53 protein-coding genes and 2 riboswitches (2 of these 55 only partly in view) are annotated in these 56,260 nt (G+C 53.5%); of the genes, 24 read left to right on the top strand and 29 right to left on the bottom strand.

What is annotated here, in order from left to right:
• From C8N40_RS04835 to C8N40_RS04845, 3 genes are all read right to left on the bottom strand, one after another.
• Window positions 1-509: the 5' portion of a YczE/YyaS/YitT family protein gene (locus tag C8N40_RS04835; RefSeq protein WP_245904996.1), read on the bottom strand. 157 nt of this gene lie to the left of the window's left edge; only the first 509 of its 666 coding nucleotides appear in the window; its start codon is at window positions 507-509; its stop codon lies off the left edge, out of view.
• Between the two features lie 419 nt (window positions 510-928).
• Window positions 929-3,433, bottom strand: a complete 2,505-nt coding sequence (locus C8N40_RS04840; RefSeq protein ID WP_108210656.1) for a TonB-dependent receptor — start codon at window positions 3,431-3,433, stop codon at window positions 929-931.
• 269 nt (window positions 3,434-3,702) lie between these two features.
• Complete coding sequence (locus C8N40_RS04845; protein WP_108210657.1) at window positions 3,703-4,653, bottom strand: TolB family protein; 951 nt, start codon at window positions 4,651-4,653, stop codon at window positions 3,703-3,705.
• Window positions 4,654-4,850: 197 nt separating this feature from the next.
• Window positions 4,851-4,953: riboswitch (SAM riboswitch) on the top strand.
• Between the two features lie 494 nt (window positions 4,954-5,447).
• Between C8N40_RS04845 and C8N40_RS04850 the strand changes: the two genes are divergently transcribed.
• The 5 genes from C8N40_RS04850 to C8N40_RS04870 all read left to right on the top strand — a co-directional run bounded on the left by C8N40_RS04850 (window position 5,448) and on the right by C8N40_RS04870 (window position 11,979).
• Window positions 5,448-7,538 carry a HEPN domain-containing protein gene (locus C8N40_RS04850; RefSeq protein WP_108210658.1) on the top strand — a complete coding sequence of 697 codons (2,091 nt, stop codon included), beginning with the start codon at window positions 5,448-5,450 and terminating at the stop codon, window positions 7,536-7,538.
• An 88-nt stretch (window positions 7,539-7,626) separates the two neighbouring features.
• Window positions 7,627-8,454, top strand: coding sequence for a uroporphyrinogen-III C-methyltransferase (gene cobA / locus C8N40_RS04855; RefSeq protein ID WP_108210659.1), 828 nt, complete (start codon window positions 7,627-7,629; stop codon window positions 8,452-8,454).
• A 14-nt stretch (window positions 8,455-8,468) separates the two neighbouring features.
• Entirely contained in the window at window positions 8,469-10,010 is a 1,542-nt protein-coding gene (locus C8N40_RS23365; RefSeq protein WP_108210660.1) for a TSUP family transporter, read from the top strand.
• Window positions 10,011-10,056: 46 nt separating this feature from the next.
• Entirely contained in the window at window positions 10,057-11,223 is a 1,167-nt protein-coding gene (locus C8N40_RS04865) for a trans-sulfuration enzyme family protein (protein WP_108210661.1), read from the top strand.
• Window positions 11,224-11,562: 339 nt separating this feature from the next.
• Window positions 11,563-11,979 (top strand): OsmC family protein, encoded by a 417-nt coding sequence (locus C8N40_RS04870; protein ID WP_108210662.1) that lies wholly within the window; start codon window positions 11,563-11,565, stop codon window positions 11,977-11,979.
• A 596-nt stretch (window positions 11,980-12,575) separates the two neighbouring features.
• Here C8N40_RS04870 and C8N40_RS04875 read toward each other — a convergent pair.
• The 11 genes from C8N40_RS04875 to C8N40_RS04925 all read right to left on the bottom strand — a co-directional run bounded on the left by C8N40_RS04875 (window position 12,576) and on the right by C8N40_RS04925 (window position 21,961).
• Window positions 12,576-13,832 carry a sulfate adenylyltransferase subunit 1 gene (locus C8N40_RS04875; protein ID WP_108210663.1) on the bottom strand — a complete coding sequence of 419 codons (1,257 nt, stop codon included), beginning with the start codon at window positions 13,830-13,832 and terminating at the stop codon, window positions 12,576-12,578.
• Window positions 13,832-14,740 (bottom strand): sulfate adenylyltransferase subunit CysD, encoded by a 909-nt coding sequence (gene cysD, locus C8N40_RS04880; protein ID WP_092103185.1) that lies wholly within the window; start codon window positions 14,738-14,740, stop codon window positions 13,832-13,834. Before cysD ends, C8N40_RS04875 begins: the two co-directional genes overlap by 1 nt.
• Window positions 14,741-14,833: 93 nt before the next feature.
• A complete protein-coding gene (locus C8N40_RS04885) occupies window positions 14,834-15,553 on the bottom strand; it encodes a phosphoadenylyl-sulfate reductase (protein WP_108210664.1) in 720 nt (239 codons plus the stop codon).
• Between the two features lie 291 nt (window positions 15,554-15,844).
• Window positions 15,845-15,949: riboswitch (SAM riboswitch) on the bottom strand.
• 120 nt (window positions 15,950-16,069) lie between these two features.
• Window positions 16,070-16,789 carry a hypothetical protein gene (locus C8N40_RS04890; RefSeq protein ID WP_108210665.1) on the bottom strand — a complete coding sequence of 240 codons (720 nt, stop codon included), beginning with the start codon at window positions 16,787-16,789 and terminating at the stop codon, window positions 16,070-16,072.
• 150 nt (window positions 16,790-16,939) lie between these two features.
• Window positions 16,940-17,269, bottom strand: a complete 330-nt coding sequence (locus C8N40_RS04895) for a potassium transporter KefB (protein WP_108210666.1) — start codon at window positions 17,267-17,269, stop codon at window positions 16,940-16,942.
• 201 nt (window positions 17,270-17,470) lie between these two features.
• The gene (locus C8N40_RS04900; RefSeq protein WP_108210667.1) at window positions 17,471-18,895 is read right to left on the bottom strand and encodes a B12-binding domain-containing radical SAM protein; all 1,425 of its coding nucleotides are present in this window, start codon (window positions 18,893-18,895) and stop codon (window positions 17,471-17,473) included.
• Window positions 18,896-18,977: 82 nt separating this feature from the next.
• Window positions 18,978-19,268 (bottom strand): hypothetical protein, encoded by a 291-nt coding sequence (locus C8N40_RS04905; RefSeq protein ID WP_108210668.1) that lies wholly within the window; start codon window positions 19,266-19,268, stop codon window positions 18,978-18,980.
• Window positions 19,269-19,315: 47 nt separating this feature from the next.
• Complete coding sequence (locus tag C8N40_RS04910; RefSeq protein ID WP_108210669.1) at window positions 19,316-20,560, bottom strand: DUF4153 domain-containing protein; 1,245 nt, start codon at window positions 20,558-20,560, stop codon at window positions 19,316-19,318.
• Between the two features lie 48 nt (window positions 20,561-20,608).
• On the bottom strand, window positions 20,609-20,944 hold the full coding sequence (locus tag C8N40_RS04915) for a potassium transporter KefB (protein WP_108210670.1): 336 nt from the start codon (window positions 20,942-20,944) through the stop codon (window positions 20,609-20,611).
• A 78-nt stretch (window positions 20,945-21,022) separates the two neighbouring features.
• Window positions 21,023-21,331, bottom strand: a complete 309-nt coding sequence (locus C8N40_RS04920) for a winged helix-turn-helix domain-containing protein (protein WP_108210671.1) — start codon at window positions 21,329-21,331, stop codon at window positions 21,023-21,025.
• Between the two features lie 6 nt (window positions 21,332-21,337).
• The gene (locus C8N40_RS04925; RefSeq protein WP_108210672.1) at window positions 21,338-21,961 is read right to left on the bottom strand and encodes a hypothetical protein; all 624 of its coding nucleotides are present in this window, start codon (window positions 21,959-21,961) and stop codon (window positions 21,338-21,340) included.
• Window positions 21,962-22,236: 275 nt separating this feature from the next.
• Here C8N40_RS04925 and hpf point away from each other — a divergent pair, with 275 nt between their 5' ends.
• From hpf to C8N40_RS04945, 4 genes are all read left to right on the top strand, one after another.
• Window positions 22,237-22,542, top strand: a complete 306-nt coding sequence (gene hpf / locus C8N40_RS04930) for a ribosome hibernation-promoting factor, HPF/YfiA family (RefSeq protein WP_108210673.1) — start codon at window positions 22,237-22,239, stop codon at window positions 22,540-22,542.
• 269 nt (window positions 22,543-22,811) lie between these two features.
• Entirely contained in the window at window positions 22,812-23,588 is a 777-nt protein-coding gene (locus C8N40_RS04935; protein WP_108210674.1) for an SDR family NAD(P)-dependent oxidoreductase, read from the top strand.
• Between the two features lie 197 nt (window positions 23,589-23,785).
• Window positions 23,786-24,415, top strand: a complete 630-nt coding sequence (locus C8N40_RS04940) for a DsbA family protein (protein ID WP_108210675.1) — start codon at window positions 23,786-23,788, stop codon at window positions 24,413-24,415.
• Between the two features lie 157 nt (window positions 24,416-24,572).
• Window positions 24,573-24,932 carry a DUF1801 domain-containing protein gene (locus C8N40_RS04945; RefSeq protein WP_108210676.1) on the top strand — a complete coding sequence of 120 codons (360 nt, stop codon included), beginning with the start codon at window positions 24,573-24,575 and terminating at the stop codon, window positions 24,930-24,932.
• Between the two features lie 6 nt (window positions 24,933-24,938).
• Here C8N40_RS04945 and C8N40_RS04950 read toward each other — a convergent pair whose 3' ends face one another.
• Window positions 24,939-25,841: a cation diffusion facilitator family transporter gene (locus C8N40_RS04950; protein WP_108210677.1), complete on the bottom strand. Its 903-nt coding sequence runs from the start codon at window positions 25,839-25,841 to the stop codon at window positions 24,939-24,941.
• Between the two features lie 126 nt (window positions 25,842-25,967).
• Between C8N40_RS04950 and C8N40_RS04955 the strand changes: the two genes are divergently transcribed.
• The 4 genes from C8N40_RS04955 to C8N40_RS04970 all read left to right on the top strand — a co-directional run bounded on the left by C8N40_RS04955 (window position 25,968) and on the right by C8N40_RS04970 (window position 30,440).
• On the top strand, window positions 25,968-26,651 hold the full coding sequence (locus C8N40_RS04955) for a response regulator transcription factor (protein ID WP_108210678.1): 684 nt from the start codon (window positions 25,968-25,970) through the stop codon (window positions 26,649-26,651).
• Complete coding sequence (locus C8N40_RS04960; RefSeq protein WP_108210679.1) at window positions 26,648-28,033, top strand: HAMP domain-containing sensor histidine kinase; 1,386 nt, start codon at window positions 26,648-26,650, stop codon at window positions 28,031-28,033. Before C8N40_RS04955 ends, C8N40_RS04960 begins: the two co-directional genes overlap by 4 nt.
• 160 nt (window positions 28,034-28,193) lie before the next feature.
• On the top strand, window positions 28,194-29,735 hold the full coding sequence (locus tag C8N40_RS04965) for a SulP family inorganic anion transporter (protein ID WP_108210680.1): 1,542 nt from the start codon (window positions 28,194-28,196) through the stop codon (window positions 29,733-29,735).
• Window positions 29,736-29,798: 63 nt separating this feature from the next.
• Window positions 29,799-30,440: a carbonic anhydrase gene (locus tag C8N40_RS04970; protein WP_108210681.1), complete on the top strand. Its 642-nt coding sequence runs from the start codon at window positions 29,799-29,801 to the stop codon at window positions 30,438-30,440.
• 62 nt (window positions 30,441-30,502) lie between these two features.
• Here the strand turns inward: C8N40_RS04970 and C8N40_RS04975 are convergent, their stop codons facing one another.
• Complete coding sequence (locus C8N40_RS04975) at window positions 30,503-31,117, bottom strand: porin family protein (protein ID WP_108210682.1); 615 nt, start codon at window positions 31,115-31,117, stop codon at window positions 30,503-30,505.
• Window positions 31,118-31,320: 203 nt separating this feature from the next.
• A complete protein-coding gene (locus C8N40_RS04980; RefSeq protein ID WP_108210683.1) occupies window positions 31,321-32,307 on the bottom strand; it encodes an SWFGD domain-containing protein in 987 nt (328 codons plus the stop codon).
• Window positions 32,308-32,851: 544 nt separating this feature from the next.
• Between C8N40_RS04980 and C8N40_RS04985 the strand changes: the two genes are divergently transcribed.
• Window positions 32,852-33,253: an Ig-like domain-containing protein gene (locus C8N40_RS04985; RefSeq protein ID WP_108210684.1), complete on the top strand. Its 402-nt coding sequence runs from the start codon at window positions 32,852-32,854 to the stop codon at window positions 33,251-33,253.
• 86 nt (window positions 33,254-33,339) lie between these two features.
• Here C8N40_RS04985 and C8N40_RS04990 read toward each other — a convergent pair whose 3' ends face one another.
• Window positions 33,340-35,784 carry a type IA DNA topoisomerase gene (locus C8N40_RS04990; protein ID WP_108210685.1) on the bottom strand — a complete coding sequence of 815 codons (2,445 nt, stop codon included), beginning with the start codon at window positions 35,782-35,784 and terminating at the stop codon, window positions 33,340-33,342.
• A 301-nt stretch (window positions 35,785-36,085) separates the two neighbouring features.
• Between C8N40_RS04990 and C8N40_RS04995 the strand changes: the two genes are divergently transcribed.
• The 5 genes from C8N40_RS04995 to C8N40_RS22395 all read left to right on the top strand — a co-directional run bounded on the left by C8N40_RS04995 (window position 36,086) and on the right by C8N40_RS22395 (window position 39,078).
• On the top strand, window positions 36,086-36,910 hold the full coding sequence (locus C8N40_RS04995) for a metallophosphoesterase family protein (protein ID WP_108210686.1): 825 nt from the start codon (window positions 36,086-36,088) through the stop codon (window positions 36,908-36,910).
• 12 nt (window positions 36,911-36,922) lie between these two features.
• Window positions 36,923-37,525, top strand: a complete 603-nt coding sequence (locus C8N40_RS05000) for a hypothetical protein (RefSeq protein ID WP_108210687.1) — start codon at window positions 36,923-36,925, stop codon at window positions 37,523-37,525.
• A 38-nt stretch (window positions 37,526-37,563) separates the two neighbouring features.
• Window positions 37,564-37,785, top strand: coding sequence for a DUF2905 domain-containing protein (locus tag C8N40_RS05005; protein WP_108210688.1), 222 nt, complete (start codon window positions 37,564-37,566; stop codon window positions 37,783-37,785).
• Window positions 37,786-38,044: 259 nt separating this feature from the next.
• Window positions 38,045-38,809: a YdcF family protein gene (locus C8N40_RS05010; protein WP_108210689.1), complete on the top strand. Its 765-nt coding sequence runs from the start codon at window positions 38,045-38,047 to the stop codon at window positions 38,807-38,809.
• 83 nt (window positions 38,810-38,892) lie between these two features.
• The gene (locus C8N40_RS22395) at window positions 38,893-39,078 is read left to right on the top strand and encodes a hypothetical protein (RefSeq protein WP_146173511.1); all 186 of its coding nucleotides are present in this window, start codon (window positions 38,893-38,895) and stop codon (window positions 39,076-39,078) included.
• A 488-nt stretch (window positions 39,079-39,566) separates the two neighbouring features.
• Here C8N40_RS22395 and C8N40_RS05020 read toward each other — a convergent pair whose 3' ends face one another.
• Entirely contained in the window at window positions 39,567-40,931 is a 1,365-nt protein-coding gene (locus C8N40_RS05020; RefSeq protein WP_108210691.1) for an NAD-dependent succinate-semialdehyde dehydrogenase, read from the bottom strand.
• A 283-nt stretch (window positions 40,932-41,214) separates the two neighbouring features.
• On the opposite strand from C8N40_RS05020, the gene C8N40_RS05025 reads away from it, so the two are divergent.
• Both C8N40_RS05025 and C8N40_RS05030 read left to right on the top strand, forming a co-directional pair.
• Window positions 41,215-41,691: a rhodanese-like domain-containing protein gene (locus tag C8N40_RS05025; protein WP_245904997.1), complete on the top strand. Its 477-nt coding sequence runs from the start codon at window positions 41,215-41,217 to the stop codon at window positions 41,689-41,691.
• Window positions 41,678-42,286, top strand: a complete 609-nt coding sequence (locus tag C8N40_RS05030) for a TIGR04282 family arsenosugar biosynthesis glycosyltransferase (protein ID WP_108210692.1) — start codon at window positions 41,678-41,680, stop codon at window positions 42,284-42,286. Before C8N40_RS05025 ends, C8N40_RS05030 begins: the two co-directional genes overlap by 14 nt.
• 340 nt (window positions 42,287-42,626) lie before the next feature.
• Here the strand turns inward: C8N40_RS05030 and C8N40_RS05035 are convergent, their stop codons facing one another.
• On the bottom strand, window positions 42,627-43,898 hold the full coding sequence (locus C8N40_RS05035) for a L,D-transpeptidase family protein (protein ID WP_108210693.1): 1,272 nt from the start codon (window positions 43,896-43,898) through the stop codon (window positions 42,627-42,629).
• 68 nt (window positions 43,899-43,966) lie between these two features.
• Between C8N40_RS05035 and C8N40_RS05040 the strand changes: the two genes are divergently transcribed.
• Window positions 43,967-44,650: a DUF2461 domain-containing protein gene (locus C8N40_RS05040; protein ID WP_108210694.1), complete on the top strand. Its 684-nt coding sequence runs from the start codon at window positions 43,967-43,969 to the stop codon at window positions 44,648-44,650.
• A 344-nt stretch (window positions 44,651-44,994) separates the two neighbouring features.
• Here C8N40_RS05040 and C8N40_RS05045 read toward each other — a convergent pair whose 3' ends face one another.
• The 5 genes from C8N40_RS05045 to C8N40_RS05065 all read right to left on the bottom strand — a co-directional run bounded on the left by C8N40_RS05045 (window position 44,995) and on the right by C8N40_RS05065 (window position 50,365).
• Window positions 44,995-45,495: a VOC family protein gene (locus C8N40_RS05045; RefSeq protein ID WP_108210967.1), complete on the bottom strand. Its 501-nt coding sequence runs from the start codon at window positions 45,493-45,495 to the stop codon at window positions 44,995-44,997.
• Between the two features lie 272 nt (window positions 45,496-45,767).
• Entirely contained in the window at window positions 45,768-47,117 is a 1,350-nt protein-coding gene (locus C8N40_RS05050; RefSeq protein ID WP_108210695.1) for a GntP family permease, read from the bottom strand.
• 60 nt (window positions 47,118-47,177) lie between these two features.
• The gene (locus C8N40_RS05055; RefSeq protein WP_108210696.1) at window positions 47,178-48,164 is read right to left on the bottom strand and encodes a phosphotransferase; all 987 of its coding nucleotides are present in this window, start codon (window positions 48,162-48,164) and stop codon (window positions 47,178-47,180) included.
• Between the two features lie 110 nt (window positions 48,165-48,274).
• A complete protein-coding gene (mptB, locus tag C8N40_RS05060) occupies window positions 48,275-49,612 on the bottom strand; it encodes a polyprenol phosphomannose-dependent alpha 1,6 mannosyltransferase MptB (RefSeq protein ID WP_108210697.1) in 1,338 nt (445 codons plus the stop codon).
• Window positions 49,613-49,663: 51 nt separating this feature from the next.
• Window positions 49,664-50,365, bottom strand: a complete 702-nt coding sequence (locus C8N40_RS05065; RefSeq protein ID WP_108210968.1) for a glycosyltransferase family 2 protein — start codon at window positions 50,363-50,365, stop codon at window positions 49,664-49,666.
• Between the two features lie 159 nt (window positions 50,366-50,524).
• Between C8N40_RS05065 and C8N40_RS05070 the strand changes: the two genes are divergently transcribed.
• Window positions 50,525-51,016: a peroxiredoxin gene (locus C8N40_RS05070; protein WP_108210698.1), complete on the top strand. Its 492-nt coding sequence runs from the start codon at window positions 50,525-50,527 to the stop codon at window positions 51,014-51,016.
• 93 nt (window positions 51,017-51,109) lie between these two features.
• Here C8N40_RS05070 and C8N40_RS05075 read toward each other — a convergent pair whose 3' ends face one another.
• The 4 genes from C8N40_RS05075 to C8N40_RS05090 form a co-directional block, all read right to left on the bottom strand.
• Window positions 51,110-51,688 carry a hypothetical protein gene (locus tag C8N40_RS05075; protein WP_108210699.1) on the bottom strand — a complete coding sequence of 193 codons (579 nt, stop codon included), beginning with the start codon at window positions 51,686-51,688 and terminating at the stop codon, window positions 51,110-51,112.
• Window positions 51,689-51,918: 230 nt separating this feature from the next.
• Window positions 51,919-52,152: a hypothetical protein gene (locus C8N40_RS05080; RefSeq protein WP_108210700.1), complete on the bottom strand. Its 234-nt coding sequence runs from the start codon at window positions 52,150-52,152 to the stop codon at window positions 51,919-51,921.
• Between the two features lie 270 nt (window positions 52,153-52,422).
• On the bottom strand, window positions 52,423-53,811 hold the full coding sequence (locus C8N40_RS05085) for a neutral/alkaline non-lysosomal ceramidase N-terminal domain-containing protein (RefSeq protein WP_108210701.1): 1,389 nt from the start codon (window positions 53,809-53,811) through the stop codon (window positions 52,423-52,425).
• Window positions 53,812-53,839: 28 nt separating this feature from the next.
• Window positions 53,840-55,165, bottom strand: coding sequence for a mechanosensitive ion channel family protein (locus C8N40_RS05090; RefSeq protein WP_108210702.1), 1,326 nt, complete (start codon window positions 55,163-55,165; stop codon window positions 53,840-53,842).
• A gap of 305 nt (window positions 55,166-55,470) precedes the next feature.
• Between C8N40_RS05090 and C8N40_RS05095 the strand changes: the two genes are divergently transcribed.
• Window positions 55,471-56,260: the 5' portion of a Tex family protein gene (locus C8N40_RS05095; RefSeq protein ID WP_108210703.1), read on the top strand. The gene runs 1,463 nt beyond the window's last position; 790 of the gene's 2,253 nt are visible here — the first part of the coding sequence; the start codon lies at window positions 55,471-55,473; its stop codon lies beyond the right edge, outside the window.

Consider the following 56,260-nt stretch of genomic DNA (forward strand, 5'->3'; position numbering starts at 1 on the left):
AGCACCACGCTCTCCACCATAATCCTGGCCTTGCTAACCGAGAGTTTGGTGCGGTCTGCGATGGACAGCATAAAGCCATCGCGCGGACCGGCACCAATGCCGCCCGCCACATACAACCCGCCTGCCATCCCGACTATCAGGATGCCCAGCAGCAGCCACCCGTAATCAAACCAGGTATAACTGGCGCCGGGCAGGAAATCCAGCCACAGGAAAAAATCTACGAAGGGACCGATGAGCAGCGCGTTGAGGAAGGTGCCGATGTTGATGTACTTGCGGCTGATCAGGAGGGAGGAAAGTATCACCACCATGCCCACCAGCACGCTCCAGGTGCCGATGCTCCAGCCAAATTTGTCCGTGAGGGCCACGTTCAGCACATCCCAGGGGTGCAGGCCCAGGTGCCGTACCTTCACGGAAATGGCGATGCCAAGGCCGAATAAAACCAGTCCGAGGAAAAAGAAAGTATAGCGAATCGCCCAGTGGCGCAGGTTATCCATATTCAAAGAAGCCATGCTGCAAGTTTAGTCATTCTGGCTGTTCCGCCCTATGCTTTCGCTAAATTACCCCTGCTGCGCGGGATGCAATTTAGGATGACAGCCATACTATGATATGATATGCTCTTTCGGATTTACAATCCGAAAGTATAGGAACCGCGGATTTGTAATCCGCAGCGGCAGAGGCGGGAGCTACGGGCATTGGAGGCGGATTGCAAATCCGCTTTTAAAAAGCTCCGGATTGCAAATCCGGAGCAGCAGTGAGAAAATTGTCCCCTTGAGGACAAACAAGAACGAGAGTTCGCTGTTTGCGAGCAGCGCTCAACAGGGGTGTAAAGCCAGCTGAAAGCTCCCTGCAGAAGTATAAATACTAAACAAAAAAGCCCCGCCTTGTGCAGACGGGGCCTTAGGTAGGTAGTAGTTATACTTTCTGAGGCTTATAAGCCGCCGGCTCCGCCGTTGCCGTCGCCTTGCTTGGTGTCGTCGTTGCGGATGCTGCGCTTGCGGCGTGGCATCTTCTGTTTTTCCATCTTACCGAAGCGGTAGTCGAAGGTAACACGGGCGCCGCGGTTGTAGTTGTTGATGCGCATGCGCTGCGTGAAGTCAATGGCCTCCACGTCGTTGTTCATCTTCATGCTCTTGCGGAAGGGGTTGTCCAGGCCCAGACTCAGGCCGCCCTTGCCCTCGAACAGCTCCTTTTTAAAGGCCAGCGAGTGGAAGGAGAAGGAGGCAAACTTGCCCTGCAGCTGAATTCTGCGCGAGTTAAAGCCCCCGTTAAACTGGGCACTGAAGCCCTTGCCGAAGTCGTAAGAGGTGTTACCATTGATGTTGTACATCCAGCCGCTGTTCTCGTACAGCGTGCTCTGCAGGTCTACATAGTAAATGTTGGAGCTGCCGCTTACCGTCCAGGCTTTCACAGGCTTAATAGAACCGAACAGGCTGACACCGTAGGTCTTGTTCTGGGCCACGTTGGCAAAAGTGAGGATGGTGTTGTCTCCCTCCAGGTCCGGCACTGTCTCGATGGCGTTGTCGGTTTCGCGCATGTACAGGTTGGCGCTGATAGAAGCTGTCTTGAAATAGGTGCTGTAGCCCAGTTCATACAGGTCAGTCAGCTCGGCATCCAGGCGAGGGTTACCGCGTACGATTGTTCCGGGTGCCTGCTCCTGGTCAAACGGGTTGAGGAAGAACAATGACGGACGCTGGATACGCTGCGTGAAGTTGGCCTTCAGCGTGTGCTTCTCCTTTAACGTATAAGACAAAGCTATACTTGGGATCAGGTTGTCGTAGCTGTCGGAGTACTTCTCGCGCTCCTCGCTGCCATTCTCCAGCACCTGGAAGTAGTCTCCGGCAATCTCGGTGTGCTCGTAGCGGGCACCTACTTTAAAGTTGAGTTTCTTGATGGCAAAGCCGTACGTAAAGTAAGAGGCGTACACATCCTGCGCATAATCGAAGTTCAGGTTGCTGTTAGCTGAGCCATTCTCTGCCACGAAAATATCGCGGTAAAAGCCATCACTCTTCACATCGCGGAAGATGGACTTAGCACCCAGCTCCAGGGTGGTTTTGTTCTCAAAAGGATGAACATAATCGGCCTGGAAAGTCAATTCGTTGTTAGCCCCGTCGTTGTTGTTGCGCTGCAGGTAAAACGGCTCCTCGCCGGCAGTATAACGGTCCTGGTAGTTGCGGGTATCGGTGTCCGTCATGGTATACTGCGAGAGAATCGCCAGCTCGTGGCCCTGCTTACCGAAGGTGTGCACGTAGTCCAGGTTCAGATCGGTGCCCAAACGCTTGTTACGGTTCTCGATGTCGGTATTGAAAGTATAGGCCGGATCTTCCACACCATTCTCAGTGAAGCGCTGCGTCTGGTCGTTCTCCATTCTGAACTGACCGCCGTTGCGGCGCACACCGCCGGAAATGGTGTTTTTGGCGTTGATGTCGTAGTCGAAGCCAAGCTGCGCGTTCATGAAGGCGCCACGGATCTTGGTGTCGCCGTACTGCTCACGACGGTTCTGCACATCGCCCTCACTTCTGAAAGTGGTGATGTTGCTCATGTCGCCGTGGTTGTAGAAGTGCACCCCGCTGCCGGTGGCGTTGATGCCCAGCTTGCCGCGGCGCACGTTCAGGCTGGCGTTGCCGTTGCTGGCGCGCGTGCCTCCCGTAACCGCCACAGAGCCGCTCACACCCTCTATTCCACTGTCTTTTTTGGTAATGATGTTGATGATGCCGGCCGTTCCCTCAGCGTCATACTTGGCTGACGGGCTGGTGATCACCTCCACGGTTTTGATCATGTCCGCCGGTATCTGCTTCAGGGCGTCTGCCACGCTGCCCGCCATGATGGAAGACGGCTTGTTGTTGATGAGCACGCGTACGTTGCCGCTGCCACGCAGCTGCACGTTGCCGTCGGTGTCCACGCTCAAGGCCGGTACTTTCTGCAGCACGTCGGCGGCGTTGCCACCCGTATTGGTAATATCTTTCTCGGCGTTGTACACGGTGCGGTCGATTTTCTCCTCCACCAGCGGCTTCTCGCCGGTAACCACCACCTCGCTCAGTTTCTGGGCGTCGGAAGCCAGGGAAATGGTGCCCACATTTACCTCAGCATTATCAGAGCTGACCGTAACGTTCTCTACGGCCTGTTGCTGGTAGCCCAGGAACGACACATTGAGCTTATACTTGCCGGCTGCTACTTTTTGTATCGTAAAGCGGCCTTTGTCGTCGGCCATGGTGCCATCTATTGCCTTGCCTGTGCTCATGTTAATCAGGGCCACGGTAGCAAACTCGATAGGCTGCTTGGTATCAGAATCCAGCACCACCCCGCTAATCTTGGCATTGCCTTTTGGGGCGGGCATGGCGGCTTGTTGCTGTTGCGGGCTTGCCGGCTGCGGTGCCTGCGCCCATCCTGCCGTGGTGCTTAGCCCCAGCAGGATTAGTAGTAACTGTTTCTTCATAGTTTAAGCGTTTAGTGGTCGGTTAAGTAAGGTGTAAGGCTTTTTCATACATGCGCTGCTATTTCTTCACGCTACAAAGTAATGCTGTAGATCTGTACTGAAAAAACAGAATATACCAATGCACGGCATTTCTATATGAATAGCCTGTGGTTGCCGATAAGGCGTTGGTAGGTACAAAAGGCGGTTTTGTCGGTGTGGCTGGCGTAGCCGGAAATAAGTGACAGAAGGGATGAAAAAAAGGCTGCCCCACTGCAGGGGCAGCCGGCATGTTAGAGCGTATCCGGAGACAGCCCGCTGATGTCTACGAAGTAGATGTTACCCAGCCCGTTTTCGTGGCTGAGCAACTCGCTTTCCACTTTCCTGGCATCGGCACGGGTAGCGCGAGGGGCTGGCTCTACGAGCCTGGCCGTTGTGAAGTACAGCGTCCTGGCGTCCGGCGAGATACCTGCCTGGCCTTCATTGCCGGGAGTGTTGATGTTGGCACCAAGCGCCTTGGGCTCACTCCACCCCTCGCCCTGCTTAAAACTCACATACAGGTCAGAGCCCGGGGTGTTGCCACGTCCCACGCTGCTAAAGATCAGCATGTTGCCTTTGGGGGAGATGATAGGGTCCAGGTCGCGCACCTGCGGGGAATTAAAGGGAAGCAACTCAGGGGCAGAGGCCTTGTTGCCTTCCACGCGGCATCGGTACAAATCAGAGTCACGGCCTTGGTTGGCGCTGAAGTATAAATACCCGTTCTCGTCGATGGAGGGATAGTAAACGGCACCCAGGTCGTTGATGGGGCCTTCCAGCAGCTGTGGCTCTCCCCATTTTCCTTGCTTCAGGTCGCAGAACCAGATGCTGTAATCGCCTGCTGCCTTTCCGGCACCGGGGCGGTCGGAGATAAAGTATAGCCTTTTGCCGTCTGGAGAGATAAACGGGTCGGTATCGCGGTAGATGCCGGAGAAAGAGGCCACCTGCGGAGCGCCCCAATTACCCCGTTTATCCTTGCGGCTCTCCATGATGGTAATCTGGCTCCAGTTGATGCGGGCCCGGGAGAAGTAGAGGGTGTTGCCGTCCGGGGTGAGGGTAACGTTAAACTCGTGCCCGCCGGCCGAGATAACGCCCGGAGCCAGCAGGGCAGGCTGAGGGGCCGCATTGGCTGTGGTGGTTGCCGGCGGACTTTGCGCCAACGCCAGGGCAGGGGCAGCAAGGGCCGCCAGTAAAAACATTTTTTTCATAGTTTATGGTTATAGGTCTTGTGGCCGCAAAGATGAAAAAAATAGCCTTACGCCAATCCCGGCCTGCAAAAGTTTTTCCCGGACTATCATTTCGTTGCCAGTTCTGCGCTGTAAGAGAGCAGGAAAAAAATGTCAGATGATATCCTTTTTGCAAATTTTGAGTACATTTGCCCTGAATAGTATTGCTGACCGCAAGAAATTTATAGACGAAGAGGCGAGAGAACAGGCTCTGTGACCCTCTGGCAACCATCCTCCTTGGAAAGGTGCCAAGTCCTGCCCAACAACGGGAAAATATAAATGACAACACCATGAACACAACACAAAACATCCCTACATTCGGAAGCCCTTATTCCCGACACAGCTTTACCCTTGCTGCTGCGATGTGTTGTTGTTGCTGTTGTACCTGCTAAAAATCATTCCTGATTTCGGCCTTCTACTTTTTTGCTGCTTTTGTAAGGCAGCTCTCCAGGCCATTTGTCTTCATTTTTTCACGCGTCTGTAGCTGCAGCTATCCTTTTATAGTATGGCAGCCCGGGCGCTTTGTAGCACAGGTATGCGTACAGCAGCAAATACTCCGTTTTTATACTTTTCCCAAACATGGCCTCAGGCCCATTGTAGCTCCATACCAACATGTGCATGCTGTTGCCAGCAGTATGGTGGTATGCGTGCCTGTTAAGTATAACCTGCCTTTGTAGATTTCTTAGCCGCGCAGCCCTACCTGGCCGTGTCAGGCGTTCCCATACCTTTTTTATACTTCACGCCGCTTTGGTGGCTTTTATACTTCAAGAATCATTATGCAAAGTTTCAGATCCGAAATAGAGAACCCGCTGGTAGCCAAAGACATTATTGAGCTGGAAAAGAAGATCCGGCTGTACCGAGAGGGCAAGCTGCAGGAAGACAAGTTCAAGAGCCTGCGCCTGGCCCGGGGCGTGTACGGGCAGCGGCAACTGGGCGTGCAGATGGTGCGCATCAAGCTGCCTTTCGGCAGGCTGACAACGCAGCAGCTGCTCCGCATCGCCGACATCTCCGACGAGTACTCAACCGGCAACCTGCACCTGACCACGCGCCAGGACATCCAAATTCACTTTGTGAGCCTGGACCGGACGCCGGAGCTTTGGGCCAAACTGGAAGAGGACGACATCACCATCCGGGAGGCCTGCGGTAACACCGTACGTAACGTAACTGCCTCGCCCGAGGCCGGCATTGACCCCGAGGAGCCGTTCGATGTGTCGCCCTACGCCGATGCCACCTTCCGCTATTTCCTGCGCAACCCGATTTGCCAGGAGATGGGCCGCAAGTTCAAGATGTCCTTCTCCTCCAGCGACTCCGACACGGCCATGTCGTATCTGCACGATTTGGGCTTTATCCCGAAAATAAAAGATGGCCAGCGCGGCTTTAAAGTACTGATTGGGGGCGGCCTGGGGGCGCAACCGGTACTGGCGCATACGGCTTTTGAGTTCCTGCCGGAGGATAAAGTTATACCTTTCATAGAGGGCGTGCTGCGTATCTTCGACCGCTACGGGGAGCGCAACAACCGCAACAAAGCGCGGTTCAAGTACCTGATTGGCAAACTGGGGCTGGAAGAGGTGCTGCGCCTGGTAAACGAGGAGTACAAGGCCCTCAAGTCACACAGCTTCGAAATCGATAAAAGTATAGATTTCAACGCCGCGCCACCTGCCGCCAGGGAGATTCCGGATTTTGTGCTGGAGGATACCGATAAGTATGAAAAGTGGTTAAAAACGAATGTGTTCCGGCAGAAGCAGGACGGCTTTTACGGCATCTACCTCAAAGTACAGATTGGTGACATCAGCACCACCACCGCCCGCCAATTGGTGCCCCTGGTGCGCGACTTTGCAGCCGACGAACTGCGCGTGACGCAGGGGCAGAACCTGCTGCTCAAGTATGTGCGCGAGGAGGCCCTGCCTTACGTTTTTGCCCGGCTCGATGATCTGGGCCTGGCTGAGCCGGGCTTTAATAGTACCGCCGACATCACCACCTGCCCCGGCACCGACACCTGTAACCTGGGCATCTCCAACAGCACCAATATTACCAAAGTGCTGGAGCAGGTGCTAGTGCAGGAGTACCCGGAGATGCTGTTCAACACCGACTTTAAAATCAAAATTAGCGGCTGTATGAACTCCTGCGGCCAGCACGGCATGGCCAACCTGGGTTTCCATGGCTCCTCGCTCAAGAGCGGTAAAAGTGTGCTGCCGGCCCTGCAGGTGCTGCTCGGCGGCGGCACGGTGCAGAACGGCGAAGGCCGCATCGCTCAGAAACTCCTGAAAGTGCCCAGCAAACGCGGACCAGAGGTGCTGCGCTACGTGCTCAACGATTACCTGGCAAACAAGCAGGAGGGAGAAACCTTCAACGCCTACTACGACCGCAACGGCAAAGACTATTTCTACCAGCTGCTGAAACCGCTGACGGACCTGACCACGCTAACCGCTCAAGACTTTGTGGATTGGGGGCACCAGGATGGCTTTCAGCCGGCGATAGGAGTGGGCGAGTGCGCGGGCGTGATGATTGACTTGGTAGCGACGCTGCTGTATGAGGCCGACGAGAAGCTGGAATGGGCGGCGGAGGCGCTGGAAGAGCAGCGCTTTGCCGATGCCATCTACTACGGCTACGCCGCCTTCATCAGCACGGCCAAAGCCCTGCTGCTCGACAAGAGCGTGAGCACCAACACCCAGCACAGCATCCTGCAGGAGTTCGATACGCATTTTGTAGAGACGGGCCTTTTTTCGTTTGCGCCTGACTTTAAAAGTAGTGTGCTGCAAATTAACCAGCACGAGCCTAGCGAGGGCTTTGCAACAGAATACCTAAGCCAGGCGCTCTTGTTTTTGCAGCAGGCTAACCACTACAGGAAAGAAATTGTGAATGCGTGAATGAGCGAGTTTCAGGAAAGATAAAATCTGATTCTTTAACATCCACATTCACGCATCCACTCATTCACTCATTCAGAATTTAAACGACATGGCATCAAGAAGAAAAATAAAAAATACTGCACAACAGGCAATTACCCCAAAGTATAAACTGCCCAAACTTACGCTGGTTGGCGCAGGCCCCGGCGATGAAGAGCTCATCACCCTGAAAGGTGTAAAGGCACTGCAGCAGGCCGACGTGGTGCTCTACGATGCACTGGTGAACCCGGAGCTGCTAAAGCATGCCCCGGCCACGGCACCCAAAATCTTCGTGGGCAAGCGGCTGGGCAAGCATCACCTGACGCAGGACGAGATTAATAACCTGATTGTGGACTCGGCCTATGCGCATGGGCACGTGGTGCGCCTGAAGGGCGGCGACTCTTTTGTGTTTGGCCGCGGCTATGAGGAGCTGGCGCACGCCGACAAGTATAACATCCCGACGGCGGTGGTGCCGGGCATCTCCAGTTCTATTGCGGTGCCCGAGCTGCAGCAGATCCCGCTCACTATCCGCGGCGTGAACGAGAGTTTTTGGGTTATAACCGGCACGACAAGCTCCGGAGAGGTATCTGCCGACGTTAGTTTGGCCGCTCAAACCAATTCGACAGTGATAATTCTGATGGGAGTGAGTAAATTAGCGCAAATTTCGGGAATCTTCGCAGCAGCCGGCAAAGCAGACACACCGGTGGCAGTGATTCAGAACGGCTCTTTGCCCGACGAAAAGATTGCTTTGGGCAATGTGCACAACATCGTGGAGCGCGTGGAGGCAAAGCAAGTAGGGGCGCCCGCGGTTATCGTGCTGGGAGAGGTAGTCAATTATCACCCTGCCCTGCGCTATACCCTGGATTTGCTGCAGCAGAAGCCTGTTGCTGTGGAAGTATAAAAACAATTGATTAGATGGATAATCTCCAAGATAATAATCTGCCCGAGCCCGTAGTGGCGCAGGAGAATGGAGAAGTGAGCAATCCGCTGTTTCCGGTTTTCATGAAACTGGAGGACTTGCAGACCTTGGTCGTGGGAGGCGGAGCCGTAGGGTTAGAAAAATTGTCGGCTATACTTGCCAACAGCCCCAAGGCACAGGTGCGGCTGGTGGCCCCGGAGGTGCACACCGCTATCTGGACTTTGGCCGCCAGGCACCCACACGTGGAGGTGGTCGTGCGGGAGTTTCAGGACGAAGACCTGGCGGGCGTGGATCTAGCCCTGATTGCCACAGACGATCATATTCTTAACAAGGCCATCCGCGATCTGGCCAAATCCAGGAAAATACTCACCAACGTAGCCGATACCCCGGAGCAGTGCGATTTTTACCTGGGCTCGGTGGTGCAGAAAGGCAGCCTGAAGCTGGGCATCTCTACCAACGGCAAATCGCCCACGGTGGCCAAGCGGGTGAAAGAGGTGCTCAACGAGGCCTTCCCCGACGAGATAGACCAGGTGCTGGGCAAGCTGGGTAAAATCCGCACACAGCTCAGCGGCGATTTCACGGAGAAAGTCCGGCAGCTGAACCACCTGACGGAGGGGCTGGTGAACCCGCTGCCCAAGAAGCGCTACCGCTACCGCTTTACCTACGTGCTGGCCACCCTGACAGCGGTGATTGCCCTGATGGTGACCGGCCATTTGCTCTTCAGCTACATTCCGCTGCAAACCATCGGCACCGTCGCCATGGACATTGCCTCCGAGGTCGACTCCGGCATCCTCATTTTTATACTTGCCGGCTTCGTGGCCCAGCTGATAGACGGTGCCCTGGGGATGGCCTATGGCGTGAGTGCCACCACTTTCCTGCTGAGCGTAGGGGTGAGTCCGGTGGCGGCCAGTGCCAGTGTGCATGCCTCTGAGATTTTTACCTCCGGCGTGTCGGGCTGGATGCACCTGAAGTTCAAGAACGTAAACAGCAAGTTGTTCAAAAGCATCGTGCTGCCCGGGGTGCTGGGGGCCATACTAGGAGCTTACCTGCTCTATGCCTTCGAGGATTACCTCTATGTCATCAAGCCGATTGTGGCCGCCTATACCATGTTTCTGGGCATTCTGATTCTGCGCAAAGTGTTGCGGAAGAAGACAAAGAAGAAGCCGGTGAAAAGACTTGGGTTTCTGGCCACAGCAGGCGGCTTCCTGGATGCCATTGGCGGTGGCGGCTGGGGGCCGATTGTGTCCTCCACGCTTATTGCCAAAGGCCGTAACCCGATGTATACCATCGGCTCTGTGAACCTGGCTGAGTTTTTTGTGTCAGTGGCCAGCTCGGCTACTTTTGTGGCCTTTGCCGGTATTTCTCATTGGCAGATTATACTTGGCCTGATCCTGGGAGGAGCCATCGCCGCACCGCTGGGCGCGTACCTGGCCCGTAAGCTGCCGGTTAAAACGATGATGATCATCGTGGGCATCGTGGTGATCATCGTGAGCCTGAGGCTGATGGTGCTGGCCTTGCCGTTTGATCTGCCTTGGTAATCCCGACACCATACTTTATCTATACTAACCTTATTACGCACGATACATGAAGGATAATGAGACTGGGGCGATTCGCCTGCAGGCACAACGCTCCCAGTACCGGGAGCACTCCGTACCCTTATACCTTACCTCCAGCTTCACGTTTGAGGACGCTGAGCAGGCACGCGCCGTTTTTGCCGAAGAGGAGCAGGGGCAGGTATACTCCCGCTACGCCAACCCGAACGTAGATGAGCTGCTCCAGAAGATGTGCTTCCTGGAGAAAGCCGAGGACGGTTTTGCCTTTGCCTCCGGGATGGGCGCTATTTTCGGTACGCTGGGGGCATTGCTGCAGTCCGGCGATCATGTGCTGGCCTGCCGTTCCGTATTTGGGTCTACGCACCAGCTGCTGGCCAATATTTTTCCGAAGTGGGGTATTAGCTATACGTATGCCGATGCGGCCAATCCGGAAGAATGGGAAAACCTGATCACGCCGGCTACCAAGCTTATACTTATCGAGACGCCCTCCAACCCTGGTCTGGAGCTGATTGACCTGGCGTGGCTGGGAGAACTGAAGCAAAAGCACAACCTGCTGCTGGTGGTGGATAACTGCTTTGCCACCCCAATCCTTCAAAATCCCACCGACTACGGCGCTGATCTGGTAATACACTCGGCCACCAAGTATATCGATGGGCAGGGGCGCGTATTGGGAGGCATAACGGTAGGCACCAAAGAACTGATCGCGCAGATCCGCTTCTTTGCCCGCCACACCGGTCCGGCTATCTCGCCGTTTAATGCCTGGATCCTGTCCAAGAGCCTGGAGACGCTGCAATTGCGCGTGGAAAAGCACTGTGAAAACGCCCTGAAACTGGCCGAGGCGCTGGAAAACCACCCGGCGCTGGAGAAGGTGAATTATCCGTTTTTGCCGTCCTTCCCGCAGTATGAACTAGCCAAAAAGCAGATGAAACAAGGCGGCGGCATCGTGACGCTGGAAGTAAAAGGCGGCTACGAGGCGGCCAAACGCTTTATCGATAACCTGCAGATGGCGAGCATCACCTCCAACCTGGGCGATACCCGCACCATCGTCACCCATCCGGCCTCTACCACCCACTCCAAACTGACCGAACAGGAGCGTCTGGCTACGGGTATCACGCCGGGTTTGGTGCGCGTTTCGGTGGGGCTGGAAAGTATAAGCGACATCATCGCAGACATACAGCAGGCGCTGGATCGGGTGTAATAGTTGTTAGTTATTAGTTGTTCGTTGTTAGAGCGGAAAATCTAACCTGCCTCTTCAAGAGCAGATCCGATTCATTTTCTTCGTTTTGTCATTCTGAAAGGATCTTGGTTGCATATAGCAGCAGCTTGACCTCCGGGGGTAGGGGCCCTCTTTCTCTACCAAGTTTCTTAACAGCATGTCAAAACTTAGATAGACCATAAATCAGAACTTAAGATTTTCTCTTTGGAGAAGGAAAGTGATGACAGCTATATTCAGTGAGATTTCTCAAGCCCACTCATCAAGTATAAATCTACTTTTACACCACCTGCAGCCATAGCTTGCAGGCAACAATTTAAACACATGGAAGTTAACCTTACACGCGTAGACGAGGATTTTCACTTTGTGGCAACAGGAGCCTCCGGAGTGGAAATTAACATAGACGGCTCACCGGAGATCGGTGGCCACAACGCCGGCGCCCGTCCGATGGAGATGTTGCTCATGGGCCTTGGAGGCTGCAGCGCCATCGATGTTATTCAGATATTAATAAAGAAGCGCCAGCAGATCGACTCCTTCAAAATTAACGTGAAGGCGGAGCGGGAGCAGGGGGAATTGCCTTCGGTATTTAAGCAAATCCACATCCATTTTATACTTGGCGGGCCACTGGAAGAACTGAAAGTACAACAAGCCATCCAGCTGTCGATGGACAAATACTGCTCAGTGGCAGCCATACTTTACAAAACCGCCACGATCAGCTATACTTTTGAGCTGGAGAAGTAGTCAAGGAAGGCACGAGCTGATTAAACAAAAAGCCGCTGCAAGTATAAACTGCAGCGGCTTTTCTGTGAGCTTCGGTTCCCTCGCTCGCCTCCGGCGAGTGTGCGCTTTTCTGGTGGCGTCCCGCCACTTAATACTCATCTTTCATTTGCTGGCGCGGATTTCCCCGAAATGCTTCGGGACAAGGCACCCCGTGCCTTATTTATCAGGTCGGATTTGCAATCCGACTGGGCCAGAGGCCCAACTATAGCCAGTCACGAGCGTGGACGCTCGCGCCATAAGAAAGAATGTAACGGCCCAGGTAAAGGGAAAAGCGGCCAGAGGCCAAACTATTACGCACACTCGCCGGAGGCGAGCGAGGGCAAATGATATCCATGCCGCAAGTTTAGTGACAGCGCAACTTGGGGCAGTTAATGAAGCCAGTTTGTAACTGGCGGAAGTATAAGTATGAACTGTGCCAGTTACAAACTGGCTGCCATACTTCACCACCAGTTTCCGCTTCGCTTAAACTGGCGGTAGGAGAAGAAATAAAAGTAAAAAGCCGCTGCAAGTATAAACTGCAGCAGCTTTTTGTTTTTATAACAAGTATAAACTTGTGGTTAATACTCAATCTCGGCTACCATACCGGCACCTACTGTGGCAAACGAAGTCTCATCCACCAATATAAAACCGCCGTTGGCGCGGTTGTCGGCATACTTGTCGAGCAGGAGTGGGGAGGCAGCTTTTATCTGCACACGGCAGATGTCGTTCAGTTGTATCTGGTCCACGTCCTCCAGGTGGTCGAGTGTGTTGATGTCGATTTTGTAATCGATGTTACGCACCACGCAGCGGGTTTCGGTGGAGTTGTGGCGGAGCAGCAGCTTGGCGCCGGGCTTCAGGGCCTTGTTGTGCATCCAGCATACCTCGGCCTCAAACTCCTGCGCTACTTCCAGGTTTTCAGCGGCTTTCACAATCATATCGCCACGGCTAATGTCCACATCGTCCTCCAGTTGCAGCACCACCGACATCGGGGCAAAGGCCTCTTCCAGCACCTGGCCGCCCAGTTCCACAGATTTAATGGTGGATGTCTGGCCTGATGGTTGTACCGTCACTTTATCACCGGCCTTATAGGTGCCGCTGATTACTTTGCCGGCATAACCGCGGTAGTCGTGGTGCTCGGCTGTGAGCGGGCGGATCACATACTGCACCGGGAAGCGCGCGTCCTCCAGGTTAAAGTCCTGCGACACGGGTACCTGCTCCAAATGCTCCAGCAGGCTGGGACCTTTGTACCACGGCATGGTCAGCTCGGAACCTTCCACGATGTTGTCGCCTTTCAGAGCACTTACCGGGATAAAGGTGATTTCTTTGGCGCGCAGCTTTTTGGCAAACTGCTTATAGTCCTCCACAATCTGGTTATATACCTGCTCCTCGTAGCCCACCAGGTCCATTTTGTTGATACAGATAACCAGGTGCGGGATGCCTAACAGCGAAGAAATGATAGAGTGGCGACGCGTCTGCTCCTGCACCCCTTTACGGGCATCTACAAGTATAATAGACAAGTTTGAATTGGACGCACCCGTTACCATGTTGCGGGTATACTGGATGTGGCCCGGCGCATCGGCGATGATGAACTTGCGCTTCTCGGTGGAGAAGTACTTGTAGGCCACGTCGATGGTGATACCCTGCTCGCGCTCTGCCTTCAGACCGTCTGTGAGCAAGGAAAGGTCCACCTGTCCGTCCTCATTCAATCGGCCGGAACTTTCAATGGCTTCCAGTTGGTCGGCAAATATCTGTTTGGTATCATAGAGCAGGCGGCCGATGAGTGTGCTCTTGCCGTCGTCTACGTTGCCGGCTGTTATAAATCGTAGAATGTCCATTAAAAATATCCTCCTTTCTTGCGGTCTTCCATTGCCGTTTCAGACAGTTTGTCGTCGATACGGGTAGCGCCACGCTCACTTATCTTTGACTCCAGAATCTCAGCGATTACCCCATCAATGTCGTGGGCTATACTTTCCACGGCAGCGGTACAGGTCATGTCGCCCACCGTGCGGAAGCGCACCTGCTTTTTCACCACCACATCGTCCGGCTCCTGGAAGATAAAGTCAGACCAGGCCATCAGTTTGCCGTCGCGCACCAGGCACTCGCGCTCGTGTGTGTAGTAAATATTGGGTAGTTCGATTTCCTCGCGCTTGATGTAGTTCCACACGTCCAGCTCCGTCCAGTTCGAGATAGGGAACACGCGCACGTTCTCGCCTTTGTGGACGCGGCCGTTGTAGATGTTCCACAGCTCAGGGCGCTGGCGTTTCGGGTCCCACTGGCCAAACTCGTCGCGCACCGAGAAGATGCGCTCCTTGGCACGGGCCTTCTCCTCATCGCGGCGGGCACCGCCGATACAGGCATCAAAGCCAAATTCCTCAATCGTTTCCAGCAGGGTATGCGTTTGCAGCGCGTTGCGGCTGGCATAGCGGCCCTTCGGCTCCGACAGGCTCTTTCGCTTGATAGTGTCCTCCACGTTTCGCACGATTAGCTTCTCGCCCAGGCGCTCTGCAAGCTCGTCGCGGTAGCGGATGGCCTCCGGGAAGTTGTGGCCTGTGTCGATGTGTACCAGTGGAAACGGGAACTTGCCCGGGCGAAACGCCTTCTCCGCCAGGCGCACCAGCGTAATCGAATCCTTTCCTCCTGAGAAAAGCAGGGCCGGCTTCTCGAACTGCCCCGCCACTTCGCGCATAATGTGGATTGCCTCTGCTTCCAGCTGATCGAGGTAGTCCAGGTATCTCTTTGTCATATCAATTTTGAATGAGCGATTGAGTGAATGAGTGAATGACATTGCTTTGTCAAGCCTTCACTTTCTAACTCTCTAATTTTTTAACTTTCTAACTTACTTGGCGTGCAGTCCGCACTCTTTTTTGGAGTTGTCTTCCCACCACCAACGGCCGGCGCGGAAGTCCTCGCCCGGCTGGATGGCGCGGGTACAAGGGGCGCAGCCAATGCTGACAAAACCTTTGTCGTGCAGCGGGTTGTAGGGGATGTGCAGGGCCTTTACGGTAGCTAGCACCTCGTCCAAAGTATAATTTAGCAGCGGGTTATACTTAATGAGCTGGTGCGCCTCGTCCCACTCCAGCAGCTGCAAGTCCTGGCGCGCACCCGATTGGTCGGCGCGGATGCCGGTTACCCATACCTGCACCCCCTGCAGGGCGCGGTTCAGGGGCTCCACCTTGCGGATATAACAACACTCCTTGCGGTCTTCAATAGAGTTGTAGAAGCTCATCGGGCCCTTCTCATTCACCAACTGCTCCACGGCCTCGTGCTTCGGAAAGTATACTTCCATGTTCTTGCCGTAGTGCTTGTTGGTTTTGTGCAGCAGCGTGTAGCTCTCGTTAAAGAGACGGCCGGTGTCCAGGGTGAACACGCGCACGGGCAGGTTCTGCTCAAAGATGTAGTGGGTGATGAGCTGGTCTTCGATACCGAGACTGGAGGAGAAGGCGATGCTGCCCTCAAACTCCTTGGTGAGGCGGCGAAGGCCTTCGGCTGCCGGTAAACCCGCCAGTGCCGTACGCAGCACGTCGAGCTTGGCCAGTAGTTCCTGTGATAAATCCATACTTTATAAATAATCTCTTTTGAAGTCGGTTTCTGGTTCCGGGGCATTAACAGCACCTGTTCAGCGACTGCTGCAAGGCAATTGCTGTTTGTGCTATGGCTCTTAACATAAAGCCTGCCAAGCCGGAAAAGTTCGGGAGGTGCAATTTTAGCACATGCAACAGCAACAACAGCAACACTCCTGAGGCGGTAGTGCCGTATTGATGTGTAAAGTAGCCCAAACTGTGGTGTTGCCACAGCCTGTTGCTGTACATGGTGCCGGTTGGTTGTTGTAGGTTTGCATCGCGTTATCCATTTATATGCCCCGGCCACGCCGGGATAGGATGTGGCACCTTACCTTGTCAGGAGGTTGCCAGAGGGTCCTGGAGCCTAGTCTCTCGCCTCTTCTCTATAAACTTCTACAGACGTTTCCGTCCTTTTAATATGAATGATGCAAAATTAAGGGTTTTTGTGAGAGATGTAAATTTTGTGTGTAAAATATTGGAAAACTTGCCGCCCGGCCGCGTTGGTTTTGAACTCAGGCGGCAAGTTTGGTGACATATTTTACAAGCGAGCGCTTGGCAATGGGCAGCAGCGACTGCTCCAGGGGCACCGGGAACCTGGACACCGCCGCGAAAGTGGCAGGGTTGGGCAACTCCTTGCGCTCTTTGATAAGCTGGATTTTGAGGTGTTCGTGGGTGAGCGTGAGGCCCCGCCGCACGGTTTGCAGGTGCTTGGTGTTGATGCCCCTATACTTCTCGTAAGTATTCTCAAAAACGGTGATGTGGTAGCTGTACACGTAGGTCTCCTTGCTCGCCGCGTGTTCCACAAACAGGTAGCCCTCGTCGTGGTAAATGGGCGTGATGCCCACCGGCGTAATCTCGAGGTGACGCTCCACGAAATCGTACAGTTCCTTGCCTTCGTTCAGGGCCGTGCTGAAAAGGGGAGTGGCGTACTGGATGATCTCCTCTATTTGCTCCATGGTCTCATCGTCCTGCACAATTTTCTCATACACGAGTTGCAGTTTCTCAAAATCGGCGCGGCTGATGCGTTGCGGAAAGGACTCGTATACCAGCTGTTTATGCTCCTTTACCTGCACCAGGTTGCGGTAGTGCATGATCAGGTCGGAGAAGACAGGGTAGAGGCGGTGCTGACTGAACTCGCCTTTCACGGCCTGCAGGTAGGCCAGCAGCAGGTACTTTTTATACTCAAAATCCAGGAGCCCTTCGGTAAGCCAGTTGACAGGTAGGGTGTTCATAAGCCATCAACTTAATTAGGTTAAACGTGTGCTATATAAACGAAAAAGGCAGGAAAATGGGTTATTCTTCCCGGTGCCTAAAACCTGAATGTGCAGCCTGGGCAAAGTATAAATTTTGCTCAGGCATTATGCGCTGGGGTGAGGTACAACTTAGCTCGAACCATTTATCCCGGCAATCAGGCCAATCAGCAAAAGGAAAATGTACACCAGCACGCTGCTTACGTTAGCGAGTATTTTCTTCCAGCCGCCCTGGTGCCGCAGGTGGTCCATCATGTAGTAGAACAGGCCGCCAATGCCCCCAGAAACAGGCACCATGATGAGTGGCAGAATCATCCGTCTCCACCCAGCGTCGGGGTTGGGGTTTTTGCCCAGCAGCAGGAAAATGACAACTAAGATTAAAGCCAGCCCTGCGCCCTGCAGCACGCGTTTGTACAGGGGAGCGGCGTGTACGGGTTGTTCCAAATCTTCGGGGTTGGTCATGGGTTCGGGGGGTATACTATCACTAGCTTTATACTTGGAGAGAGGGTACTCAGTTCTCTATAAACCAATTTTTACTTTGCTGGGTGATGATCAGGTGTAGTACAGTATAAGTTAATCCGTGTAGGGGAACTGCAGGAGTATATGCGAGAGAAGTATAAATTTAGCTGCCGAAGCTAGCTCCCGCCAAGGCCTCTGCATGAGCTATGGATTCAGCAATATTGCTGCCTGGGGTTCTGCACTTGTTTCTGCAACCTCTGTCTTCCCTTCTGATTTTACCTTTGAAAGAATGGATTCCAGGACAGGAAGCATGTTGTTCAGACTATTCGTTTTGATTAGAAAATTCCAGATGGGTTCGAACTTCTTCCACCCTCCCGTGTAAAAGAAGTGTTTGAGCTTGTGTTTGTGAGATGGATGACTCAGGCTGGACTTGAAAATATTTGACCAGCTGTAAAACTCCTTATAAGCCCAGTCATGTCCATTTTTAAGCTCTTCTGCAGTCAGGTTTGTTGTCTGGTAAACTACGTTTCGGGTATCGTATAAGTCCCAGTTCCTCGTCAAAATGCGCCCTTGTTGTTCCATGTCCTTAAAAAGTTTTGTTCCTGGATATGGAGTTAAGATATGGTAGGTAGAAGTTGTGATGGCATTTTTGACACCCCATTCAACTGTTCTCTTAAAGACATCCCGATCATCTTCATCAAGGCCAAACACAAAGCTTCCATTTATCATGATGCCTAGCGAATGCAGCCGGTTTACGGCTTTCTGATAATCCTTCTCCAGGTTCTGTTTCTTGTTACTTTGCTTCAGGTTAGCCGGGGAGAAAGTCTCGAAGCCGACAAACAAACTTCTTAATCCGGCCTCCGCCGCTTTCTCAATTAAATTACCTCTCAGGATAGAGTCTACGGTTGCCGCACCCTGAAAGACTCTGTTCATCCCTTTCATGCCATCAAATAGCGCACCTGCAAATTTTGAGTTACCCAGCAGGTGGTCGTCCAGGAAGTATAAATGCCGGCCGGGCAGCCTGTCAATTTCGGCCAGAGCATCATCCACTACTTGCGTGTAGAAACCTTTGCCTCCCTCAAAGAAGGCATCCTTATAGCAGAAATTACAATGATGGGGGCAACCTCTTGTGACAACTATAGAGTTAGGAACCAAATACTTATTCCGTTTGATAAGGTCTCTTCTGATGGGTGGAATCTTATCAAGTGTTCTGATACTGGAGCTATAAACTTTCTTCGGGTTATTGTTTTTGAAGTCTTTTAGGAACTGGGGGAAAGTTTCCTCCCCAGGTCCCAGGAAAATGGTATCTGCATGTGGAGCAGCCTCGTGAGGCAGAGAGGTAACATGGAGCCCACCAAGTAAAACGTAAGCACCCTGCTTTCTGTAATGGTCCGCAATTTTATACGCCCGGTATGCATTCGTGATGTATACCTGAATGATGACGAGGTCTGGACTGTCGTTCAAGTTTAATTCTTCCACATGCTGGTCCTGTAGATCAATCTCATCATCCGGAGACAAATAAGCAGCTAAGGTGGCGAGCCCAAGTGGCGGGAACAAAGAATACTTGATTGGCCGCCAAAACGGGCTTTCAGCCTCTGCGAGGGAGGGTAAAATCAGTTTTACTTTCATTTATGATGTGCTTCAAAATTATAACCTGCCAACTATGGAGTAGAAGGGCGATGTACTAAGGAAGAATGTCAGGCCTTTCCCCCTAACTCCCCGCCAACGGCGACCCGAAGATGCCGACTGCGACTTCTGCCCAGATTAGCAGGAGTGCCGCCAGCACAAGCACAATGAGAGCGATGCGGTAATCGGGCCTGCGGACTTTTCTCAGTACCAACTCGCACAACAGGCCCGTGCCCAGCAGCAGGCCACCGGCAAGTATAAAGTCGAACAGGCCCCAGTTGAAACCTACTGAGAAAAGCGTTCCGAATAACGGGATGGACAGCAGCACTGCCACTGTAAGTAAAATGCGGGAAAGTCTTTTGTTGAGCGTTATCATACTTGTATCTCCTTATTTTAAAGTGTTTTATGATTTAATAATTCGCCTTACTTAAAGCCAAACAGCAGCGGGAAAAGGAAAACCACGACCACCACCCAGGCCACGTATACCGGAATATAGAGCACGATAAACCGCCCAACTTCGGTGATAGGGGCTTTCTTTGTGGCGGCCTTGTAGAGCATCACCGTTACGATCAGCAGGTGTATCAGCATCAGCATGTTGGCCCCCAGCACCGCCACCCGGTTTGGTGTAATACCCCACTCCGATATGCGGAAGGAGATGGCAGACAGCGCAATGCCATTTACCACCACCGTCACCACAGACAGTAACAGCAGCACCCACACGCTCCAGGCAGTTTTTTCCTCGGTGGAGCTTTCGGCCACGGAGAAGAAAATCAGGGCCATCACCCCAACCAGCAGCGCGTTAAACAGCATCAGGAACTCCCGGTCGTTGTAAGGGTCTTTGCCCGAATAAATGATGGCGCCCAGGTAAATCACCAGCATGACGAGCACCAGCGGGCTGAACAGTTTGGCAATCACCGGTGATACCTTGTTGACCAGTTGCGGATTGGTTTGGGTAAGGTAGGTGGCCACGATGGGCACGGCAGGCAGACCAAACGCCACCACGTACTCAGCGTATAACTCCTCAATCTGAAAACCGATGAGCGCGAACAGCCCGATGGTGATGCCCGTCATCAGCACGCCGGCAATGACCAGGAGCGCCGTCATCACGGCCAGGTCGCCGTTGAAGCGCAGGAAGCCAAGGCGTTTTCTGTAGTTACTGAGATCATCGCCCACAAACGAGACCCCAAGTATAACCCAGAGCAGCAGCGGCAAGTGGATGCAGGCCAGCACCAGGGTATCGCTTTGCGGGTTATTCGGCAGGAAGTTGATGTACAGCAGGCAGACAAGCGTCGCGAAACCCAGGAAAGCAGCTTTGCCCTCTGGTAATTTGTTTTTCCAGGCGAAGTAGGCAGCCAGGAACGGGAACACCAGAAAGCTGATGTTGCGGGGATAGTAGAACTCTTCGCTGATGGGGAAAATGGCCGGTAGTTTGGCCAATATACCCGCCACCAAAGAGGCAATCACCACGAACAGGAGCTCTTTTCGGGAGCCCCACGATATTTCCTCGGTCTCGTAGTGGAGCCTTGCGTACCAGAATTCGGCGAGGGCGTTGCCTCGTATCTCGGGGTAAAGTATGCTGAACTCCCGTTTAAAAGGCCCCTTGTTGCTGCGGTACAGTCTTTCGAGCTGGCCCGGGTCGTGCAGGTGGGAGAGGATCTCGTTTTTCATGCGTTTATACTTTAAAGCTTATACTTCAGGATTTCCTGGATCTGATGCTCAATCCCACATGGTGCCAGCCAGCCCCAGCACAGTGCCCAGCCACAACCCGACAAAGTATACCACGATGCTCAGCAGTATGGCCACGGTACGGTTGAAGCCACGGGAGCTTTGATACTCCATAAAGGCATAGAAGGCGCCTCCCATGGCCCCGGCCAGTGGCGTCACAATCAATGGCCTGATCCTCCAGAACTTTCCCCACTCTGCAGGAGGGTTGTCCACCCCAAATACAAAGAATGAGATGACAAGTAAGGCGATGCCTGCCCCTATGAGCATAGGTTTGACTACTGACAGAGAGTTGGTTGATTGATTTTGGGATTCGTTTTGCTGTGCCATGGTTTTATACTTTTAAGTTGATAAATGTTGTTTTGTGTCTAAAGTACTTTGAGTTGCAAAGTTGGTGAGCAAAAAAATTTAGTCTAACTGACGGTTGTTTAAAATTAACTGCTCCAGAGCGTCTAAATGACTTTTGAAGGCTTCTCGTCCAGCCTCGGTGGCATGGTAGGTGGTGTTGGGTTTGCGGCCCACAAACTGCTTTTCCACGCGCAGGTACTCGGCCTCCTCCAGTGCCCGCAGGTGGCTGGCCAGGTTGCCGTCCGTCAGCTGCAGGGTTTCCTTCAGGGTGTTAAAGTCCACCTTGTCCTCCACCATCAGCACCGACATAATGCCCAGCCGCGCCCTGCTCTCGAAGGCCTTGTTTATATTTTCCAGGTACTCTTTCACAGGTGGCTAGCGTTCGTATTTAAAGTACATCAAGGTACCATACACCATGTGCAGCACGCCAAACCCCACCGTCCAGGCAAGCAGGCCGTAACCGGTAAAAAAGCTGACCAGCAAGCCAAGTATAACTTCGCAAATGCCCAGGTACCGTATGTCGCCATACGTATACTTGCTCCCGTTTATCAAGGCAAGACCATAAAAAACGAGCATAGCAGGGGCTACCAAGTATAAAATGCCGTGGTAAAGCAGGATAGCACAGAAGATGCCGCCAGCCGCCAACGGAATGGCCAGGTTCACGAGCAGGCGCCTGGATTTGCTGTCCCACAGGCGGTGGTGGTTAAGCTTGGCCTTGCGCGCGGTAAAGTATAAGGCAGATCCAATAGCAAGGACGAGCACACCCAGGGCCACAGCCACCATAAACTGGATGCTGGACCAGGTAAGGGTGGCGCCACTATCCTGGCTGTAAGTTACATTGTACTGGCTCAGGTGCCACTTTACAACAGCCGCCCCGGCAAGCGCCGACAGGCCCGCCGCCACCCCGGATAACCCGCTAAGCGAGATAAAACGGGAAGAGCGATCCATGATGTTGCGGATCTCGTGCAGGGCTTCTAACTGGTCTTGCTGCTGATTCATGATAAAGTACTTTGAGTTTCAAAGTTAATAGGGCTTTACGTAAAGTCAAGCATCAAGTATAAAAAATGTTGGAATAAATTATCGGCACTGATTATGCCGCGCAGTCAGCAAAATTGAGAGGCTTATACTTCGGGCAGGACTAACACAAGAACCGGAAGCGCAAGTATAAAACCTGTTTAACCAAACCCCCGGCCTTACGTTTAAATGGCAAACCAAGGGGCAGGAAGTAAAAACTATCCGTTCTGCCGCTTGTTATACTTGAAAACAGATAACCTATGAACTATACAGAGAACTACGAAGGCATAAAACTAGACGTACAGGCGGTTGATATTTCCATCTCGGATGCCCTGCAGCAGGGCGTGCGCGACGTGATAGACAAGGTAAAGCGCCACAACAAGAAGATAGATTCGGTGGATGTATACTTTAAAGAAGAGCCTAACCAGTCGACCAACACCAAGAGCGTGCGCATGCGCGTGGGTATTCCGGGCAACGATGTGTTTGCTCAGGATGAAGGCGATAACTGGTTTGAGCTGCTGAAAAACGTAGAAGACAAACTGAGGCGACAACTGGAGAAGCGCTAAGCTGCCACCGGCCGTAAACCACAAAACCCGCTGCACTTACCAAGATAAGGCAGCGGGTTTTGCGTTTGGCGCTTTTATAATTCGAATTTTAAAACCTAAGTTGCGATTAACCCACCCCCGCCCCTCCAAGGAGGGGAATTTCTAGAATTTTATTATGATTCCCCTTCTTGGAGGGGTTAGAGGTGGGTTTACACTTCAGCGAAGTAGGCGTTAATATTTAAAGTATAGCAAAGTATAAATCATACTTCACAACTGCACTAAAGTATACCATGAACCACACCTACTACCAGCACAAAAACATCCTGATTACGGGTGCCGCGCAAGGCATCGGGTTGGGCATGGCAGAGGCCTTTGCCAGGGCCGGTGCTAACGTCATCCTCACCGATGTGGACGAGGAGGCGGGCCTGCAGGCGCTGCAGCGGCTGAAAGGGCTGTCTGCGGAGTTTATACCTTGTGATGTAAGTATAGAAAGCCAGGTGCAGGAGCTGATGCGGCAAGTGGGGGAGAAGTATACTTGCCTGGACGCCCTCCTCAACAACGCCGGCATAGCCGACCCGTTTCAGGGGCCGCTGCAGGATCTAAGTATAACTGAATTTGATAAAGTGCTCTCCGTGAACCTGCGCGGCCCCTTGCTCTGCGCCAGGTATGCGCTGCCCCTGCTGCAGAAGGCCGCGCACCCCGCCATCCTGAATATTACCAGCACCCGTGCCTTTATGTCGGAGCCGGATACCTTTGCTTACTCGGCCTCCAAAGGTGGCTTGGAGGCACTCACACACTCTCTGGCCGTTAGCCTGGGCAAGGACGGTATCCGCGTAAACGCCATCGCCCCGGGCTGGATTGAGACCGGCAACTGGAAGAAGGAAAGCCAAACGTATGAACCCCGGCACTCTGAAGAAGACAAGCAGCAGCACCCGGTGGGCCGCGTGGGCCTGCCGCAGGACATCGCCGAGGCCGCCCTGTTTCTCTGCTCCGACAAAGCTGGCTTCATCACCGGCCAGAGCCTTTCCATCGACGGCGGCATGACCGTGAAGATGATCTATAGGTAGAGAGTTTGGGAGTTTAGGAGTTAGAGAGTTAAAGAGTTAGAAGGTTAGAAAGTTTGGTGGGGGTAGAGATGAAATTTATACTTGCGCCATCTTTCAAAGGCTCAAAGGCTTATTAATTCTTTAAAAGATTGACGTGTGTGGCCGTACAACCCTTGCCAGGCTTAAGGGGTAAAACCTATGGTTAAGATGATACGCTGATGAGAAACCTGCCACCAAACCTGTCGCTGCTTTATATTACCAACCCGATGTGTGCCTGGTGTTATGGCTTCACGCCTGTCATTCGCCGGCTGCGGGCCCTGTGGCAGGGGCACCTGGAGGTGCAGGTGCGCTTCGGGGATTTGCAGGCGCACGATTCTAAGCCCTTGCTGCACGACCAGAAAGAGCGGCTGGCCATTAGCTGGCACCGGGTGCAGGAGCGCACGTATCTGCCGTTCGAGTACCGTTTCTTCATCCAGCGCAGTTTTGTGTTTAACACCGAACCCGCCTGCCGCGCCATGCTCTGCGTGCGTTTGCTACGCCCTGTGCTGACGCTGGAGGTGCTGCGCGCCATGCACTCTGCCTTCTTTGTAGACAACATCGACCTGAAAGAAACCCGTGAGCTAGTGCGTTTGGTAGGTCTTTTCGGGATACGCGAGAACCTCTTTTTGACCCTGTTTGAGTCGGACGAGATCATGCAGCAGATGGAGGAGGAGTTTGCCTACGTGGACGAAATCGGGGCCACCACCTTCCCCAGCGTGTACCTGAACACCAGCGACGGGCCCCAGCGGCTCACGGCCGGCTACGTAGACCTGCACGAACTGGAGCAACGTATTCTGCAACTTAGATAGCGGCCAAAGTATAAGTTTATACTTTCTTGATATTTGTTTAGGTATATAGTGGTTTCATAGCATCTATGACAACCCATGCACTCCTATTGTCGTATATTAGAATTCTAGTATATTTAAGTGTTCTTGAATAATAAATAAAAAGAGAACCAGACCCCCCATGAGAAGCAAGACCACCACGAACCAAGTTGATGAGTATGTAGAGAAGCTGTCGCCGGAAAAGCGACTGCTTGCCCAGGAAGTGCGCCGCATTATAAACACCTCCGTTGCCCACCTGGAGGAGAGCGTGCGCTGGGACTGTGCCTGTTACTTTTTCTATGGCCCGGTCTGCTACTTCGCCTCCTCCCGCAGCGGCATCCACTTTGGTTTTTTCAGGGGCAGAGAGATGGCAGACCCGCATCGCCGCCTGGTAAGCCGCAATGGCCAGCACCCGCACATCAAGATCCGCACCATCGCCGACATAGACGAAGTATACTTTGCCGACCTCGTGCGGGAAGCGGTGCACCTGAACCAGAACTAATTTCCGTCAGAGCGCGTCCTCGTGGCTGCAGACCTCGTCGGGGCTCTCGAGCTCCAGCGTTACGTGCTGAATATCCATTTCGGCCATGGCGGCGCGCACCTCTTTTTTAAGCTCCTCGGCCTGCGCCGGCGGAAGCAGAGTGCCCGTCACAGCGTGCACCGTCAGGATATGGTAGCTTCCGTCCATCGTCCAGACATGCAGGTCGTGCACCGAGGAAATGCCGGGAATTGCCTGCAGTTTTTCCTCAATCTCCTGCGGCTTCAGGTGAGGAGGGGAGGCTTGCAAGAGGATGGTCATGGTCTCGCGCAGGTTGCGCACCACGTTGTAGAGCACGTACGCCGTAATGGCCACCGACAGGAGCGGGTCTATCCAGGGCAGGTCGAAAAAGTATAGAATGATACCGCCCACCAGCACCGCCACCCAGCCCAGCACATCCTCCATCAGGTGCAGCCTCACCACACGCTCGTTGATGGAATTTCCTTTTTTCAGCCGGAGTACAGCGGCCCCGTTTACGACTATACCAAGTATAGCGAAGCCAATCATGCCGGGCGCATGCACCTCTTCCGGGTTCCAGAGGCGGGGGATGGCCTCAGAAAGTATAAAAAAGGAACCAACCAGCAGCACAACCGAGTTTATAACGGCACCCAGTATAGAAAACCGCTTATAGCCGAACGTATACTTGTGGTCGCGGCCGCGCTTGGCTACTTTCTCAAAGTACCAGGCAAGGCCCAAGGAAAGCGAGTCGCCGAGGTCGTGCAGGGCATCCGAAAGTATAGCCACGCTGTTTATCCAGAGGCCGCCCACTATCTCCAGCAGGGTGAAACCCAGGTTCAGGAAGAAGGCAACCTTAATGTTGCTGCCCTCTCCGTGGTGGTGCCCGTGATGGTGGTGGTGATGTCCGTGTGCCATTAAATACGAAACGATTTGGTGCGTTTAATAGTGCCAGGCCAGGTTTGGCTGTTAAATTTTGGCTTCCAGGTTGTACATTTGTGTGCCGCGGATGGGAGCCAGTCCCTTTGCTAACACCTATTGCCCATGAAGATACTGCTTATTGAGGACGAACCCAAAGTCGCCTCCTTTATAAAAAAAGGCCTGGAGGAGCAGAACTACGAGGTGGATCAGGCGTATGACGGCAGCCTGGGCATCCGGCTGGCGCTGCAGAATGAGTATGACCTGATCATCCTCGACATTATCCTGCCCCACATAAACGGGATCGACGTGTGCCGCGAGATCCGCCGCCACAACAGCACGGTGTCCATCCTGATGCTAACGGCCCTCGGCACCACCGACGACAAAATAACCGGCCTGGACGCTGGCGCCGACGATTACCTCACCAAGCCCTTTGAGTTTAAGGAACTGCTTGCCCGCATCCGGGCCGTTTCCAGAAGAAGCAACGATAACAACGTGGGCGAAAAGCTGAGTATAGCCGACCTGGAGCTGGACGTGATGCGCAAAACCGTTACGCGCGCCGGTAAACCCATCAGCCTGACTGCCCGCGAGTTTACCCTGCTGCACTACCTGCTGCGCAACAAAGGCCGTGTGGTGTCCCGGGTGGACATCACCGAGCAAGTATGGGAAACTTCCTTTGACACGGGCAGCAACGTGATTGACGTATACATTAACTTTTTGCGCAAGAAGATTGACAAAGGCCATTCATCCAGGCTGATACACACGCTGGTGGGCATGGGGTATGTACTTAAAGAGCAGGACGAGGGATGAAAATACGCTCTAAACTAACGCTGCAGTTTGCCAGCATCGTGGCCCTGATCATGATCGTGTTTTCGCTGGTGGTATACTCTTTCACCTCCCTCTACCGGCAGGATGATTTCTACAAGCGCATTCTCCGGAGGGCAGAGGTAACGGCCCGCTACGTGCTGGAATCCGATAACGTAAGCGCAGAGCAGCAGCGGCAGTTTATGATAGATTTCTACCACGAGCTGCCGCAAGAAGCGGTCCGGGTGTTTGATGCCGAAGGCAACGAGGTCTTTAGCCACGGCGATGGCGACCTGGGCATAACGCCGGCTATACTTGGGCACCTGCGGCAAAGCCAGGTGCTCGAGTATGACAACGACGTGCGCCAGGTGGTGGGGATTATGTATGAAAACGATGGGCGCGCGTACCTTGTGTTTGCCTCCAGCATAGACTCCTACAGCCTCCGTAAGCTTCAGAACCTCAAAATTATTCTGGTAGTTGGCTTTATGGGTTCCCTGGTAGTAGTGGTGCTGGCGGGCTGGCTGTTTTCCAAGCAGGCATTAAGACCCATCACCAAAGTGGTAGACGAGGTAGAGAAGATTAGCGCCAGCGACCTGCACCTGCGCCTGAGCAATGCCGACGGAAAAGACGAGCTGTCGCACCTGGCCCAGACCTTTAACAACATGCTGGACCGCCTGGAGCAATCCTTCGAGATGCAGAGCACCTTTGTCTCCAACGCCTCGCACGAGCTGCGCACGCCGCTCACCACCATGATCGGGGAACTGGAAGTGGCCCTGATGAAGCCGCGTGAGAAAGAAGAGTACCAGCGCGTGCTCCGCAGCACCTTGGAAGATGCCCGCCTGCTCACCGAGCTCTCCAACGGCCTGCTTCAGATTGCCCAGGCAAGTATAGACCAATCCAAAATAAAGCTGTCGATGCTGCGCTTTGATGAGCTGGTATGGATGGCCCGCGACCAGGCCCTCAAACGCCAGCCCAACGCCCGCATCGAAATTGACTTTGCCAGTTTCCCGGATGATGAGAAGCGCCTGATGGTGCAGGGGAACGAGGCCCTGCTGCTGATCGCGGTGCTGAACGTGCTGGAGAACGCAATTAAATTCTCGCCGGACGGGCAGGTGGCCAGGGGGCAGATTGAGGTGCAGAGCCGCCAGGTGGTGCTGCGGGTGCAGGACCGTGGCCTGGGCATTGCCGCTGAGGATCTTAAACATGTATTTGTGCCGTTCTTCCGGGCAGATAACGTACGCAATATCACCGGGCACGGCATCGGGCTGCCGCTGGCAGAACGCATCCTCAAGCTGCACAGGGGCGGTATCGAAGTGCACTCGCAGATAAACAAGGGCACCGAAGTGATGATCTCCCTGCCACAGGCTTACCACACAATTTCCGCCTGAAACTCATTTTAATCTCCTTTTAATGTCGTTTTAATTTCGCCTTAATCTTGCTCACGTAGTTTTGTAACAGTTAGGTGAGACAGGTTAATCTACGCTTGCGCCCTGCATTAGCGGGCGCGGCGTAGAGGCTTGCCGGTAGTTAGTAAGACGAAGTATAAACATGACAGAAAGAGGAGAAAGAGTAAATTATTTAGCCACGCTCGGCAAGGATTTTCCTTCGGGCCTGGTCGTGTTCCTGGTGGCGCTGCCGCTGTGCCTTGGCATTGCGCTCGCATCCGGTGCCCCCTTGTTTGCCGGTATCATCACCGGTGTGGTAGGTGGTGTGGTCGTGGCATGGCTCAGCGGCTCGCAGCTAAGCGTAAGTGGTCCGGCGGCAGGCCTCACGGTGATCGTGCTGAACGGCTTAGAAGCCCTGCAGACCTATGAAGCCTTTTTGGCGGCAGTCGTACTGGCTGGTGCCCTGCAGATAGGGCTTGGCCTGCTAAGGGCCGGCGTGATTGGGTTATACTTCCCTTCCTCGGTCATCAAGGGGATGCTGGCAGCCATCGGCCTAATCCTTATCATTCAGCAGGTTCCCCGTTTCATGGGTGCCAACGAGACGTTCTACAGCACACTTTTCTCTGATGTAACAGCCGGTCTGGCCTCCATGCACACCGGGGCGCTCCTGATTGGTGCCATCTCGCTTGCCATCCTGATACTTTGGGATACCCCCGCGGTGAAGAAATTCAAGGTGGCAAAGTCAGTGCCCGGCGCTTTGATTGCGGTGCTGCTCTCCATCGGTCTGAACGAGTTGTTCAAGGCTTCCTTCCCGGCTCTGGCTGTGGGCTCTGGAAACCTGGTGTCGCTTCCGGTGATTGGCTCGCTGGCAGAAATGGGAGGCGTGCTGAGCTTCCCTGACCTGGGCGCCTTTGCCAACCCGCAACTGTACGTGGTGGCCTTTACGATCGCCATTGTGGCCAGTCTCGAAACGCTGCTTAGCGTAGAGGCCATCGACAAACTGGATCCGCACAAGCGCCGCACCCCAAATAACCGGGAGCTGCTGGCGCAGGGTGTCGGCAACATGACAGCCGGTATGCTGGGTGGCCTGCCCATGACAGCGGTAATCGTGCGCGGTACAGCCAATGTTACCTCGGGCGCCCAAACCAAAATGTCGGCCTTTATACATGGCGTGTTCCTGCTCCTGTCGGTGCTGTTCCTGGCCAACTTCCTGAACCTGATTCCGCTTTCAGCGCTGGCCGCAGTGCTCCTGATGGTAGGCTACAAGCTCACCAAGCCAAGCCTGTACAAGCAGCAGATCAAGATCGGGGCAGAGCAGTTTATTCCCTTCATCATCACCATCCTGGCTATCCTGTTCACCGACCTGCTGGTGGGTATCTGCGTGGGCCTGGTAGTAGGCGTGTTCTTCATCCTGAAAGCCAATTACAAGTCGCCCTACTTCTTCCATAAGGAGGAGCACCGCGAGCGCGAGGTTATCCGGATCAAACTGAGCGAGCACGTGTCTTTCCTGAACAAGGCCAGCATTGTGCTTACCCTGGACCACCTGCCGCATAACAGCCACGTGATCATCGACGGGGAAAACTCAGAGTATATCGACTACGATGTGCTGGAGGCGATACAGGAATTTAAGAAGACAGCACATGAGCGCAACATCTTTGTGGAGCTGCTTAATATCAAGGAGGTAGCAGTGATGGATGTGCATTAATACGGCAGTGCAGGCATCATATTTAAATAATTTGTAATACTTTTAAAGGCTATAAAAGCATATATGGAGCAGATTTTTGAGAATAATAAGAAGTGGGTAGCCACCAAACTGGCTGAGGACAGCGAGTTTTTCCTGAAACTGGCCAACGGGCAGAAGCCACGTTACCTGTACATTGGCTGCTCAGACAGCCGCATTCCGATAAACGAAGTAACCGGCACAGGCCCGGGCGAGATATTTGTGCACCGCAACATCGCCAACATGGTAGTGCACACCGATATGAACCTACTCTCGGTGCTGCAGTACGCTGTGGAGGTGCTTAAAGTAAAGGATATTATTGTGTGCGGCCACTATGGCTGCGGCGGTGTAGCGGCGGCGGCCACCAACAAACAGTTTGGCCTTATCGATAACTGGTTGCGCAATATCAAGGATGTGATACGCCTGCACGAGCAGGAACTGATGAGCATTGCCGATGAGGAGCAGCGCCAGCGCCGTCTGGTGGAGCTGAACATTATAGAGCAGGTGCATAACCTGTCAAAAACCTCTATCATCCAGAATGCCCAGCTTGGGGACAACCCGCCAAGGCTATGGGGATTAGTGTATGATATTAAAGAAGGCTTACTACGCGACCTGAAAGTGCGTGATGGGGAGTTTAAGCAGTTTGAGCACATCTACTGCGTAACCGGAGAAGTGACCACTACTACCTAAGTACCTAAATGTTTATGTTTAGTTTGTTGGAGCCTCCTGTTTTACAGGAGGCTCCTCTTGTTTTATCTGTTATAACCCGGCACGTAGCTCAGGGTTAGCTGGAATCCAGTGTTGTAGCGCTCGCGGCCTTCATAGCTTCCCTCATCATCCAGCTTCTTCAGCCCGCCATTGTAGCGCAGGCCCAAGCCAATGCCGCTCGGGGCACGGTACCCGATTCCGGCAGCGTAGCCAAAGTCGATGGGGTAGGGGTTGTCGGTGATATCAGTTTCGGTGGTAGTGGTGGTGTTAGAACGGCTCACCTCTGTAATTTGCTTGCCCTTCAGCAGGAAGGAAACCTGGGGGCCTAGCTCAAAGTATAGGCCGCTTACCTGCAGGTGCAGCAACACCGGAATGTCCAGGTAGTTCAGGCGAAGGCGGTTCTCGATATCGGTGCCATTGGTGCTGTAGCTGTGCTTGGCGCCTTTGGAAGTGAACAGGGCCTCGGTCTGCACGCCTATCAGTTCGTTAAGGCCGTAGCGGGCGGTAAGGCCGACGGTGTAACCAGGGCGGTAGTCATGGTTTTTTGCATCATCGCCTGTTAGGGAGCCATAGTTAAGACCGGCTTTAATGCCCACACTTTGGGCGCTGGCTGTGCCTGCCATCAGGGCCAGGCCTAAACCAAGTAGTAATTTCTTCATGTTAAAGTATAAAATGTTAACTTTAAAATAATGGCTGTGGCCATGTAGGGCGGCACATGCTCCGGCAAAAGTATAAAATTCTTTGAATATAGAAGCCTGAAATGCAAAAAGCCCTGCTACCTTGGTAGCAGGGCTTTTTTATTGGATTGATTATGTTGACTTACCAACGGTTGCCGCTCAGAAACGGCCGCCTGTCAGTAGGCCTACCATTCATAGTCTCTTCTGGAAGAGGAACCGTAGGAGTAGGGAGGTCCGCTATAGGTGTTCCCGTACCCAGACGAGCTGCCATACCGGTTGCCGGTATTGTAGTCGCGGTCCCTGTCGCGGTCGCGCATCTCGTCCATTCTTCTGCGGCGCTCAGCCTCCTCATCCCCAAACCAGGATTTTATCTCATCACCGGCGCGGTCAAAGAAGCCTCTGTCGTCATCACGGTATCTGTCGCGGTCGTAGCCGGAAGAAGAGTGGCGGTCTCTGTCCCAGTTGCTGCTGCCGCTGTAACCAGATGATCTATAGCCTGTATTGTCTCTGTCGGAAGATCCGTAGCTAGAGCCCATGCTTCTGCCGGAGTAGCCCGTGCCGTAGGTGCCCATGCCGTATGTGGAGCCGCTGCCATAGCCTGTTGATCCGCTGCCGCTTCCGTAGTTTCCGCTATAGCTGGAGCCGCTGCTGTACGTAGAGCCTGGGCTGTAAGACGAGCCGGAGCCATAGGAAGATCCTGAGCCGTAGCCAGAACCAGACGAACGTCCATAGTTAGAAGAGCCATAGTTACTGCCGCTCCAACGGCCGCTGTCGCGCATCTCGTCTCTTCTTCTGCGGCGCTCGGCATCGTCATCGCCAAACCAGGACTTTACTTCATCCCTGGTGCGGTCCCAGGTATCACGGTCTCCGCTGCTGCGGCCGTAGTCTGAGCTGTAGCCCGAAGAGCCGTAGCCATAGTTAGAAGATCCGGTACCGGCAGAGCGGCCATAGGATGACGTGTTGCCATAGCCCGAACCGGTGTATGCATCCTGGCCGGAACCAAAACCTGATTGGCGCGAGCCATAGCCGGACGAGGAAGAATCGTAGCCTGTGCGGCGGCTACGGTTTGTCAGGTCAAAATCGTTTGAATAATAGTTTCTGGCAGAACCTCTTGACTGGGTCCTGTCATTGTCGTTGTACGGGTTGTAGCCCGAGTTCTCATAGCTTCTCATAGCTTTTCGTTTTAATTTAAAGATGTTACGGCGTTAAAAAAGAACGTTTTACGAGCGCATTTATAGGAAAATGCGTTCGCAGTGTTTTTTACGGAGGTCAGGATGATATGTTATCCTGACCGATAGTTAAGTAGGATTTACCTGTTTGTGTCCGCCTCCATTTTCAGTAAAGCTCAGCTATTTTATACTTTGCGTTTTTTTGTGCAATTCCATGGCTGCATTGCGTTTGCGCGTAGTTGCTGCTAAACATATTTTAAATTGTACTTTATTCTTATGTATGGATATCTTGCTTTTTCACTAAAGCTATATTGATTAGTCCTAATATACTATTATTTAGTGTGTTGTATGCTGATTTTTAGGATTAGTTCCATGTGGAAAATATAATTAAATTTGTAAAATTTTACTGAATTGTTTTGTAGGTTTGGTGGCAATGTATAACTTTGCGCTGCGTTGGATAGGAGCGGCCGCGGTAAATACTGGCTAAGTAGTACAATTTTGCTGCGCAACGACCTAGCGACTGCAAGTTATTTTAGCCAAATTACCTATGAAACTGAAAACAATCCTCGCCTCATTAGCTGCTGTAGCGGTACTTACCTCTTGCGAGGACATCTTTGAAGGCGGCAGCCTGCAACCAGACGGCTCAACCCCAAGCCTGACCATCAACAACCCGAGTAAAAACCAAAAAGTGACGGCTACCACAGGCCTGAGGGTGAATATTACGGCTGTTGACAAGGACAACGTGGAGAACCTGACCTTTACGCTGCGTGGAGAGGGTTCGGAGAGGGCCGTGATAAACTTCAGCACCAAACCGGGCAGAAAGGTAGTGGAGTTTGACACCACACTGAACGTAAGCGGCGTAGCGCCTGGTACCTACGAGTTAGCTGTTTCGGCTACGGATAAGCGCACAAACCTGACTGTGCAGCAAGTGCCTGTACTTGTGAAGTAATTAAACGAACGTATACTTTTCCTGTTGAGGCGGCTATAAGCAATTATAGCCGCTTCTTTTTTTATCAGAATTCTTGCCCGGCCAGATCAGAACTGGTACACGACCTGCCACTGCTCGTTTAGGGTAAGCGAGGCATCGAAGGGTTCTCCGGTTTTCTGGGAGATGAAGCCTTTGATCTTCGGCGTCTTGCCTTTCAGCAGCAGCGCTGCAATCTGCTTTTCCGACAGCTGTTTGCCGCCCATCTCGAAGGGCACCACAAACTGGCAGCCCTCCCGGAACCGGCTGCAGCCATAGGCCGCCTTTCCCTTCAACAGTTTTCCCTGCTTGCAGCGCGGGCATTGCTCAAATGGATCTTTGGCAGTAGCTTTTTCTACCAGTTCTATTTGCAGCTGGTTGTCGGCGCCCAGTTTCAGGATGGCGTCAAAGCTTTCGCCTTGCTCGTTTTTAAGCCCTTTGATGGTGGGTGTCTTTCCCTTGCTAAGCAGGGCCTGCACCTGTTTCTCAGTCAGCTCCTTGCCATGCTGCGCAATCGGGATGAGGAAGCGGCAGCCTTCTTTGTAGCGGATGCAGCCATAAGCCTTGGAGCCTTTGAGAATGTGGCCTTCTTTACAAGCGGGGCAGGAGCCAAGCCCTTGAGTTGGGGCCGTTTCCTTCTTTTCCGTTGGCTTGGCAGTGGCTGGCTTTTTGCCTTTCGCGGCAGGTTTTTCCTCCTGCTGCGGCTCCAGCGTCACGGTAGCGCGATCATACTTTACCTCCTGCACCAGGTTGGTGACAAACTGCTCCAACTCCTTCAGGAAGGACTCAGCCTTAAACTCCCCACCCTCAATCTGGCGCAGCTTGCGCTCCCACTGCCCGGTCATCTCCGCCGACTTTAGCGTCTCGTTTTTGATCACGCCAATCAGGTCAATGCCCATCTGCGTGGGTACGATTTTCTTTTTCTCCTTGCGGATATACTGGCGCTTGAACAGGGTTTCGATGATGGCGGCACGGGTAGAGGGGCGGCCGATACCGTTTTCCTTCAGCGCCTCCTTCAACTCCTCATCGTCCACCTGCCGGCCGGCTGTTTCCATGGCGCGCAGCAGGGTGGCCTCGGTATACTCTTTGGGCGGGTTGGTCATTTTCTTTTCCAGCAGCGGCTCGTGCGGCCCGTGCTCGCCCTTCTCAAAGTGCGGCAGCACACCGGCGGTTTCCTCTTCCTCCTTGCCTTCTTTGCCTGCTGGCGCGTCCGACGATTTCACGTCCTCGGCCCCGTACAGCACGCGCCAGCCCGGCTCCAGAATCTGCTTGCCACGCACCCTGAAAGTATAGCCCGCCGACTCGGCCATCACCGTGGTGTTGCTCACGATACAGTCCGGGTAAAAGGCGGCGATGAAGCGGCGCGTGATGATATCGTACACATCCGCTTCGCGGCCATACAGGTTGCTGGCCGAGTCGCCGGTCGGGATAATGGCGTGGTGATCGGTCACCTTATTGTTGTTGAAGACTTTCTTCGTCTTGCGGATCTTGCTCTGCAGCAGCGGCGCTACCTCCTGCCTATAGTTCGTCAAACCGCCTAGGATGCCCGGTATTTTCGGGTAGATATCGTCGGGGAGGAAGGTGGTGTCTACGCGAGGGTAGGAGACAACCTTCTTCTCATACAGGCTCTGCACCGTCTTCAGCGTCTCATCGGCCGACAGGCCGTGCTTGTTGTTGCACTCAATCTGCAGCGAGGTCAGGTCGAAGAGCTTGGGCGGCGACTCGGTGCCCTTCTTCGTCTCCACGTCCGTTATCGTCAGCTCATCCTGCTTGATGGCCTCCATAATCTTCCGCGCCTCCTCTTCCTTTTGGAAGCGGCCGTTGGTGCTCGCAAAGGTAGTGTCGCGGTACACGGTTTTAAGCTCCCAGTAAGGCTGCGGCACAAAGTTGGCAATCTCGTGGTGGCGGTTCACAATCATGGCCAACGTGGGCGTCTGTACCCGGCCAATGGATAAAGTCTGGCGGCCGCCGTTGGCATACTTAAGCGTGAACAGGCGCGTGGCGTTCAGGCCCAGCAGCCAGTCGCCGATGGCGCGGCTCTTGCCCGCCTGGTAGAGCAGGTCAAACTCAGAGCCTTCCTTCAGCTTGGCGAAGCCCTGGCGGATGGCATCCTCGGTGAGCGAGGAGATCCAAAGGCGCTTGAAGGGTTTTCTATACTTGGCCTCGGTCAGCACCCAGCGCTGAATCACTTCCCCCTCCTGGCCGGCGTCACCGCAGTTAATCACCTCTTCGGCGTTTTCCAGCAGCCTCTTGATGATGCCGAACTGCTTCTGCACGCCGCTGTCGTTCATCAGCTTGATGCCATACTTCTCGGGCAGCATGGGCAGGTCGTAGAGGCTCCAGCGCTTCCACTCGGGGCGGTAGTCGTCGGGCTCGCGCAGGGTGCAGAAGTGGCCGAAGGTCCAGGTGACCTGGTAGCCGTTGCCCTCAAAGTAGCCGTCTTTTTTTGTCTTGGCGCCAATCACCATGGCAATCTCGCGGGCTACACTTGGTTTCTCAGCAATGCAGACTTTCAAGCTGTTAAGGGGTTAGGTACGTGACAAACAGAATCCAAATTTAACGTTTTTATACCGCATCTGCGAATATTATCCCCACTTAAACAGCCCGCCGGGGCAGTGGATGTGTAAACATTTATCCGGATGGATGGTTTGGGAAGCACCATCGTATACAAAGTATAAAAGCGGCTAGGGCTAAAGTATAAACCTATGGCTGTAATTGCTTATTAGAAGTATAGTGCTACTATTAGGGCCTTTAGTGCTAAACATTGGGCTCTTTGTGAATGTATTACGGAATGAAAAGACTACTACAGAATTATACATGCTTCCTATAAAGAATAAGTATAGCCGCGGTTTGATAGCTGCGGGTATATTAGCGCTGGGCGTACTGGGGCAGGCCTGCGAAGAGTTTGAGTACAGCCCCTACGAAATCAGGCTGCGCGAGGACGAAAAGAACATCAACGCCCGGAATCTGGCACGCATCCACGACCTGGGTCTGACGGCATCTGATACGCTGCGGTTTATACTTACGGCCGATACACAAGGGTTTTATGCCGAGAACGAGCAACTGGTGGCGCACATCAACCAGCGCGACGATATCGACTTTGTGCTTATCGGGGGCGATTTAACGGACTTTGGCCTGACGAAGGAGTTTCGCCTCGTGCACCAGGATTTTAAGACGCTCAAAGTACCTTACCTGGCCGTGGTGGGCAACCACGACGCCATCAACAATGGCAAGCAGGTGTTCACGGCCATGTACGGCGATTACGACCTGAGCTTTACGGTGGGCAACTCCCGGTTTATACTTCTCAACACCAACTACCTCGAGTTTGACCAGAAAGTGCCTGACCTGGACTGGCTGGAAGCCGAGCTGCGGGCTGCGCAGGAGTCGGAGAACATCTTTGTGATTTCTCACATCCCGCCCACCAACAAAGAATTTGGGGAGGAAAACGGCGTGCGCTACGGCCAGCTGATGAACCAATATAACGTGACGTACTCCCTCCACGGGCACAACCACGGCTACAAGTTGCACTTTCCGTTCGGGGAGGGGGTGCCGGTGCTGGAAACCGCTGCCACCGAGAAACTGGAGTACATCGTGTTCACGGTGATTGGAGGTAAGGTAAGCTTTCAGCGTGTTTTAATTTAGCCTCATCCCTTTATGCAGATAAAATTACTAGTATCTATCATCTGCCTTCTAAGCCTGCCGTTTTATACGTTGGCGCAGGAGGATACCACAACTACCTCCCGAAAATGGTACGCACCCGACGCGCTGACGCTTCAGTTTGCCGGCAACGTAGGTATGTTTGCCGTGGGGCCGAACTACAGCTTCTCCGATGGCAAAGTGAATGCAGAACTGCTGTATGGCTTTGTGCCAAAATTCGATGCCGAGGAAGTGTTGCACCTGCTCACCCTCCGGGGTATTTACAAGCCGATAAAGCGCGTCGAGCTCAGCGAGAAGTATAAACTTACGCCCCTGCGCCTGAACCTGGGCCTGAGCTACTACTTCCGAGACCAGTTTTCTACCTCCTGGGACAGCTCTTACCCCAAGAATTACTACTGGTGGACGAGCAGCCTGCGCGTAACAGGCGGACTTGGTGCAGAACTGCACCGCCCCATCGCCAACAGCCGAAGTATAAAAGAACTGACGCTCTACGGCGAGATTGGCACCTACGACCTGATTGTGACCTCAGCCGTGAAGGACCCATCCCTTACTGCCTGGGATATCGTAAGTTTTGCCTTGGGTGTGCGGGCAGGATTTTAGCCAAAGCCGTATACTGGAGCTGAAGCAACACAGTGAAAATGCAGCCAATCGGGAAAATCATTGTTATACTGGGGGCTATACTTGTCGTGATTGGGGTAGTCGTATGGCTGGCCGGTGACAAGTTCAGCTGGTTTGGCCACTTGCCCGGTGATATTCGGGTGGAGAAAAAGAACATGCGCTTCTATGCGCCCATTACGAGTATGATCCTGCTCAGCATCCTGTTCTCGCTGGTGCTATGGCTGGTGCGGAAGTTCCTCTAAAGCAAGGCCATACTTTATACTTTTATACTTTGGCCATACTTTCCTAACTTGTCGCCGCCAAAGTATAAACCCTGACAAATTTCAAGCTCCGCAAGTATAAGTGGGGCGACAAAAGAATGGATGGCAAAGGATTTTTGGTTGAGGCAATCTGAACAGGTATGCACCTTAAATGGCTACGCTTGTGCTGAGTGACTTCTCAAGCAAAGTCTTTTATCCTTTGTCTTTTGTCTTAGTGTTGCTTTGGCTTTTCTACTGAGCCATGTTTTTTATACTTTCCAAAACCCTTGATTTCCTGCTGATGCCCCTGGTATGGGTGCTGGTTTTGCTGTTTCTGGCGGTTTTTCTGAAGTCGGTAAAATGGCGACGCATTAGCCTGGTGAGCGCGCTGGTGATGCTCCTGTTCTTCAGCAATCCCTTTTTCGCGAACCTGGCCTGGCGTGCCTGGGAGGCCAAACCGGTGCCGGTAAGCGAGGTAGGCACCTATGATGTGGCCGTGGTACTAACGGGCGTTACCTCCTTTAAACCTGACATCACCGACCGCGTGCACACGAACAAGGGGGCAGACCGTTTTCTGCACACGCTGCAGCTCTACCGCCTGGGCAAGGTCAACAAGATATTGATAACCGGCGGCAAAGGCTTTCTGATGGACGAAATGGTGCCGGAGGCCGAGCAACTAAAGCGCGTGCTGCTGCTGGCTGGTGTGCCCGAGGAGGACCTTATTGTTGAGACCGGTGCCGTCAATACCCGTGAGAATGCTGTTTATGCTGCCCAGGTGCTGGCGCAACACCCAAGCTGGAAAAAGGTGCTGCTGGTAACTTCTGCCTTCCACATGCGCCGCTCCGAGGGCTGTTTCCGCAAAATAGGCGTCACCTTCGACAGCTACCCGACTGACTTCTATTCCTCCGAGCCTATCCTCACCCCGGATTATACTTTCATGCCCAGCGCCGTCGCCTTCGAGAACTGGCACCACCTGATTCATGAAATGGCGGGGTTTGTAGTGTATAAGGTGTTGGGGTATAGTTAAGAAGTTGCTGGTTATTAGTTATTGGTTTTGTTTAGATGATAGTATTAACTGCTTGCTCTGTTCCGGGCAGTTTTGTTCGGATTATGGCTATACTTCTAATCCACCGCTGGCGCGAGTTTGCAACTCGTGCCTACTATGAGGTTGGGTTTGCAACCCAACTGGCTCGCAGAGCCATACTTTATACTTGGGCCATACTTCTATACTTTCTCTGGCGCAAGCGTCCGCTTGTGCCTTCTACTTCGGCCATACTTTCGGCTATACTTTCCTAGCCCCTGCTTCCTTCCACTTGAACCAAGCTATCCTTATTAGCTTCCGTTCATCCTCCAGACTTACAAACCTACAGTTCCACCTCTTGCTTTCTGCCCTCCCAGGCCGGGAGGCCTCGCCTTCGGGCATCGCGCTGTGTTCCCTCCTTGCCTCGCTCACGCTCAGCATGCCCTTAACGGGCACCGGATCTCACAAGGCGCTCAACCCAAAGGCTGGGAATCATTCGATAGCCGCTGCCTCTGCTACTGGAAAGGATAGTATAAATTAATAATATATAAACTGTCCCCTTGAGGACAAACAAGAACGAGAGTTCGCCGTTTGCGAGCTTCGCTCAATAGGGGTGTTTTACACTTTAACTATGAAACTCATACTTCAGCCAAAGAAATTACAGACTCCCCTCCTTGGCTAAGGAGGGGTTAGAGGTGGTTGGACCCGGCACTACAAAACTCCCTCCCCTGTTTTTAGGGGAGGGCAGGGGTGGGGTTTTATTCTATTCCACCCAAATACTCTTCTGGTTCACGAACTCACGGATGCCCAGGTAGGACAGTTCGCGGCCGTAACCGGACTTTTTGATACCGCCAAACGGCATTTCGGGTGAGGATGCTACCATGGCATTGACGAACATGGCCCCTGTTTCTACTTTGCGGGCCACGCGCAGGCCACGCTCCTTGTCCTGCGTCCACACGGCCCCGCCCAGCCCGAAGCGGGAGTCGTTGGCTACTTGAATGGCCTCTGCCTCGTCTTTTACCACCATCACGGCAGCTACAGGGCCAAACATTTCCTCCTCGTAGGCGGGCATGCCAGGCTTCACATTCTTCAGAATCATTGGCTTAAAGTAGGCGCTGTCTTTATTCTCGCGACCGCCATCGAGTACAACCTCAGCTCCCTGCTCTACAGAGCGCTTCACCTGCTTTTCCAGATCCTCGGCCAGGTCCACGCGCGCCAGAGGGCCATAGTCAATCTCGTCTTTCAACGGGTCACCGGTTTTCAGGGCCTGCATATTTTCCCTGAACTTCTGCAGAAACTGCTCGGCTATACTTTCCACCACAATGAAACGCTTGGCTGCAATACAGCTCTGGCCCCCATTCACCATCCTCGACTTCACCGCAGTTTCGGCAGCTTTGTCCAGGTCGGCATCCTCCAGCACAATAAAGGCGTCGCTGCCGCCCAGTTCCAGCACGGTCTTCTTTATCTCCTGGCCGGCTTTCTCTGCTACCTTTGCGCCTGCGCCTTCGCTGCCTGTCAGGGTTACCGCCTTTACGTGCGGGTGCTCTATCACCGCATTCACCTCCTTTGAGCCAATGAGCAAGGTCTGGAAAACGTTGTCGGGGAAACCGGCTTTGCGCACAATCTCCTCCATAGCCAGGGCACATTGCGGCACGTTGGAGGCATGCTTGAGTAAGCCCACGTTGCCAGCCATCAGGGCCGGGGCCAGAAACCGGTAAGCCTGCCAGAAAGGGAAGTTCCAGGGCATTATGGCCAGCACCACGCCCAGCGGCTCAAAGGCAATCAGGCTGCGATCGGCCTTCGTTTCCACCTCCTCATCCGCCAGAAAATCAGCGGCGTTATCGGCATAATAGCGGCAGGCCAGCGCACATTTTCTGACCTCCGCGATGGCTTCTTTCAGGGGCTTTCCCATCTCCAGCGAAATAATGCGGCCATACGTTTCCGCTTCGTTTTCCAGGATCTCGGCCTGCCGGTTCATGTAGGTTGCACGCTCTTCAAAGCTGGTGTGGCGCCAGCGTTGGAAAGCTTCTTCAGCGGCCTCAATTTTCTGATTTACTTCCTCCGAAGTATGTGGCGTAAAGGTTTTCACTACCTCGCCGGTGGCTGGATTAACGGTTTCTATCGGCATAGTTTTATTTCTTCAGGTTGCGGTGTAAATATACGCATCGTGGCGCACCCGGGCCGAACAATCGTGCGTAAAGCAGCCTGTCCGCCCTGACATGGATAACATTTGCGGCCGGTTTAAGTTTTGCATACGATTGATGTTAAAAATGCTTAGATTTGAAGAGTAAACCTTGCAACCCGTTGCGTTTCAAGTACTAAGCAGGGGTTGTAGCCATTGTTAAAATCATACTTTAGTTGAGGTCGCTTTGAAGAAACTGCTGCTTTTCTGTGCTTTATGCTGGCTAACCTTGTTGCAGGCCTGTGGGCAATCCACAGACAGGGCATACGTGCTGATGCTGGAGGGACTTTACCAGAAAACGGTACCCACAATAGACCCGCTAGAGCTGAGAACCACCCTCACCTTCGATGCTGTAAAGCCCCTGCTGATCGACACGCGGCAGCAGGAGGAGTATGAGGTGAGTCATCTGAAGGGCGCCCGGTTTATGGACTACGAAACCTTTAATATGGATGCGCTGCAGGAGGTGCCCAAAGACACGCCGATTGTAGTATACTGCTCGGTTGGGTACCGCAGCGAGCGGGTGGGGGAGCTGCTGAAAGCGGCAGGATTTACCAAAGTGCGCAACCTGTACGGCGGCTTGTTTGAGTGGGTGAACCGCGGGTATGCTGTGCACAACAGCCAGGGCAGAACAAACAAAGTACACGCCTACTCCAAAACCTGGGGAGTATGGCTGCAGAAAGGGGAGAAAGTATATGGAAAAGAGTAAGCTGCTGTTGCTGTTTGTGCGCAACCCGGAGCTGGGCAAGGTAAAAACCCGGCTAGCTGCCTCCGTAGGCCCCGAAACGGCGCTGGAAGTATACCTGCACCTGTTGCAGCACACCAAACAAGTAACCCAGGATCTGCCGGTGGATAAGCTGGTATACTATGCCGGTGGCGTGAACGAACAGGATGTATGGCCCAACAGCCGCTACAAAAAACGGGAGCAGGCAGAAGGTGACCTAGGCGCGCGCATGCAGGCCGCCTTTGCCGATGCTTTTCTGGAGGGCTATACTTCGGTAGTGATCATCGGGAGCGACTGCCTGCAGCTGACACCAGAAATAATTATGCGTGCCTATAAAGAGCTGGAAACGCACGAAGTGGTAATCGGGCCTGCACTGGACGGCGGGTATTACCTGCTGGGGATGAACTGCCTGTACCCGCAGCTTTTCCAGAACAAATCCTGGAGCACCGAACGCGTGTTTTCTGAAACCATCCAGGACCTCCAGCGCCTGCACCTGCCGTACGCCCTTTTGCCCCGCCTTTCTGATATTGACCAGGTGGAGGATCTGGATGAGGAGCTGCTGCGTAGCTTTGGGCTGTAGGATAGTACTTCCTTATACTTTCTTGTAGATGCCCACCCCTAATTTCTCCAAGGAGCAGGGGCGTTTCATTCTGGTAGACTTGCTCGTTATGGCGCGAGCGTCCACGCTCGTGACCGGCTATAGTTTGGGCCTCTGGCCCAGTCGGATTACAAATCCGACTTCATAACAAGGCACGGGTTGCAAACCCGCGCCAGCAAGTGTGTTAGCTTTTAGCAAATGGCATTTGCAACTGGCTTCACACCCCTATAGTCCCCTCAAGGGGACAGTTTTCTGTAGAACTTAACGGCTCGCCGCTTCCAGCGCTAGGCTACAGCCATAAGTATACTTTGACCAGTCTAAATCACTCGGTTAAAGAGATTGCTTTCTGCTGAGCTGGTTCCTGGATTTGCTGCTTTTCGAGCAAGGCATCGTAGCCGTACACATCCTCTCTAAAATGCACCTCCATCTGCTCGTTTACCCAGGAAGTGAAGTATACCATGTGCAGCGGAACAGGCTTCCTGACACGCACATAGTGGTTTGGCTTTCCCTGCGCCCATAGTTTGTCCACTCCCTCGGTAGTATAGCCGGAGCCGCGACTGAGCAGGTAGTACGCCAGTTCCACAGGTTTCTCCAGGCGCACGCAGCCATGGCTGAAAGCGCGGTGCGGATGGTTGAAAAGCGCCTTGGCCTGAGTGTCGTGGAGGTACTGCGGCAGGCGGTTCGGGAACGGGAATTTCACCTGGCCCAGCTCGTTATCCAGCCCGCTCAGCTGCGTGATGCGGTAGTTGAAGTTGGCCCGGTTTATACTTTGCCAGTCTACCTCCCAGGGGTTAACACGCACCCAGCTTCCGCTGTCGTTTCGCTCCAGTATCATGTTCTTTTTAGCCAGGTAACCGGGGTTGCGCCGAAGTATAGGCACAATTTCGTTCACGGCGATGGACGTGGGCACCTGCCAGTATGGGTTCAGCACCACCATGTCCAGCTTGGAGTGGATGGGGTAGGTTTTTAGCGTAGGCTTGCCAATCACCACGCGCATCTGCAAGTACACCTGGCCGCTGTCCACCACCAGCATTTTATACTCTGGCAGGTTTATCACGGCGTAGGGTTCCTGCTCTTTTACAAAGGTGGAGTCGTAGCGGGTGAGGTTGATGCGCAGTTGCTCCAGCCGTTTGGCCGGAGGCACGTTTAGGGCGGCCACGGTGTTAGGGCCAACAACGCCATCGGGCTTGAGTCCGTGGCGGCGCTGGAAAAGCTTCACCGCCGTGCTCAGCCCCGAAGTATAATCCGGGGTGTTGTAAGAGGAGTCCAACGGCAGATCGCCGGTGAGCAGGAGGTTGTCCTGCAGTTGCGTGACAAACAGGCTGCTGTCGCCGGGGCGTAGCAGGAGGGTGTCCGGGAAAGTATGCCAGTGGTCGGACTGGGCGATGGACTCGTACCGAAGTATGGCCTGCTCCATCCGCGCTTTGCTGTAAGGGGCATAGCCTGGCTGCTCCTGCCCCTGCGCAAACACCCTTGCTACCCCCGCCAGGATGAATAAAAGTATGTGCAGTAGGCTGAGCATTCGGAACAGAGTTGTGTCTGTTAAAGTATACGTTGCAAAGCTTCTGCCTGCCATCGGTGTTCTCTTTTTCATATCCGGCTAAGGTAGTAGCTTTGCAAAGCATTAAAAATGACATATATCCCTCAACCACAAAGTATAAAATGATATCCACCATTGATAAGCATACCCTAACTTTTCTAGCAGACCTGTCGCGGAACAACACGCGTGAGTGGTTTAATGAGCACAAGCCGCGTTACGAGAAGGCCCGCAAAAATTACCTGAGCTTTCTGGATGAACTGTTGCGGGAAATGGAGCACTTCGAACCCGCCGCCCGGGGCCAGCAGGGCAAAGACACAGTTTTCAGGATTTACCGCGACGTGCGCTTCTCAAACGACAAGCGCCCTTACAAAGACCATTTCGGGGCCTATGTGGCAGAGGGAGGGCGCAAATCCGTACTTCCGGGCTATTACCTGCATTTGGCCGGCGATAACCGGTCGTTTCTGGCAGGAGGCCTCTGGTACCCGCCGGCTGCTGAGCTAAAGGCCGTGCGGCAGGAGCTGGATTACAACCTGGAGGAGTTTAAGCGCATCGTAGAATCCGAGGACTTTAAAGTCCGGTTTGGGGAAATAGAAGGGGAGCAGCTCAAAACCACGCCCAAAGGTTACGAAAAAGACAACCCGGCCATCCATTACCTGCGCTTCAAAAGCTGGAATGCGGTGATGCCACTCTCTGATGAACAAGTGCTGCGCCCGGATTTCCTGCAGCTGGTGCTGGAGTCTTTCAGGATGCTGAAACCGCTGAACGATTTCTTAACGCACCCGCTAAAGGACATGGGAGAGGAGTAGGTTCGTTATCCGTTGTAAGTTATTCGTTATTAGGTACTTCGTGCGCAGCTGCTTCTTGGTTTGTCTTAGACCTGGCGCAGAATTTATCTGGCGCGAGTCTCCAGACCCGTGACTTACTATAATGTTGAGTCTCTGACTCAACTGGGCCGGAGGCCCAACGATAGCCGGTCACGAGCGTGGACGCTCGCGCCATAGAAAGTGGGTCTACCAGAATGAAACGCTCCTGCTCCCAAGAGGAAAATTCCTGTAAATGAAATAATGATTCCCCTCTTGTGAGGGGTAGGTTTATACTTGTATCGAAGTATAAATGGCAACTTGAGGTATCGCTATACTTCAGGTTAAAGCTATTTCTCCAACTCACCCAGCAGGCCGGCCACGTCGAGCGGGTGGGTGTACATGTCCAGGGATCCATCCGGCTTCTGCGGCCATTGGTCCTTGGGCCTGTCCCAGTACAGTTCCACGCCATTTTGGTCTGGGTCATTGAGGTAGATGGCTTCTGAAACGCCGTGGTCGGAGGCACCTGTCAACGGGTACCCAGCATCCACCAGTCGCTTAAGAATGGTCGCCAGATCTTTACGGGTAGGGTAAAGAATGGCTGTATGGAACAAACCTGCTGAATTTCTGGGGGCAGGAGGCCCGTTTTTGCTGTACCACACGTTCAGGCCCAGGTGGTGGTGATAACCTCCGGCCGAGATAAAGGCGGCGTCTTTCCCGTACATCGTCGTTATTTCGAACCCGAGCATCCCGCAGTAAAAGTCGATGGAGCGCTGCAGGTCTGCCACCTTCAGGTGCACGTGCCCGATGCGGGTTGCCGCCGGTATTTTATACTTGTCATCGTTTTCCATAGGTGCCGGTTTTGGTGTCATACTCTGTAAGGCGCACGAGCCATGCCAAAGGAAGTATAGTATAAGATTACCTCATCCCTCGCTTAATGCCTTTGCGCCTGAATTGTCGTGTACTCAGTACATATACGGCAGGCCTGTGATAAAAGCTTTGGCAGAACACGGCGGCCGCTGAAACCAGCCAGTTGAATGATATACATTCCAAGCAATCATGTATAGTTGGGCGGCATTTCTAGCGTTGAAACCGCATCCACAGTGCCTGTTTATACTTTCTTTTAAAAAACCATACTTAGCAGCAGCACCATCATAAAACCGGTAAGCGCAATCAGCGTGGTCATGACGGTCCAGGAGCGGAGGGTTTGGCGCTCGGTCAGGCCAAAGTATTTGCTCACCAGCCAGAAGCCGCTGTCGTTTACGTGCGAAAGTATACTTGCCCCGGACGCAATGGCGATCACCATCAGGGCGCGGTGCATGTCGCTGGTGGCAGTACCTTCCAGGAAAGCGGCCGTCATGCCGGCTGCCGTGATCATGGCCACCGTGGAGGAGCCCTGCAGGATGCGGATGGCAGCTGCCGTCAGGAAAGCGAACAGGAAGGCGGAGAGGCCGTAGCTCGTCATCACCTCGGCCAGCATTTTGCCCGCCCCGGTTTCTGTGAGTATCTGCTTAAACACGCCGCCCGCCCCGGTTATCAGGATGATCATACCGGCCGGAGCTAAGGAACTGGAGGTGATGGTGAGCAAATCCTGGCGGCTGAAGCCTCGTTTTAGGCCCAGCAGGTACCAGGCCAGCAGGTTCGCCAGGATAAGCGCCACAAAAGGATGCCCCAGCATTTTTATCCAGCTCTTGGAAGTATCGGTAAGGGGAATGCCGGCACCAAGTGGGCTGTCCAGGTAGGTGTTCATCAGGATGAGCAGCAGGGGGAGACCAAGCAAACCCAGGATCATGCCCGGAGATGGCAGTTTTTGCGGAGTGGCCTCTGCCTCTATGAAAGAAGCAGGCGTTTTGATGTGCATTCGCCTGGAGATGAAGCTGGCAAAAAGCGGTCCGGCTACAATAGTGGCAGGGATTCCTGCCATAAACCCCGCTGCAATCACCATCCCCAGATCTGCCCCGAGTATGTCGGCTACGGCCACAGGACCGGGCGTGGGCGGTATAAACGCATGCGTCACGGCCAGTCCGGCGAGCAGTGGCAAGCCATAAAACAGCAACGAGCGTCCTGTTTTCTTCTGCAGCGCATACACCACCGGCACCAAAATGACAAAGGCCACATCAAAGAAAACCGGTATACTTACCAGGAAGCCCGTAACTGCCAGTGCCCAGGAGGCACGCTTTTCGCCGGTTCTCTGAAGTATAAATGCCGCCAGCGACTGCACCCCGCCCGAGCTTTCCAGGATAGCGCCGAACATGGCACCCAGGCCCACCACCACCGCGATAAACCCGAGCGTGCTGCCCATGCCCTGCTGGATGTTGAGGATAATATCCGCAGCAGGCATACCCGCCAGCAGGCCCACCGCAATGCTGGCAATGAGCAGCGACAGAAAAGCCTGCAGCCTGAAGTATAAAATCAGCAAGAGCAGCAGCGCAATACCAGCGACAACGGCAAACAGCAGCGTGGAATCTATCATACATACTTTGTTTTCAGGGTGAGGGAAGTATAAACTAAGCAGCTTTTATGTTAGATGCGCTTAAATTTTAATGTTATGAAACAGCATCCACTGGTTCACGGTCTGGAGCCAGTATTTTAGAAAGTCCTCGCTGAGAAACTGGTTGGAGAAATCATTGAACCGCTGCACATGGATCCCGTGGTAATAAAGCCAAATAGCCAGGCCACCATACGGAATCAGCCTTTTTTCCTCTTCCGTGACATTAGAGACGGATTCATACCCCCTGTAAAAGCTGTCGCGCTTCTTTATGAATTCCTCTTTGTTCGGCTCATTTCTGAAAAAAAGCATGACGCTATACGCCATATCTAGGAACAGCCACCCATTGCCACAGTTGTCGAAGTCGAAGATGGTGATGTGAGACGCCTCTTTAATTTTCATGTTCTCATACCACAAATCCAGGTGGACAATGCCATGCCTTAAGTTATCCGAGTCTGCTCTTTCAAACACTGAAGAAACCAACAGGCTCGCCCGCTCCAGGTACTGCATCTCGTCCGAGGTGGAAGGGAAGTGGCTCCGGGATAGCTCGTAGGCCCAGCCGGCAAGTGTTTCCGCATCATACTTTTTGCGGTTCAAGGTTTTGTTTACCGTTGCCTGGTGCAGTTTGGCCATGGTGGTGCCGAGGTGATAGCAAACCTGCTCGCACGGATTTCTAATAGATTCTCCCTCTGCAAAGGAGAATAAAACCCCAAAACGCTCCCCTTCAACAGCGCTTAGTAGCTGTATGTAAGTAGAGCTTTTATCCTGGATGGGATAGGATACCGGGATGCCTTGCTCTTTTAAGTAGGTTAACAGCCTCAGCTCTTCGGCAATTTCAGTTTCGGTTTTCCAGTCGAGAAAGTAAACTCTGAAAACATACTTTTTATCAGGAGTGGAGACCAGGTACGTATGGTTGATGCCGGTTTTTAGGATCCGGCAAGTGGTATCCTGCGCAAATCCGTATTGCCTGATAACATACGCTGCCAGGTGCTCCGGGGAAAGTATAGAACTTAGCGCAGGGATAAACTGCATGTGATCGTGTCTTTAAGTAGATACAAACGCAACGCCTACTCCGTCTGCGAAGCCAGGTTCAGCGGCAAAACGAATACGCCCTCCTAAATATAATTAATTCTCTTTATACTTTACCCATTCAGATTCGCGTGGTGGCGGCGCTGGCGGTAGAGGTATAACTCCACCACAAGCCATAGCAGCACCAGGCTATACTCCAGCGCCACGAGCAGCAGGTCCTCGCGGTAGGCAGGGGTGCGGTAGGTGGCGTAGGAAAGTATGGCCAGCCCCGTCCAGGTAATGGCGAAGCGGAAGTGGCTCATCACGGTCAGGGCCAGCAGCGTGGTCAGGTACCAGGGGTGCACCGTGGTAGAAAGCAGCAGGTATACCGTCAGGGCCGCTCCCATGTAGCCAGCCAACCTCCTCACCGACCCCAGCTTTTTAACCGAAGCCATACTTAAAATGGCGATAAGGGTAACCAGCGAGAGCAAGGGGCCAATCAGGGCAATGGCGTTGTAGCCCACCAGCCGGAAGCCAAGCCAGCGCAGCAGGTAATAGATGCTGGCGTTAAACTCGAATTTCTGGAAGTATAAATCCAGGCTCTGGGAGATGTTCTGCAGCACCTGCAGGTTTACGAGCGGCGCAAACTGGGCTACCACCGTTATCAGCACCACGGTGCCGTAAAGTATAAATTGCCGCCAGCCCAGCTTGCGCAGCACAAAGGGCAGGAACATAAGCGGCAGCAGCTTGGCACCAATCGCCAGGCCAAAGGCAAAGCCCGACCACACCAGCCGGTGGTAGAAGAGCTGGTAGAGCGCCAGCAGCAGGAAAAAGATCATCAGCGCCTCGAAGTGCAGGTTTCCCACCAGCTCAATAATCACCAAGGGGTTGAGGGCGTAGAGCAGCACGTGCTTTTCGGGCAGGGCCATTTTGCGGAGCAGGCGCCAGAGCAGCAGTATACTTCCCGCCTCGGCCAGCAGAAGGATTAGCCGCATCACCACCACACTGCCCAGTATACTGTTAGGCGAAAGCTGCGCCGCCAGCCAAAATACCGCCTGCGCCACCGGCGGGTACACGCTGTAATAATTCTGGGAGTTGAGCTGGGCAAACAACTCCTGCGTAATGCCCGGCACCTGCGGCGCCTCCGGCTGCATCAGGAAGGTGGGCAAGTATAAGTAGGGATTTATCCCGGCCGCCAGCAGCCTACCATCCCACACAAAGCGGAAAAAATCATCGGTCAGGGCAGGGGTGGCGAACAGAAAGATGAGCCGGAAAAGTATAGCCGCCACTAGGCAGTGCCGCAGGTTAAGGCGCTGCCTGTTGAGCTGCAGGTAAGCGATAAAAGCGACGGTGTAGAGCAGCAGCAGCTGAGTGAAATCAGCGCGCGGGGTGGCATAGGCCAGCACCACATAAGCCACCGCCGAAACAGCGAGGGCTGCATAGCTTAGTGCGTTGCTCTTTGCGGCTACCATACGTTACTGGGCTTCTGCTACCATAATTTTACCCGATACGACGAAAGGCGTCTACAGGTATCTAAATATGGTAAGTATGATTTTATACCCGGCCATCACTGTACCCTTTACGGTGCCCGAAACCTTGGACACGCCGATGCGCCTGCGGTACGAAACGGGCAGCTCCGTATACTTTACTTTCTGCTTGGCCGCCTTTGCCTGCATCTCCACCGTCCAGCCATAGTTACGGTCGCGCATGCCCAGGGACAGCAGCGTGTCCATCCTTATTGCCCGGAAGGGGCCAAGGTCGGTGAACCGCGCGCCGTAAAGGAAGCGGATAAGGGTAGTGGCCAGCCAATTCCCGAAAATCTGCTGCGGCATCATGGAACCGCTTTCGCGCTGCCCCTGCGCCCTGGATCCGATCACCATGTCGACCTGCCCCTGCACAATGGGCTGCACCAGTTGCACCATCTCCTCGGGGTAGTCTGAGTAGTCGCCATCCAGGAAAACGATGATGTCAGGGCGCGATTCTGCGGGTTTGGCGGCAGCGTAGGCAATGCCCTTGAGGCAGGCGTTCCCGTAGCCGGGATTGGGCTCGTGCAGCACGGTGGCGCCTGCGGCAGCGGCAACCTCGGCGGTGCTATCGGTGGAGTTGTTGTTCACCACAATCACATCCGCCACAAAACCTGCAGGGATATCCCGCACCACCTGGGCGATGGACTGCTCCTCGTTGTAGGCCGGGATGATAACGTTAATGCTGGGGCTCGGTGTCATACTGTTGGCAAAGATGCCCAAAATCCTTCACACCACATTCCGGTGCCTACACTTAATAAAGCGCTGCTTCTTTTAGGTTCTGAGGTTTGTGGTATTACCTTTGCACCGAACTTTTTGCCTGTAAGCAGGTTATACATTTTAAAACTTATCGCAACACGTATGAAAGAGGAAGCCATAAAGGTAGGAGACAAAGTGCCTGACTTTGAGCTGGAGCGCCAGGACGGGGGCTTTTTTCGCCTGTATGACCTTGTCGGGAAGAAAAACATTGTGCTATACTTTTACCCGAAAGACAGCACACCCGGTTGCACCAAACAAGCCTGCGAGTTCCGCGACCAGTACGAGGTGTTTCAGGAGCAGGGGGCCGAGGTGATAGGCATCAGTTCAGACTCTGTGGCATCGCACCAGAAGTTTGAGAAGGCGTACAAACTTCCCTTCACGCTGCTAAGCGACACAGACGGGCAAATCCGGAAGCTGTACAAAGTGCCGCGCAAGCTGGGGCTGCTGCCGGGCCGCGTTACCTATATCATCGACAAGGAGGGGGTGCTGCGCTACATCTTCAACTCCATGACCAAGCCGCTGGAGCACGTAAGTACAGCCTTGGAGGTGCTGCGCGAGATAAACAGCGAGGAAAAGCACTACAAGAAAGTATAAACAACCCGAACGTATAGGATTCTAAAACAAGAAGGGCCTCCGGATGCACCAGCACCGGAGGCCCTTTATACTTTCTGCGGCTGTTTTTATGCCTTAAGGAGTTGTCTTGGTTTTCAGCTCAATAAGCTCCAATGTTTTGCCGTTCTTCAGCTCCACTCTCAAGAAGCCGTACTCCTTGCTGAAGAGCACCTTTGTAGGGTCCGTGTCGGCTGTTGGCGTAGCCGTGTACTCATATACATTAGAGTATGGTTTCCCGTGTATTACTTCCTCTTTGGTAACGTCAGTGTTTTTAATTTCCCAGGCTACTTTGCTGCCCACCCCGATCTTCACGATAAGAGAGTCTGGCTTTTTCAGGATGTAAGTGCCCATGTAAGGCAGTTTACGCTCTTTGTCCTCAATGATGTTGGTCAGCTGCGTGTCGCGCTTGTCGATACACTCGTCGTTGATGGAGTAGCCGGCGCCTGGCACGTTCTGCACATAGGTTCCGGTGCGCAGGTACATAATAGTATCATTATCGATTTTGAACAGAGCGGTGTCGTTCTGGCCGTACACCAGCCATTTGGTGTCCTCGACGGTAGGTTCTGTGATGGAAATCTCGCCGCAGCTCTCGCAGGAGGAAAGGGTGGCGGAGGCAAACAGCAGCAGCAAAAACGATGTTACGGTAGTCTTCATGGTAGAATGACGAGTAAAAGATTAGGTTCTAATGTACAGAATAATTTTAGCTTTTATCTACTACACAGACCCCGGTACAGGGGCGAAGGGTTGCATGGGGCAGAATTTTTAATCACATTTTCTAAAAGCAGTGTGTCGCTTGCCCGGCGTGTTGCAGTCAGGGCACCAAAAAGCCGGCACCCGAAATTAAGTCAGTTTCGAGTGCCGGCTTCACCAGAGGCTCCAGTGCCTTACTTTTTGACAGGTATGGGCTGCGGCTTTAGCTTCGGCCTTAAGAGCAACCAGGCAAGGGCACCGGCTATCGTGCCGGAGAAGAACGTCAGCAGGGTTATTACCAACCCATTCAGACCGCGTTGCTCGGCATCGAAGTATACGTAAGCCAGTATCATTCCCAGCAGCACCAGGTACAGTCCTACCAGTGCCAGAAAGAGCACGTTGGTTATATCATAAGTAATCGGTTCCATAACATGTGTGCTAAATTGTATAACTACGAAGGGTGTATCTCACCCTTCTATACTTCTTAAACCGATTTGCTGCCGTAATGTTTATGACTATAAAAAGAATAGTATAGGACTGCAGGATACTTTTACATGTTATTTTTGGATTCTGCCGCAAAATGGTGGAAAAACAGCGCTTACATTTCTTGCACAGCTATACTTGACAAGGCGCAAAGGCTGTGAGACAGCGGGTTAAAGACCGCCTCACAGCCCGGTGAGATGTTTTAAAGTATACTATTACTGTGGCTGGTGCTGCTGCAGCTGCCGGAGCATGATCTCTGTCAGGTAGCTGCCGCTGTAGGGGCCGAAGAAGTTCATGCTGCGGGTTTCATACTCCTTCAGGTTGTAGTATTTATCGGGCGTGATGTAGCCGATATAGCCTCCGTTAAAGCTTGTGACAATCGCCTGCTGGCCCTGTTGCTGCGCCTGCGTTGAGATATTGGCTACAAACTCACCGGAGTAGTCGGCAGGGGCGCCCAGAAACACCACATCGCCCACCTGCAGGCTGGTCACGTAAGCCGGATGCTCGCCAAAAATGCTGTTGAATAGGAAAGGAGCCATCCGCCATCCCTTGCCAATGCGCCAGCTGGGCTTTGGCAGCTCCAGCTCCACCCGTCCGTAACCCAACGTGGAAACATACTTTGTTTCTACACGCCGCAGCTCCTCCCGCAGCAGTTTGGCCAGCCGCTCGCCCACCGCCTCGGTGCTTGCGAAAGTATCGCCTTCAAAGTATACGGTGCTGTGGCTGCCCACCGCGCCGGCCGAGAAAGAGGCGAAGTCCACACGCTCCTCCAGCACATCCACCAACACGCCCGGATAATCGCGGGAGAGGGTAGGGTCGTCGGAGGGAAGTATGGTGGGGTGCGCCGAGAAAACGGAAAGTATGGCCGTACTGCCGTCCTGCCGCTCAAACTTCAGGAAGCGAAGTTCCGTGTCGCGGTTTTGCTGGCGGTCCTGGTAATAGGGGTTGTCCGGGTCGTCGAGCAGGCGGTTCTTGACGAGGCTGGCGGCGCTGGTGCTGCCGAAACCGATTTTGGTGGGCTGCAGTTGCTGGCGGGCCAGCTTCATACTTTGCACTATCTGCTGCGCCAGCCGCTCCACCAGTTCTTCATCATACTTGCCCGACATCAGCTTGATGCCCAGCTTTTTTCCCCACCCCCCGAAACTGGTATGGCTGTGGGTGGCGGTCAGGTACACCTGCTCCGGTTTCAGGCCCAGCGCCGGGTATACTTCTTCCAGTTCCTGCAACACCTCCATCGGCACAATCAGCAGGTCCAGGGCCACGTAATAGGCCTCCGTCTGGCCATTGCTGAAGGCAAACGTACGCGCCCAGGCCGAGTCGTGCACCTGCTCGTAGGCCATGCCCAGGCGCTTGCCATAGCCTGCCAGCGGCGTGCCCACAGGCGGCGTGATGTTCACCTTCGCCCAGCCCACCTGCACTGTGTCGCCGTGGCTTATGATAGCCGGGGTTTCGTGCAGGTCGCTGATGGTTTCCTGGTAGTAGTCCGACTGCTGGTAAGGGGTGCGATCGAGAGGGCGCACCACGCAGGCCGTGAGCAGCAGCAGGAACAGCATCGCAAACAGCAACCTGTAGCGCCAGGCTCTCTTGGGTTTTTCGGAACTCATGGAATGGGGCAGCAGCAAAAACCTGGCCTTAGTTTTTCAGCGTTTCTACGTCAGGGAGAAGGCTGGCCTTGTCGGGAGTGGTTTTGTTAGCCAGAAAACGCAAGTCGTCGGCAGCGGGGTGCTCAAACACCTCCAGGTCAAAGTACTTCACAGCGGCCAGCAGGTGGTCAAAAATATCGGCCATAATCTGCTCGTAGTACACCCAGCGCACGTCGTTGGCAAACAGGTACAACTCTATCGGCATGCCGGTGGTGGTAGGCTCCAACTGGCGTACCATCATGGTGAGCTCTTTGTGCACGTTCTCGTTCTGGGCGATGTAGGCGCTGGCATAGGCCCTGAAAATGCCCACGTTGGTCATGTTGCGGCCGTTGATCAGCAGGCTCTTGTCGATTTCATTTACCTGGTTGTAGTTGTCTATGCGCGCCTGGCGCTCCTGCAGGTAATCTTTGATCAGGTGGATTTTGCTGAACCGCGCCACATCCTCCTGGGACACATACTTTATACTTGAGATCTTGATGTGGATGGAGCGCTTAATGCGCCGGCCACCCGTAACCTGCATGCCGCGCCAGTTCTTAAACGAGTCTGAGATAAGGTAGTAGGTCGGGATGGTGGTGATAGTCTTATCCCAGTTCTGCACTTTCACCGTCGTCAGGTTTATTTCTACCACGGCACCGTCGGCGCCATACTTTTCCATCGTGATCCAGTCGCCGATGCGCACCATGTCGTTGGTGGAAACCTGGATGCTGGCCACAAAGCCAAGAATGGTATCCTTAAAAACGAGCAAAAGTATGGCCGAGGCCGCACCCATGGCCGTGATGAAGGCCCACACCGACTTTCCGGTGAGCGTGGAAAAGATCATCAGGCCACTGATAATAAAGGCGATGATGATAAATACCTGGGCGAAGCTGTCCACAGGCTTGTCTCTGAACGTGTGGGTAGTCTTCAGGAAGTCGCGGCAGGTGCGCAGCAGGGCGTTAAAGATCCACAGCGACACCAGGATCAGGTAAATATCCGTCAGCTTTCTAACCCACGGGATCCAGGCTTCAAAATCGGCAAACACATAGGGGATGGCTTGCACAAAAATGGCCAGCGGCACTAGTTGGGCCACATGCAGCGCCGCCTTGTTTTGCAGCAGCAAATCGTCGAACTGCGTGGCTGTTCTGCTGGCAAACTTCTTTACCGCGCCTAGCATCAGCCTTCTGGTAATGGTGCAGCCGGCGTAGCCCAGCAGCAACACAAGCAGCAGCAACAGCAGCATGTTCAGGTACAAGGCGGTGCCGGCAGGTATGCCGAGTTGTAAGAGCTTGTCGTAAGTCCACTGGCTGCTTAGAGTGCTGGAAATGATGGTGTCCATGGGAGTGCTAAAGTTGAAAAATCTCTTAAATGGGGATGCAAAGATAGCAAAAACCGCTCAAAGGCCTATCGGGGCCATCTCTGTAAGGATACAGAAAGTATGATGCCAACGTGCATTTCGGCGGATAAAATTTTCAGGTTAGGCAATAAGGCTTAATTTTGACGTTTCTTAAATCCCGTGTTATACTTTGAAACAGCCGGGCAAAGGCTATTGTTGGCAGGAGGAGAGGGAATATTTTCACTTTTTTATACTTTTTCTGTCACAGCAGCCACCGCGCATCACCAGAAATTGGCTTATAGCATTATATGGAACCGAATTTAGAACATCTTTTAAAGATAGCCACCGAGCTGTCTGTTACCATTAAGCAGGTAGAGGCCACGGCCGGCTTGCTCGACGAAGGCGCCACGGTGCCGTTTATCTCGCGTTACCGCAAAGAGGCCACCGGTTCCCTGGACGAGGTGCAGATTGCCGCCATCCGCGACAGGCTGGAGCAACTGCGCGAGCTGGACAAGCGCCGCGAAAGTATACTTAAATCCATCCGTGACCAGGAGAAGCTGACGCCTGAGTTGGAGGCCCAGATTATGGCTGCCGAAACCATGGCCGCTCTGGAGGATATTTACCTGCCTTACAAGCCAAAGCGCCGCACCCGCGCTACCATCGCCCGCGAAAAGGGACTGGAGCCGCTGGCAGAGCGCCTGTTTGCCCAGGAGAACTTCGATGTAGAGGCCGAGGCCGCCAGCTTTATCTCGGAGGAGAAAGAGGTGAAGGATGTGAACGAGGCCCTGGCCGGCGCCCGCGACATCATGGCCGAGTGGATGAACGAGAACGCCGAGGCACGTGCCGCCATGCGCCAGCTGTTCGAGAAGCAGGGCGTGTTCAAGAGCCGTGTGATGATGGGTAAGGAAGAGGAAGGCCAGAAGTTCAAGGATTACTTTGAGTGGGAGGAGCCGATTGAGAAAGCGCCTTCGCACCGCATTTTGGCCATGCGCCGCGGCGAAACCGAAATGGTACTCATGCTAACCGCCCAGCCTGACGAGGAAGCCGCTTTGGCCAAACTCGAAAACATGTTTGTGAAGGGCAACAACGCTGCCTCAG

This window comes from Pontibacter mucosus, from assembly GCF_003054055.1.
GTDB classification, from domain to species: Bacteria; Bacteroidota; Bacteroidia; order Cytophagales; family Hymenobacteraceae; genus Pontibacter; species Pontibacter mucosus.

Excerpts from the sequence above, each read along its gene's own strand:
- C8N40_RS05065 (WP_108210968.1), bottom strand. The coding sequence starts at position 50,365 with ATGACACCGAGCCCCAGCATTAACGTTATCATCCCGGCCTACAACGAG.
- C8N40_RS04925 (WP_108210672.1), bottom strand. The coding sequence starts at position 21,961 with ATGAATCAGCAGCAAGACCAGTTAGAAGCCCTGCACGAGATCCGCAAC.
- C8N40_RS05000 (WP_108210687.1), top strand. The coding sequence starts at position 36,923 with ATGCAGATAAAATTACTAGTATCTATCATCTGCCTTCTAAGCCTGCCG.
- C8N40_RS04910 (WP_108210669.1), bottom strand. The coding sequence starts at position 20,560 with ATGAAAAACGAGATCCTCTCCCACCTGCACGACCCGGGCCAGCTCGAA.
- C8N40_RS04840 (WP_108210656.1), bottom strand. The coding sequence starts at position 3,433 with ATGAAGAAACAGTTACTACTAATCCTGCTGGGGCTAAGCACCACGGCA.
- C8N40_RS05050 (WP_108210695.1), bottom strand. The coding sequence starts at position 47,117 with ATGATAGATTCCACGCTGCTGTTTGCCGTTGTCGCTGGTATTGCGCTG.
- C8N40_RS05070 (WP_108210698.1), top strand. The coding sequence starts at position 50,525 with ATGAAAGAGGAAGCCATAAAGGTAGGAGACAAAGTGCCTGACTTTGAG.
- C8N40_RS23365 (WP_108210660.1), top strand. The coding sequence starts at position 8,469 with ATGGATAATCTCCAAGATAATAATCTGCCCGAGCCCGTAGTGGCGCAG.
- cysD (WP_092103185.1), bottom strand. The coding sequence starts at position 14,740 with ATGACAAAGAGATACCTGGACTACCTCGATCAGCTGGAAGCAGAGGCA.
- cobA (WP_108210659.1), top strand. The coding sequence starts at position 7,627 with ATGGCATCAAGAAGAAAAATAAAAAATACTGCACAACAGGCAATTACC.
- C8N40_RS04915 (WP_108210670.1), bottom strand. The coding sequence starts at position 20,944 with ATGGCACAGCAAAACGAATCCCAAAATCAATCAACCAACTCTCTGTCA.
- C8N40_RS04975 (WP_108210682.1), bottom strand. The coding sequence starts at position 31,117 with ATGAAGAAATTACTACTTGGTTTAGGCCTGGCCCTGATGGCAGGCACA.
- C8N40_RS04995 (WP_108210686.1), top strand. The coding sequence starts at position 36,086 with ATGCTTCCTATAAAGAATAAGTATAGCCGCGGTTTGATAGCTGCGGGT.
- C8N40_RS05090 (WP_108210702.1), bottom strand. The coding sequence starts at position 55,165 with ATGGACACCATCATTTCCAGCACTCTAAGCAGCCAGTGGACTTACGAC.
- C8N40_RS04935 (WP_108210674.1), top strand. The coding sequence starts at position 22,812 with ATGAACCACACCTACTACCAGCACAAAAACATCCTGATTACGGGTGCC.
- hpf (WP_108210673.1), top strand. The coding sequence starts at position 22,237 with ATGAACTATACAGAGAACTACGAAGGCATAAAACTAGACGTACAGGCG.
- C8N40_RS05005 (WP_108210688.1), top strand. The coding sequence starts at position 37,564 with ATGCAGCCAATCGGGAAAATCATTGTTATACTGGGGGCTATACTTGTC.
- C8N40_RS04865 (WP_108210661.1), top strand. The coding sequence starts at position 10,057 with ATGAAGGATAATGAGACTGGGGCGATTCGCCTGCAGGCACAACGCTCC.
- C8N40_RS05055 (WP_108210696.1), bottom strand. The coding sequence starts at position 48,164 with ATGCAGTTTATCCCTGCGCTAAGTTCTATACTTTCCCCGGAGCACCTG.
- C8N40_RS04900 (WP_108210667.1), bottom strand. The coding sequence starts at position 18,895 with ATGAAAGTAAAACTGATTTTACCCTCCCTCGCAGAGGCTGAAAGCCCG.
- C8N40_RS05040 (WP_108210694.1), top strand. The coding sequence starts at position 43,967 with ATGATATCCACCATTGATAAGCATACCCTAACTTTTCTAGCAGACCTG.
- C8N40_RS04940 (WP_108210675.1), top strand. The coding sequence starts at position 23,786 with ATGAGAAACCTGCCACCAAACCTGTCGCTGCTTTATATTACCAACCCG.
- C8N40_RS05035 (WP_108210693.1), bottom strand. The coding sequence starts at position 43,898 with ATGAAAAAGAGAACACCGATGGCAGGCAGAAGCTTTGCAACGTATACT.
- C8N40_RS05080 (WP_108210700.1), bottom strand. The coding sequence starts at position 52,152 with ATGGAACCGATTACTTATGATATAACCAACGTGCTCTTTCTGGCACTG.
- mptB (WP_108210697.1), bottom strand. The coding sequence starts at position 49,612 with ATGGTAGCCGCAAAGAGCAACGCACTAAGCTATGCAGCCCTCGCTGTT.
- C8N40_RS04960 (WP_108210679.1), top strand. The coding sequence starts at position 26,648 with ATGAAAATACGCTCTAAACTAACGCTGCAGTTTGCCAGCATCGTGGCC.
- C8N40_RS04980 (WP_108210683.1), bottom strand. The coding sequence starts at position 32,307 with ATGAGAAGCTATGAGAACTCGGGCTACAACCCGTACAACGACAATGAC.
- C8N40_RS05085 (WP_108210701.1), bottom strand. The coding sequence starts at position 53,811 with ATGAGTTCCGAAAAACCCAAGAGAGCCTGGCGCTACAGGTTGCTGTTT.
- C8N40_RS04950 (WP_108210677.1), bottom strand. The coding sequence starts at position 25,841 with ATGGCACACGGACATCACCACCACCATCACGGGCACCACCACGGAGAG.
- C8N40_RS04985 (WP_108210684.1), top strand. The coding sequence starts at position 32,852 with ATGAAACTGAAAACAATCCTCGCCTCATTAGCTGCTGTAGCGGTACTT.
- C8N40_RS05075 (WP_108210699.1), bottom strand. The coding sequence starts at position 51,688 with ATGAAGACTACCGTAACATCGTTTTTGCTGCTGCTGTTTGCCTCCGCC.
- C8N40_RS05045 (WP_108210967.1), bottom strand. The coding sequence starts at position 45,495 with ATGGAAAACGATGACAAGTATAAAATACCGGCGGCAACCCGCATCGGG.
- C8N40_RS04875 (WP_108210663.1), bottom strand. The coding sequence starts at position 13,832 with ATGGACATTCTACGATTTATAACAGCCGGCAACGTAGACGACGGCAAG.
- C8N40_RS04895 (WP_108210666.1), bottom strand. The coding sequence starts at position 17,269 with ATGACCAACCCCGAAGATTTGGAACAACCCGTACACGCCGCTCCCCTG.
- C8N40_RS04955 (WP_108210678.1), top strand. The coding sequence starts at position 25,968 with ATGAAGATACTGCTTATTGAGGACGAACCCAAAGTCGCCTCCTTTATA.
- C8N40_RS04945 (WP_108210676.1), top strand. The coding sequence starts at position 24,573 with ATGAGAAGCAAGACCACCACGAACCAAGTTGATGAGTATGTAGAGAAG.
- C8N40_RS04885 (WP_108210664.1), bottom strand. The coding sequence starts at position 15,553 with ATGGATTTATCACAGGAACTACTGGCCAAGCTCGACGTGCTGCGTACG.
- C8N40_RS04870 (WP_108210662.1), top strand. The coding sequence starts at position 11,563 with ATGGAAGTTAACCTTACACGCGTAGACGAGGATTTTCACTTTGTGGCA.
- C8N40_RS22395 (WP_146173511.1), top strand. The coding sequence starts at position 38,893 with ATGGCTATACTTCTAATCCACCGCTGGCGCGAGTTTGCAACTCGTGCC.
- C8N40_RS04905 (WP_108210668.1), bottom strand. The coding sequence starts at position 19,268 with ATGATAACGCTCAACAAAAGACTTTCCCGCATTTTACTTACAGTGGCA.
- C8N40_RS05020 (WP_108210691.1), bottom strand. The coding sequence starts at position 40,931 with ATGCCGATAGAAACCGTTAATCCAGCCACCGGCGAGGTAGTGAAAACC.
- C8N40_RS05010 (WP_108210689.1), top strand. The coding sequence starts at position 38,045 with ATGTTTTTTATACTTTCCAAAACCCTTGATTTCCTGCTGATGCCCCTG.
- C8N40_RS04970 (WP_108210681.1), top strand. The coding sequence starts at position 29,799 with ATGGAGCAGATTTTTGAGAATAATAAGAAGTGGGTAGCCACCAAACTG.
- C8N40_RS04965 (WP_108210680.1), top strand. The coding sequence starts at position 28,194 with ATGACAGAAAGAGGAGAAAGAGTAAATTATTTAGCCACGCTCGGCAAG.
- C8N40_RS05030 (WP_108210692.1), top strand. The coding sequence starts at position 41,678 with ATGGAAAAGAGTAAGCTGCTGTTGCTGTTTGTGCGCAACCCGGAGCTG.
- C8N40_RS04845 (WP_108210657.1), bottom strand. The coding sequence starts at position 4,653 with ATGAAAAAAATGTTTTTACTGGCGGCCCTTGCTGCCCCTGCCCTGGCG.
- C8N40_RS04850 (WP_108210658.1), top strand. The coding sequence starts at position 5,448 with ATGCAAAGTTTCAGATCCGAAATAGAGAACCCGCTGGTAGCCAAAGAC.
- C8N40_RS04890 (WP_108210665.1), bottom strand. The coding sequence starts at position 16,789 with ATGAACACCCTACCTGTCAACTGGCTTACCGAAGGGCTCCTGGATTTT.